This is a genomic window from Paenisporosarcina sp. NPDC076907 (genome assembly GCF_050269735.1).
Taxonomy (GTDB): domain Bacteria; phylum Bacillota; class Bacilli; order Bacillales_A; family Planococcaceae; genus Paenisporosarcina.
On record NZ_JBNNIX010000008.1, the window covers coordinates 1 to 55,448 of the forward strand.

At 41.1% G+C, this 55,448-nt stretch carries 55 protein-coding genes and 2 tRNA genes; 4 read left to right on the forward strand and 53 right to left on the reverse strand.

Going from position 1 to position 55,448, the window contains the following annotated elements; translation table 11 throughout:
- On the forward strand, positions 1-185 hold a 185-nt coding region (locus ACQKEV_RS16830), incomplete at its 5' end, for a hypothetical protein (protein WP_427448049.1).
- A 79-nt stretch (positions 186-264) separates the two neighbouring features.
- On the opposite strand, the gene lysS is transcribed toward ACQKEV_RS16830, so the two are convergent.
- From lysS to ACQKEV_RS16915, 17 genes are all read right to left on the reverse strand, one after another.
- Positions 265-1,755 (reverse strand): lysine--tRNA ligase, encoded by a 1,491-nt coding sequence (gene lysS, locus ACQKEV_RS16835; protein WP_427448047.1) that lies wholly within the window; start codon positions 1,753-1,755, stop codon positions 265-267.
- Positions 1,756-1,948: 193 nt separating this feature from the next.
- Positions 1,949-2,974 carry a tRNA dihydrouridine synthase DusB gene (gene dusB / locus ACQKEV_RS16840; protein WP_427448045.1) on the reverse strand — a complete coding sequence of 342 codons (1,026 nt, stop codon included), beginning with the start codon at positions 2,972-2,974 and terminating at the stop codon, positions 1,949-1,951.
- 17 nt (positions 2,975-2,991) lie between these two features.
- Entirely contained in the window at positions 2,992-3,204 is a 213-nt protein-coding gene (locus ACQKEV_RS16845) for a helix-turn-helix domain-containing protein (protein ID WP_269927593.1), read from the reverse strand.
- On the reverse strand, positions 3,156-3,674 hold the full coding sequence (folK, locus tag ACQKEV_RS16850) for a 2-amino-4-hydroxy-6-hydroxymethyldihydropteridine diphosphokinase (RefSeq protein WP_427448044.1): 519 nt from the start codon (positions 3,672-3,674) through the stop codon (positions 3,156-3,158). Before folK ends, ACQKEV_RS16845 begins: the two co-directional genes overlap by 49 nt.
- On the reverse strand, positions 3,671-4,039 hold the full coding sequence (gene folB, locus ACQKEV_RS16855) for a dihydroneopterin aldolase (RefSeq protein WP_427448042.1): 369 nt from the start codon (positions 4,037-4,039) through the stop codon (positions 3,671-3,673). The genes folK and folB overlap by 4 nt, the downstream gene beginning before the upstream one ends.
- 14 nt (positions 4,040-4,053) lie before the next feature.
- Positions 4,054-4,905: a dihydropteroate synthase gene (gene folP, locus ACQKEV_RS16860; protein WP_427448040.1), complete on the reverse strand. Its 852-nt coding sequence runs from the start codon at positions 4,903-4,905 to the stop codon at positions 4,054-4,056.
- Positions 4,902-5,759, reverse strand: coding sequence for an aminodeoxychorismate lyase (gene pabC / locus ACQKEV_RS16865; RefSeq protein ID WP_427448052.1), 858 nt, complete (start codon positions 5,757-5,759; stop codon positions 4,902-4,904). Before pabC ends, folP begins: the two co-directional genes overlap by 4 nt.
- Complete coding sequence (gene pabA / locus ACQKEV_RS16870) at positions 5,759-6,352, reverse strand: aminodeoxychorismate/anthranilate synthase component II (protein ID WP_427448038.1); 594 nt, start codon at positions 6,350-6,352, stop codon at positions 5,759-5,761. The genes pabC and pabA overlap by 1 nt, the downstream gene beginning before the upstream one ends.
- Positions 6,349-7,767 (reverse strand): anthranilate synthase component I family protein, encoded by a 1,419-nt coding sequence (locus tag ACQKEV_RS16875; RefSeq protein WP_427448036.1) that lies wholly within the window; start codon positions 7,765-7,767, stop codon positions 6,349-6,351. Before ACQKEV_RS16875 ends, pabA begins: the two co-directional genes overlap by 4 nt.
- Positions 7,768-7,870: 103 nt before the next feature.
- Positions 7,871-8,800: a cysteine synthase A gene (gene cysK / locus ACQKEV_RS16880; protein WP_427448035.1), complete on the reverse strand. Its 930-nt coding sequence runs from the start codon at positions 8,798-8,800 to the stop codon at positions 7,871-7,873.
- 123 nt (positions 8,801-8,923) lie between these two features.
- Positions 8,924-9,862, reverse strand: a complete 939-nt coding sequence (locus ACQKEV_RS16885; protein ID WP_427448034.1) for a peptidyl-prolyl cis-trans isomerase — start codon at positions 9,860-9,862, stop codon at positions 8,924-8,926.
- Positions 9,846-10,727 carry an Hsp33 family molecular chaperone HslO gene (gene hslO / locus ACQKEV_RS16890; protein ID WP_427448033.1) on the reverse strand — a complete coding sequence of 294 codons (882 nt, stop codon included), beginning with the start codon at positions 10,725-10,727 and terminating at the stop codon, positions 9,846-9,848. The genes ACQKEV_RS16885 and hslO overlap by 17 nt, the downstream gene beginning before the upstream one ends.
- Positions 10,728-10,743: 16 nt before the next feature.
- On the reverse strand, positions 10,744-11,508 hold the full coding sequence (locus ACQKEV_RS16895; RefSeq protein WP_427448032.1) for a type III pantothenate kinase: 765 nt from the start codon (positions 11,506-11,508) through the stop codon (positions 10,744-10,746).
- A 189-nt stretch (positions 11,509-11,697) separates the two neighbouring features.
- The gene (ftsH, locus tag ACQKEV_RS16900; protein WP_427448031.1) at positions 11,698-13,704 is read right to left on the reverse strand and encodes an ATP-dependent zinc metalloprotease FtsH; all 2,007 of its coding nucleotides are present in this window, start codon (positions 13,702-13,704) and stop codon (positions 11,698-11,700) included.
- A gap of 130 nt (positions 13,705-13,834) precedes the next feature.
- The gene (gene hpt / locus ACQKEV_RS16905) at positions 13,835-14,377 is read right to left on the reverse strand and encodes a hypoxanthine phosphoribosyltransferase (protein WP_269927581.1); all 543 of its coding nucleotides are present in this window, start codon (positions 14,375-14,377) and stop codon (positions 13,835-13,837) included.
- Between the two features lie 13 nt (positions 14,378-14,390).
- Complete coding sequence (gene tilS / locus ACQKEV_RS16910; protein ID WP_427448030.1) at positions 14,391-15,785, reverse strand: tRNA lysidine(34) synthetase TilS; 1,395 nt, start codon at positions 15,783-15,785, stop codon at positions 14,391-14,393.
- A 26-nt stretch (positions 15,786-15,811) separates the two neighbouring features.
- A complete protein-coding gene (locus ACQKEV_RS16915; protein WP_427457989.1) occupies positions 15,812-18,229 on the reverse strand; it encodes a SpoIIE family protein phosphatase in 2,418 nt (805 codons plus the stop codon).
- A 185-nt stretch (positions 18,230-18,414) separates the two neighbouring features.
- On the opposite strand from ACQKEV_RS16915, the gene ACQKEV_RS16920 reads away from it, so the two are divergent.
- Positions 18,415-18,488 (forward strand) — tRNA-Met (locus ACQKEV_RS16920).
- Between the two features lie 130 nt (positions 18,489-18,618).
- A tRNA-Glu gene (locus tag ACQKEV_RS16925) sits at positions 18,619-18,690 on the forward strand.
- Positions 18,691-18,777: 87 nt separating this feature from the next.
- Here ACQKEV_RS16925 and ACQKEV_RS16930 read toward each other — a convergent pair.
- The 27 genes from ACQKEV_RS16930 to metG form a co-directional block, all read right to left on the reverse strand.
- Entirely contained in the window at positions 18,778-19,236 is a 459-nt protein-coding gene (locus ACQKEV_RS16930; protein WP_427448027.1) for a DinB family protein, read from the reverse strand.
- Between the two features lie 134 nt (positions 19,237-19,370).
- Entirely contained in the window at positions 19,371-19,793 is a 423-nt protein-coding gene (locus ACQKEV_RS16935; RefSeq protein ID WP_269927577.1) for a S1 domain-containing RNA-binding protein, read from the reverse strand.
- A 125-nt stretch (positions 19,794-19,918) separates the two neighbouring features.
- Positions 19,919-20,332 (reverse strand): FtsB family cell division protein, encoded by a 414-nt coding sequence (locus ACQKEV_RS16940; RefSeq protein WP_427448051.1) that lies wholly within the window; start codon positions 20,330-20,332, stop codon positions 19,919-19,921.
- A 76-nt stretch (positions 20,333-20,408) separates the two neighbouring features.
- Complete coding sequence (yabQ, locus tag ACQKEV_RS16945; protein WP_427448025.1) at positions 20,409-20,894, reverse strand: spore cortex biosynthesis protein YabQ; 486 nt, start codon at positions 20,892-20,894, stop codon at positions 20,409-20,411.
- Positions 20,891-21,190: a sporulation protein YabP gene (yabP, locus tag ACQKEV_RS16950; protein WP_269927575.1), complete on the reverse strand. Its 300-nt coding sequence runs from the start codon at positions 21,188-21,190 to the stop codon at positions 20,891-20,893. Before yabP ends, yabQ begins: the two co-directional genes overlap by 4 nt.
- A gap of 83 nt (positions 21,191-21,273) precedes the next feature.
- Entirely contained in the window at positions 21,274-21,564 is a 291-nt protein-coding gene (locus ACQKEV_RS16955; RefSeq protein ID WP_427448024.1) for an RNA-binding S4 domain-containing protein, read from the reverse strand.
- 1 nt (position 21,565) lies between these two features.
- The gene (mazG, locus tag ACQKEV_RS16960) at positions 21,566-23,029 is read right to left on the reverse strand and encodes a nucleoside triphosphate pyrophosphohydrolase (protein WP_427448023.1); all 1,464 of its coding nucleotides are present in this window, start codon (positions 23,027-23,029) and stop codon (positions 21,566-21,568) included.
- A 4-nt stretch (positions 23,030-23,033) separates the two neighbouring features.
- Complete coding sequence (locus ACQKEV_RS16965; RefSeq protein ID WP_427448021.1) at positions 23,034-24,653, reverse strand: putative polysaccharide biosynthesis protein; 1,620 nt, start codon at positions 24,651-24,653, stop codon at positions 23,034-23,036.
- A gap of 514 nt (positions 24,654-25,167) precedes the next feature.
- Positions 25,168-25,704: a stage V sporulation protein T gene (spoVT, locus tag ACQKEV_RS16970; protein WP_427448019.1), complete on the reverse strand. Its 537-nt coding sequence runs from the start codon at positions 25,702-25,704 to the stop codon at positions 25,168-25,170.
- Positions 25,705-25,794: 90 nt separating this feature from the next.
- Complete coding sequence (gene mfd, locus ACQKEV_RS16975) at positions 25,795-29,337, reverse strand: transcription-repair coupling factor (protein ID WP_427448017.1); 3,543 nt, start codon at positions 29,335-29,337, stop codon at positions 25,795-25,797.
- A 229-nt stretch (positions 29,338-29,566) separates the two neighbouring features.
- A complete protein-coding gene (locus ACQKEV_RS16980) occupies positions 29,567-29,794 on the reverse strand; it encodes an anti-sigma-F factor Fin (RefSeq protein WP_269927569.1) in 228 nt (75 codons plus the stop codon).
- Between the two features lie 55 nt (positions 29,795-29,849).
- A complete protein-coding gene (pth, locus tag ACQKEV_RS16985; RefSeq protein ID WP_427448014.1) occupies positions 29,850-30,413 on the reverse strand; it encodes an aminoacyl-tRNA hydrolase in 564 nt (187 codons plus the stop codon).
- 107 nt (positions 30,414-30,520) lie between these two features.
- Positions 30,521-31,177 carry a 50S ribosomal protein L25/general stress protein Ctc gene (locus ACQKEV_RS16990; protein WP_427448012.1) on the reverse strand — a complete coding sequence of 219 codons (657 nt, stop codon included), beginning with the start codon at positions 31,175-31,177 and terminating at the stop codon, positions 30,521-30,523.
- 75 nt (positions 31,178-31,252) lie between these two features.
- Positions 31,253-32,212, reverse strand: coding sequence for a ribose-phosphate diphosphokinase (locus ACQKEV_RS16995; protein WP_269927566.1), 960 nt, complete (start codon positions 32,210-32,212; stop codon positions 31,253-31,255).
- Positions 32,213-32,222: 10 nt separating this feature from the next.
- Positions 32,223-33,596: a bifunctional UDP-N-acetylglucosamine diphosphorylase/glucosamine-1-phosphate N-acetyltransferase GlmU gene (gene glmU, locus ACQKEV_RS17000; protein ID WP_427448009.1), complete on the reverse strand. Its 1,374-nt coding sequence runs from the start codon at positions 33,594-33,596 to the stop codon at positions 32,223-32,225.
- Between the two features lie 726 nt (positions 33,597-34,322).
- Complete coding sequence (locus ACQKEV_RS17005) at positions 34,323-37,355, reverse strand: efflux RND transporter permease subunit (protein ID WP_427448007.1); 3,033 nt, start codon at positions 37,353-37,355, stop codon at positions 34,323-34,325.
- 595 nt (positions 37,356-37,950) lie between these two features.
- Entirely contained in the window at positions 37,951-38,241 is a 291-nt protein-coding gene (spoVG, locus tag ACQKEV_RS17010) for a septation regulator SpoVG (RefSeq protein WP_427448005.1), read from the reverse strand.
- 152 nt (positions 38,242-38,393) lie between these two features.
- Positions 38,394-38,768, reverse strand: a complete 375-nt coding sequence (locus ACQKEV_RS17015; protein WP_424472801.1) for a RidA family protein — start codon at positions 38,766-38,768, stop codon at positions 38,394-38,396.
- Positions 38,768-39,598 (reverse strand): pur operon repressor, encoded by an 831-nt coding sequence (gene purR, locus ACQKEV_RS17020; RefSeq protein WP_269927561.1) that lies wholly within the window; start codon positions 39,596-39,598, stop codon positions 38,768-38,770. The genes ACQKEV_RS17015 and purR overlap by 1 nt, the downstream gene beginning before the upstream one ends.
- Before the next feature lie 56 nt (positions 39,599-39,654).
- Positions 39,655-40,521: a 4-(cytidine 5'-diphospho)-2-C-methyl-D-erythritol kinase gene (ispE, locus tag ACQKEV_RS17025; protein ID WP_427448004.1), complete on the reverse strand. Its 867-nt coding sequence runs from the start codon at positions 40,519-40,521 to the stop codon at positions 39,655-39,657.
- 287 nt (positions 40,522-40,808) lie between these two features.
- Positions 40,809-40,994: a small, acid-soluble spore protein, alpha/beta type gene (locus ACQKEV_RS17030; RefSeq protein ID WP_427448002.1), complete on the reverse strand. Its 186-nt coding sequence runs from the start codon at positions 40,992-40,994 to the stop codon at positions 40,809-40,811.
- A 116-nt stretch (positions 40,995-41,110) separates the two neighbouring features.
- Entirely contained in the window at positions 41,111-41,374 is a 264-nt protein-coding gene (veg, locus tag ACQKEV_RS17035; protein WP_016429962.1) for a biofilm formation stimulator Veg, read from the reverse strand.
- A 147-nt stretch (positions 41,375-41,521) separates the two neighbouring features.
- Entirely contained in the window at positions 41,522-42,415 is an 894-nt protein-coding gene (gene rsmA / locus ACQKEV_RS17040; RefSeq protein WP_427448000.1) for a 16S rRNA (adenine(1518)-N(6)/adenine(1519)-N(6))-dimethyltransferase RsmA, read from the reverse strand.
- A complete protein-coding gene (rnmV, locus tag ACQKEV_RS17045; RefSeq protein ID WP_427447998.1) occupies positions 42,408-42,974 on the reverse strand; it encodes a ribonuclease M5 in 567 nt (188 codons plus the stop codon). The genes rsmA and rnmV overlap by 8 nt, the downstream gene beginning before the upstream one ends.
- A 204-nt stretch (positions 42,975-43,178) precedes the next feature.
- The gene (locus ACQKEV_RS17050) at positions 43,179-44,396 is read right to left on the reverse strand and encodes a ubiquitin-like domain-containing protein (RefSeq protein WP_427447996.1); all 1,218 of its coding nucleotides are present in this window, start codon (positions 44,394-44,396) and stop codon (positions 43,179-43,181) included.
- A gap of 129 nt (positions 44,397-44,525) precedes the next feature.
- Positions 44,526-45,296 (reverse strand): TatD family hydrolase, encoded by a 771-nt coding sequence (locus tag ACQKEV_RS17055; protein WP_427447994.1) that lies wholly within the window; start codon positions 45,294-45,296, stop codon positions 44,526-44,528.
- 261 nt (positions 45,297-45,557) lie between these two features.
- A complete protein-coding gene (gene metG, locus ACQKEV_RS17060; RefSeq protein WP_427447992.1) occupies positions 45,558-47,525 on the reverse strand; it encodes a methionine--tRNA ligase in 1,968 nt (655 codons plus the stop codon).
- A 340-nt stretch (positions 47,526-47,865) separates the two neighbouring features.
- Here metG and ACQKEV_RS17065 point away from each other — a divergent pair, with 340 nt between their 5' ends.
- Positions 47,866-48,144: an AbrB/MazE/SpoVT family DNA-binding domain-containing protein gene (locus tag ACQKEV_RS17065; protein ID WP_427447991.1), complete on the forward strand. Its 279-nt coding sequence runs from the start codon at positions 47,866-47,868 to the stop codon at positions 48,142-48,144.
- A 41-nt stretch (positions 48,145-48,185) separates the two neighbouring features.
- Here ACQKEV_RS17065 and rsmI read toward each other — a convergent pair whose 3' ends face one another.
- The 9 genes from rsmI to ACQKEV_RS17110 form a co-directional block, all read right to left on the reverse strand.
- Positions 48,186-49,067 carry a 16S rRNA (cytidine(1402)-2'-O)-methyltransferase gene (gene rsmI / locus ACQKEV_RS17070; protein WP_427447989.1) on the reverse strand — a complete coding sequence of 294 codons (882 nt, stop codon included), beginning with the start codon at positions 49,065-49,067 and terminating at the stop codon, positions 48,186-48,188.
- Positions 49,067-49,339, reverse strand: a complete 273-nt coding sequence (locus ACQKEV_RS17075) for a GIY-YIG nuclease family protein (RefSeq protein ID WP_427447988.1) — start codon at positions 49,337-49,339, stop codon at positions 49,067-49,069. Before ACQKEV_RS17075 ends, rsmI begins: the two co-directional genes overlap by 1 nt.
- The gene (locus ACQKEV_RS17080) at positions 49,326-50,072 is read right to left on the reverse strand and encodes a tRNA1(Val) (adenine(37)-N6)-methyltransferase (RefSeq protein ID WP_427447986.1); all 747 of its coding nucleotides are present in this window, start codon (positions 50,070-50,072) and stop codon (positions 49,326-49,328) included. The genes ACQKEV_RS17075 and ACQKEV_RS17080 overlap by 14 nt, the downstream gene beginning before the upstream one ends.
- 63 nt (positions 50,073-50,135) lie before the next feature.
- Positions 50,136-50,501 (reverse strand): DNA replication initiation control protein YabA, encoded by a 366-nt coding sequence (gene yabA / locus ACQKEV_RS17085; protein WP_427447985.1) that lies wholly within the window; start codon positions 50,499-50,501, stop codon positions 50,136-50,138.
- 25 nt (positions 50,502-50,526) lie between these two features.
- Positions 50,527-51,342, reverse strand: a complete 816-nt coding sequence (locus tag ACQKEV_RS17090; RefSeq protein WP_427447984.1) for a PSP1 domain-containing protein — start codon at positions 51,340-51,342, stop codon at positions 50,527-50,529.
- Positions 51,335-52,339: a DNA polymerase III subunit delta' gene (gene holB, locus ACQKEV_RS17095; protein ID WP_427447983.1), complete on the reverse strand. Its 1,005-nt coding sequence runs from the start codon at positions 52,337-52,339 to the stop codon at positions 51,335-51,337. The genes ACQKEV_RS17090 and holB overlap by 8 nt, the downstream gene beginning before the upstream one ends.
- A 115-nt stretch (positions 52,340-52,454) precedes the next feature.
- Entirely contained in the window at positions 52,455-52,784 is a 330-nt protein-coding gene (locus tag ACQKEV_RS17100; RefSeq protein WP_269927547.1) for a cyclic-di-AMP receptor, read from the reverse strand.
- A gap of 55 nt (positions 52,785-52,839) precedes the next feature.
- Positions 52,840-53,484 carry a dTMP kinase gene (gene tmk / locus ACQKEV_RS17105; RefSeq protein ID WP_427447981.1) on the reverse strand — a complete coding sequence of 215 codons (645 nt, stop codon included), beginning with the start codon at positions 53,482-53,484 and terminating at the stop codon, positions 52,840-52,842.
- The gene (locus ACQKEV_RS17110; protein WP_427447979.1) at positions 53,481-54,908 is read right to left on the reverse strand and encodes an aminotransferase class I/II-fold pyridoxal phosphate-dependent enzyme; all 1,428 of its coding nucleotides are present in this window, start codon (positions 54,906-54,908) and stop codon (positions 53,481-53,483) included. Before ACQKEV_RS17110 ends, tmk begins: the two co-directional genes overlap by 4 nt.
- Positions 54,909-55,448 lie beyond the last annotated feature (540 nt).

The following is a 55,448-nucleotide window of genomic DNA, read 5'->3' on the forward strand; positions in this document are numbered from 1 at the left end:
TTTTCAAGGTTCATTTCGTTGGTCACTCTCGCGACAGCAACTTTTATATCTTAGCAAATCCAGTTTGTCATGTCAACAAAAAGTTTTGCTTTTTCATTTTTGTTTGCCGCTTGTTTTGGCGACTTGATTACTATACCACCATCCAAAAGACCGCACAAGTCTTTTTAAAATTAAAAGATTATTAAAATAATAGACGCTAAATTCGTCCTTAAAAACAGAAAAAGAAGCCAGGTCGAAACCCGGCTTCTTTCATATAAGAATTGTTTAGTCACGGTGACGCATTTGTGGGAATAACAGTACGTCGCGAATCGAAGGAGAATTCGTTAATAACATAATTAAACGGTCAATTCCAATTCCCAGTCCACCTGTTGGCGGCATTCCGTATTCTAATGCTTCGATAAAGTCGTCATCCATTTCATGCGCTTCATCATTACCCGCTTCTTTTTCAACAAGTTGCGCTTCAAAGCGTTCGCGTTGATCGATTGGGTCATTTAGTTCTGTGAAGGCATTTGCATGTTCACGACGAACAATGAATAATTCGAAGCGATCTGTGAAACGACCATCTTCAGGGTTTTTCTTCGCTAAAGGCGAGATTTCCACCGGGTGTCCATAAATGAATGTAGGTTGAACTAATGATTCTTCTACTTTTTGTTCGAAGAACTCGTTAAGGACATGCCCTACTTCCATAGAAGGTTTTACATCTACGCCATGCTCTTTAGCCAAAGCGTGCGCTTGTTCTTTTGTCATCTCTGCCCAGAAGTCTACTCCAGTAGCTTCTTTGACTGCATCTGCCATGTGCAGACGTTTCCAGCCTGGAGATAAATCGATTTCATCTTCTCCATACATCACTTTCGTTGTTCCAAGGACATCTTGCGCCACATGTGCGATTACATTTTCAGTTAACTCCATGATGTCGCGGTAATCAGCGTATGCTTCATATAGTTCTAGCATAGTAAACTCAGGGTTGTGTCTAGTCGAGATTCCTTCGTTACGGAATACACGTCCGATTTCATACACTTTTTCAAGTCCACCAACGATTAAACGTTTTAAGTGAAGCTCGATTGCAATACGCATATATAAAGTCATATCCAAAGCATTGTGGTGCGTAATGAACGGGCGAGCAGCAGCTCCACCGGCAATTGCATGCATAAGTGGCGTTTCAACTTCAAGGAAACCTTGGCCATCTAAATAACGACGCATTGATTGAATAATACGGCTACGTGTAATGAATGTATGTTTGCTATCTTGGCTTGTAATCAAATCTAAGTAACGCTGACGGTATCGTTGTTCCACGTCTTTTAAGCCATGGAATTTTTCAGGCATTGGACGAAGGGCTTTCGTTAAGAATGTAAACTCAGTCGCTTTAACCGAAAGTTCTCCAACTTGTGTACGGAAAACCGTACCACGAACACCTACGATATCCCCTAGGTCAGCAGTCGTGAACAAATGGTAAGCTTCTTCACCGATTGCATCTTTGCGTACATAAATTTGAATTTGACCGTCGAAGTCTTGAAGGTGAGCAAATCCAGCTTTCCCTTTTCCGCGCTTCGTCATGATTCTTCCAGCAATCGTTACTTCTTTTGGTTCTTCATCTAATTGTTCTTTTGAAAATTGATCAAATTCCGTACGAATTCCTTCAGATAAATGTGAACGTACGAAACGTCCGCCAAATGGATCAAGTCCACTTTCACTTATAGAAGTCATCTTTTGGCGTCTCACCAAAAGTTGATCGTTTAATTCATCTAAATGAGACATGTTCATTTCACTCCCTTTTCTTTTAATAGCTCCGTTTAGCCATTCATAATGAACCTATTGTACACAATTTCACAAAGGTCTTCACGTCTTTATCGATTTTTCGAAGAAATCCTTTTGAATTTCCATAATTCTGATAAATAGCTTCTATATATAAAAGAGCTATCACCTAAAGTGACAGCTCTACTTACCTGTATTACATAACGCTTGTTTCAAGTTCGCGACCTAAAGCCATTTGCTCGTCTGCAAAGTTATTGATCAATGCACGCAATTCTTGTGCGGACTCCGTTTGGTTAATTAAGTTACGGACTTGTCCGTTTCCACGAATGCCCTTTAAGTACCATGAAGCATGTTTACGCATTTCTCGAACGGCAACATGTTCACCTTTAAGTGCCATTAATCGTTCGAAGTGAAGTAAACATACATCCATTTTCTCACGAACAGATGGTTCTGGTTTCAATTCGCCAGACTCCAAATATTCAACCGTGCGGTAAATCATCCAAGGGTCACCTAACGCTGCACGACCAATCATAACGCCATCAACACCAGTTTCCTCAAGCATACGCTTCGCATCTTGTGGAGTTTCAACGTCTCCGTTACCGATAACCGGTATATTGACGTTTTCTTTCACTTGGCGAATGATATCCCAGTCTGCATGACCTTCATACATTTGCACACGAGTACGTCCGTGAACAGCTACCGCCGATCCACCCGCACGTTCAACTGCTTGTGCGTTTTGAACAGCATATAAATGATCTAAATCCCAGCCAGTACGCATTTTAACACTCACGGGTTTCTTCACATTATCTACAACTGCCGCAACCATTTCGTAAATCTTTTCCGGGTCAAGCAATAGCTTAGCGCCTGCTTCACATTTAATGATTTTCGAAACGGGGCAACCCATATTGATATCGATAATATCAGCTGTTGTGTTTTGATCTACATATTTAGCAGCTTCAACAAGTGTTTCCTTGTCGCCACCAAAAATCTGCAATGACAACGGGTTTTCTCTGCCATCAATGTATAGCATGTTCATTGTCTTTTCGTTCTTTTGGACAATCCCCTTATCACTGATCATCTCAGCATAAACAAGTCCCGCTCCAAATTCTTTAACAGTCAATCGAAAAGCCGAGTTACAAATACCAGCCATTGGCGCTAATACTACACGGTTATCCAATACGTGTTTACCAATTTGAAATGGCTTATCGCTCATTCTAGTCATTGTTCATCCTCCTTTCCTTATGAATTTGTTTCACCCATTAACTCTTCTACCTCTATATTCAGCACGGATGCCATTGTATCTAGTTGTTGTTGTGTTGGTACTCGAGTTCCACGCTCGATTTGCCCTAAGATCGATGTCGACATTCCAATTTGTTTGGCAAAGTCGAGTTGCTTCATCGCTTTTAGTTTTCTAAACGCACGAATGCGTCTACCCCATCGATTGTTTTCCATACGTGAACGCCTTCTTTCTGTCCTTCTGCATACTCGCGAAAAGACACACCCGTTACTGGATGTATGCCTTCAGGCAATAATTCCATTAACGGAACGAGAACAAACCCTCGCTCATGCATTCGCGGATGAGGAACAGTCAATTTCTCTGACACTATATTTTCATCATTATAGAGTAAAATGTCAAGGTCTATGCTTCTTGGTCCCCAGCGAAATTCACGAATCCGTCCTAGAGTCTGTTCGGTTTCTAGGCAAACGAAAAGGATTCTATCTGCAGGTAAATGACTTTTAATCTCAACGACAATATTTAAAAAAGACGCTTGCTCAGTATAACCAACTGGGTCCGTCTCATAAACCGAGGATATCGCAGTGACCTCAATGTTTTCCTGTTCTCGGAGCATTCGCACGGCATCTTGCAACATCTCAAAACGATTACCTAGATTTGACCCTAACGAAAGATAAGCCGTATTCATACATATGTACCTCTTGTAATTTCCACAGCCACTGAACGATAATGACCAGGAATCGGAGGGTCAGGTTTAATCACCAACACTTTGCAGCCTTTAACAATCCCTTTAAACTTCGTTAAAATCTCGGTTGCGATTCGCTCTGCGACAGATTCAACAAGCTTCGCGGGTTCACCTTCAACAATCTTTTGGCATACGAAGAATGCTTCTGCGTAGTTAACCGTTTTCTCAAGATTGTCAGTTTGCCCCGCTTCCTGCAAGTCGACAGCAAGTGAAAGCGTTACACGGAATCGTTGGCCGAGTTTCGTTTCTTCAGCAAACACCCCGTGGTAGCCCCAAAATTCCATTTCATTCACATGAATATAATCCATTTCATTCGCCCCTCTTAACGTTCTATATATGGTGTTTTACCTGTCAGTACATCCATCATCCTTACAGTGCGAACGATTTCTTTTACGTCATGCACTCGCATGATATGACATCCCTGCATAATGCCGAAAGATACAGTCGCTGCTGTTCCTTCCAGACGTTCTTCCACGGGCAGATTTAAAATATTGCCTATCATTGACTTACGGGATGTGCCAAGCAATACCGGATAGCCCATTTCCATTACTTCTTCTAAATGACGCATCATCCAAATATTTTGTTCAGTTGTTTTCCCAAACCCAATGCCGGGATCTAACCAAATTTGTTCATCAGGAACACCAGCATCTTTAGCGATTTGAACACTTTCTTCCAATTCCTTGCATACGTCTGGAATGAAATTTGCGTATTCCGTGTTATCGCGATTGTGCATCAATATAATCGGCACTCCGAGTCTTGCCGCTACTTCTGCAATTGCAGGTTCACGCTTCGCCCCCCACACATCATTGATAATATGAGCACCCGCAAGGATGGCGGCTTCTGCCACTTTTGCTTTATACGTATCAATCGAAATGGCCACATCCACTTCGCGAACTAGCGCTTCGATAACAGGAATAACACGTGACATTTCTTCTTCTTCACTTACAGCAGCGTGGCCAGGTCGCGTGGATTCACCACCGACATCAATTATTTTCGCTCCGTCAGCCACCATTTTTTTTGCATGAACGACCGCTTCTTCGACTGCATTAAAACGTCCACCATCCGAAAATGAGTCTGGTGTTGCATTTAGTATTCCCATAACAATGGTTTCTTTATGAAAATCAAAAACCGTCCCTTTCACTTCGAACGGTTTTGAGTAGTGTTTTAAATTCACTGTAATCGCTCCTTAATTAGCTGTTCCACTTGCTTTACGTATAGTCCGTGTAACTGCGAATAGATGAAACCGTCCTTGCCAGCAAAATTAATCGGTCCAAGCTTTCGAATGGGCACTAATTCTTGTACCGCATTCGAGACAAATACTTCACTGGCCATTTCGAGCCTATCCGGCGCAAATAAGTCTTCAACTACATGGAGACCAAGTTTCTTTGCTTCGCTGATGATCCAGTCACGCGTAATTCCCGCTAATATGCCCGTTTTAAGCGAAGGGGTATATAATACTTCTTCACTAACCCAGAAAATATTGGAGGTAATACCTTCAGCAACATGTCCGTCTTCTGTCAAAAAGAACCCTTCCTGCTCTGCAAGTGAAGGAAGTTCCAATCTGGCACGGACGTTGTTGGCATAATGATGTGATTTGTAGCGAATGCCGCTTTCGGGTGTATTACGACGTGTCTCCAACCAAACCGCGGATTTTTCTTTTCCTCGTGTCATTGGCGGGAGCGATTTTCTAAATAAAATCACGGTCGGTTTTTTATAGACGTCTGGCGCTAAGCCGATATCATGAACCCCAGCAGATACGTTCAATCGAAAGTAGCCATCTTCTCCGCCACTGCGTTCATTTAATTGGTGAATGACCGCCATCAACGAGACTGAATCTAATTCGACTTCGATTCGAAATTCATTGAGCGCCTGTTTCAATCGATTCAAATGTTCTTTAAGTAGAAATGGTTGTCCCGCATACGTACGGAATGTTTCAAAAAAGCCCAAGCCGTAAAGAAAGCCATGGTCAAAAGGAGAAATGCGCAGCTCATCCGCTTTTACAAATTCCCCGTTCATCCAAGCCCACACTATGCTTCCTGCTTCTTTGCCGAATGGCAATACGTCTGAATGAAATTACGAAGCAACTGTTTTCCAGCTTCCGTCATGATGGACTCTGGATGGTACTGAACACCTTCAATTGCATAGTCGCGATGACGAAGTCCCATAATCTCACCCTCTGCAGTCCAGGAAGTCACTTCTAGACAATCTGGAAGTGATTCTTTTTCGACGATTAAGGAATGATAGCGCGTCGCTGTAAATGGATTTGGCATGTCTGTGTTTACTCCTTTTCCATCGTGATGAACTGGAGACGTTTTGCCGTGCATCAACCGTTCCGCACGAATGACATTCCCGCCGAATGCTTGTCCAATCGATTGATGACCGAGACAAACGCCGAATATCGGGATTTTACCAGCGAAATGAGTAATGACTTCTAGACTGACGCCAGCATCATTTGGTGTACAAGGTCCGGGAGAAACAACAATCATTTCAGGGTTTAACAACTCGATGTCTGCCATTGTCAGTTCGTCATTTCGTTTAACAAGTAATTCTTCGCCAAGTTCTCCGAAATATTGAACCAAGTTATAAGTGAATGAATCGTAGTTATCAATCATTAAAATCATTTATTGCCCACTCCTTCCGCCATTGCTTTTGCTTGCCAAAGCGCTTTTGCTTTATTTAACGATTCGATATATTCATTTTCAGGACTGGAATCAATGACAATGCCCGCTCCTGCCTGAATATGTGCCATGCCATCCTGTACAAATGCTGTACGAATAACAATATTGAATTCAAGATCTCCTGTGTATCCAAGCCAACCAATAGACCCTGTATATAAACCACGTCTTACCGGTTCAAGTTCTTCAATGATTTCCATTGTACGGATTTTTGGTGCACCCGTGATGGTACCTCCTGGGAACACAGCTCGGATCACTTCCGCATTAGAAGTGTTTGCAGCAAGCGTCCCTCGTACATTCGAGACAATATGCATGACATGCGAATATTTTTCGATGACCATAAACTCGTTTACTTCGACAGAACCATACGCAGAAACCCGACCTAAATCATTACGCTCCAAATCAACGAGCATCACGTGTTCAGCACGTTCTTTTTCATTATCGATTAATTCTTTTGCAAGAAGCTCATCTTCTTCTTCGTTCTTCCCACGTGGGCGTGTTCCAGCAATCGGTCGTGTCGATACCTCGTCCCCTTTTTTCTTCACAAGCAATTCCGGAGATCCTGATACGACTGCAAATTCAGGTGATTGAATAAACGCCATGTATGGTGAAGGATTGAAAGAACGCAATGCCTCGTAGTATGTTACCGGTGAAACAGACAAGACTTTCGACTGGCGCACAGATAAGTTGACTTGGAATACATCCCCTTGGCCAATATACGTTTGAATGCGACGCACCGCTTCTTCGAATGCTGGTCCAGTCATCGAGACATGCAGTTCGTTGTGATCTTCCAATACTTCAGTTGCCACTCCTGGTGAAAATACTCTGGAAGCAACACCTCTTTTAGCTGCTTCCATCCACTTGTCACTTTCAGCTTGCAAATCGACTGAAGCTGTTGAGATGTGCATGATATGTACGAGTTCCTTTTCAATATCCAATACCGCCCATTGGTCGAGTAAATAAAAGTACAAATCTGGAATATGCAAATCATCCTCTGCCTCATTTGGCAGCGCTTCAATTTGGCGCGCATAATCGTACGTAATGAATCCCGCTGCGCCACCTTGGAAATCCGGCAACTCCGAGATATGTTGGAACTGATATTCTGCTACCAACTCTTCGACCAACTGTAATGCCTCTCCCTGTCTTTCTTCCACTTTTCCTTCGCGCCACTCAATACGCAATCCATCTTTCGTTGATTCAACGACTGCAAGTGGGTTCCAGGACGCTACACTATAGTTACCCCCTCGACCACTTTCCATCAAAATGTGGTGAGATTCATGTTGCGTCAAATATTTATAAGCATAATAAAATTCATCTTTATTTAAAGAAATTGTCGTTGTATGTAATTGAACATCACGCATGTTCGGTCTCCCCCTGAAAAAACAATTATCGCTTTCATCTTATCGTGAATGACCTATTGAAAGCCACAAAAAAGAGAGAACGTCTCCGCTCTCTCTACTTCCCTTATTGTTGATCATCAAATTGGTACAATGGTGTACTTAAATAACGTTCCCCGTTCGAAGGAAGGATTGCTAAAACTTTTTTGCCTTTTCCTAGTTTGCGTGCTACTTCGAGAGCAGCATATACAGCAGCTCCTGACGAAACTCCACCTAGAATGCCTTCTTCACGTGCCACTTTTCGGGCAGTTTCATATGCATCTTCGTTTGAGACTTGAATGATGGAATCGTAAATCTCCGTATTCAACACTTCAGGAACAAAACCTGCGCCAATTCCTTGTATTTTATGAGGTCCTGGTTGACCACCCGATAAAATAGCGGAATCTTTTGGCTCAACTGCTACAATTTCAATGCCCGGGAAGTTCTTTTTCAATACTTCGCCAGCACCCGTAATCGTTCCGCCAGTTCCTATACCAGAAATGAACGCATCCAGTTGATCCATTGCTTCCACAATTTCCGGTCCTGTTGTTAGACGGTGCACTTCCGGGTTTGCAAAGTTATTAAATTGTTGTGGCATAAACCAGCCTTTTTCTTCAGCAAGTTCCGTTGCTTTTGCAATCGCACCTTTCATTCCGTCAGGCCCTGGAGTCAGCACCAAGTCTGCTCCATACGCACGCAATAAATTACGTCGCTCCAAACTCATCGTTTCAGGCATAACAAGCACAGATTTGTAGCCTTTTGCCGCCGCAATCATCGCTAGCCCGATTCCCGTGTTACCACTTGTCGGTTCGATAATGGTATCACCTTGCTTTAACTTTCCATCACGCTCAGCAGCTTCTATCATCGCAAGTGCAATACGGTCTTTTACACTACTGCCAGGGTTGAAGAATTCCAACTTTAAGTAGACCTCTGCATCTTCAGGTCCTGTTAAACGATTTAATTTTACAATCGGGGTTTTACCTACTAAATCCGCTACCGAATTTCCTACACGCGTCATTTTCTCACTCCTAATCCCTAGTATTTCAATTGGTTTTTGTTTCCTTAATTCTACCAATTTTTCTGACACTTCGCAAACGAAAAGCAGCCCCCTGAACGAATCAGAAAACTGCTTAAGTATATGTTATTCTCCATAAAACCATTCGGTGTCAAATTCTTTCCAAAAAGCTTCAGGTGAGACAGATTGAGGCAATTGCTCCAATGCTAGCTCTCTCTTAATCTGATTTTTTACATCGTCATATGAAAAAGCTTGTCCTTCTGCGATATCTTGTACATATACAATACCGTATCTCCCATCAGAGAGCGGAACAGGATCACTATATTGATCTATTTCTAGTTTACTAACTGCCGCCACAACGGAAGAATCCACATTTTCCTGACCTTTCGAAATAAAACCAATATCCCCACCAAGACTGGCAGAAGATACATCAACTGAACGCTCTCGAGCTAATACATCAAAAGATGAGCCATTTTTAAGTTCTTTTACCGTTTCCTGTGCATCTGATTCGGACTTTAAAACGATTAAACTGGTCCGATAAGTCGTCGGAATATTATACAGAGATTGATTTTCATCATAGAACGTTTGAATTTGTTTATCTTCAATGACCACATCTTTTGTTAACACTTTATCTAAAATTAATTGTGCACGCATTTTTTGTCGTTGCATTTCACCATTAAGCGAATGGACTTGTGAGTTCGTACTATCTTGAGCAGAACGAATCAAAGCAATTTCCAGATCAATTTCTTTATCCGTTACTTCAATATCGTATTTCTCAGCTGCCGCTTCCATCACTTCTCCATTTACCAGTTCAAGAAGCGTCTCTTTTCCGTACTGTTCTTCCATCGCTACCATCCAGTCTTCACGGGTAATTTCTTCCCCACCAACCGAGGCGACTTTTTCACCACCGCCACTCGGTCCATTGGGAATTAACCATGCGATGAACCACAAAATGTTACCAAGCAATAATAGACCCAATACTATAAGCACTGGTTTTGTTTTCAATTTCCTCTGAGTAGGTCGACCATCAATCGGACGACGATCTTTATTATGATTTAATCTCATCGATTAAAGATTCCAGTTCTTCTTGTGAATAGTGATAATTTTCCATACAGAAATGACATTGCGCTTCTGCACTTCCGTCTTCTTCAATCATTTCTCGAATTTCAGATTCACCCAACCCTAAAATGGCTGTGCCGAAACGCTCTTTTGAACAGTTACATTCAAATGAAACAGGCATTTGGTCAAGAATTTGAACATTTTCTGTACCGAGTATCTCTTGTAAAAGCTCTTCAGGAGACAACCCTCTTGCGATTAATTTCGAAACGGGCTCCATCGAACTCAATTTTTCTTCAATAATTGTAATCGTTTCATCTTCAATACCAGGCATCAACTGAATAATAAACCCACCAGCAGCCAGAATCGTATTATCTGGATTCACCAGTACGCCCAATCCAACAGATGAAGGAACTTGTTCAGACGCTGCAAAGTAATACGTGAAATCTTCGCCTAATTCACCTGACACAATGGGTACTGAACCCGTAAAGAAATCACGAAGTCCAAGATCTTTTACAATCGTCAACATACCGTCTGTACCAACCGCACGGCGAACATCAAGTTTTCCATGTTCATTTAAATCAAAGTGAGTTTGCGGATTCGATGCATATCCACGGACTTCCCCTTTTGAATTGCTATCTACAATAATGGCACCAATCGGGCCTTTTCCTTCTACTTTTACCGTTAGCTTATCTTCACCTTTAAGCATGGCACCCATCATGACACCAGCCGTCATTGTTCTACCGAGGGCAGCAGATGCAGTCGGCCATGTTCCGTGGCGTTGTTGCGCCTCTCCTACTGTATCGGTTGTGCGCACAGAAAATGCGCGTACTTTTCCATCAAATGCTAATGCTCTTACTAAATAATCACTCATTGTACTTCCTCTTTTCTTATTGATTACGTTCGTATATTAAGTGCAAACCTTTTAACGTCAAATAAGGATCAATCATGTCAATCACAGTTGATTCCTGTGCGATTAAATTAGCCATACCACCAGTCGCGATAACAGTGGGTTCTAATTTACTTTGTGCTTTCATGCGGTTTACAATACCTTCAACTTGTCCCACATAGCCATAAACAATACCAGCTTGCATCGCTGAAATTGTGTTTTTTCCGACGACATTATCTGGTTGTGTCAATTCAATCCTTGGCAATTTTGATGCTCTTGCAAATAAGGCTTCGGTTGAAATCCCAATGCCAGGTGCAATGGCACCTCCCATATATTCACCTTTTTCGTTGATATAACAATAGGTAGTCGCCGTACCAAAATCCACAATAATCAGTGGTGGACCGTATTCTTCGATTGCCGCAACTGCGTTAACAATCCGGTCAGCACCTACTTCACGAGGATTCTCGTACTTAATATTTAAGCCGGTTTTTACACCTGGACCTACCACAAGCGGTTTAAGGCCAAAGTATTTTTGGCACATCCGCTCTAATGAAAACATAATGGGCGGCACAACAGAAGAAATGATAATTCCGTGAATTTGAGTGAATTCGATACCTGCATGGTTAAATAAAGCCTTCACTTGCATGCCGTACTCGTCTTCAGTCTTGTAACGATCAGTTTCCATTCGCCAATGGTGAATAAGTTGGTCATGATCATAAACACCCAGCACAATATTCGTATTTCCTGTATCTAAAACAAGTATCATTGTTGTACCTCGCATATTCCATAGTTAAGTTGTCCGTAAATGTGTCTAATTTTACTCAACATCATCTAGCGACAAGCGTCAATTCACTCTATCGCTTTTCTGTAAGTCATCATACCATAACTCAATGTGCATAAAAAAGCTGATTGACTTCCGCAGTGGGAGGTCAATCAGCTTAATTGGTTTTAGTTATTATTTACGGTCTTCTTTAATGTCTCCTGAAGGTTCAACCGTCGTTTCTTCCTTCGGTAAATCTGCAATTGATGGATCGTTAGGTGCGCCTGTAACATCTGGTGTCACTCCGTCAACCTTTGTTTCTACATCTTCTTTTTTGTCAGCAGCATCATCTTTTGAAACATCATGCGGACGAACTGGTAAAGTACCATGTTCTTTCAAGTGTAGAATTTGACCAGCATCAAGCGTTTCCACTTCAAGAAGTGTTTTCGCAATCAATTCAAGCAAGTCGCGTTTTTCCGTCAAAATTTCTTTTGTACGGGCGTACTGCTCTTTGATCATGCTTTGCATTTCTTGATCAATCTCGTAAGCAATCGCATCTGAATAGTTTTGCTCAGAATTGAAGTCACGACCTAAGAAGACGTTTCCGCCTTGCGCTTGACCAAACTGCATCGGTCCGAGTTTATCACTCATTCCGTACTCTGTTACCATGCTACGAGCGATACTCGTTGCACGTTGGAAGTCATTGTGAGCTCCTGTTGACACTTCACCGAAGACGATATCTTCAGCTACACGTCCACCAAGTAAACCTGAAATCTTATCGAGTAACTCAGGTTTTGTCATGAAGTAACGATCTTCTTTCGGCAACATCACGGCATAGCCGCCTGCTTGCCCACGAGGAACGATGGTTACTTTATGAACAATTTCAGCGTCATCCAATGTCAATCCAATAACAACGTGACCAGCTTCGTGGTAGGCCACAATATTACGTTCTTTTGCAGATATGACTTTACCGGTTTTCGCAGGACCCGCAATAACACGGTCTGTTGCTTCATCGATATCGGACATATCAATTTTTTTCTTATTGCGACGGGCAGCAACTAAAGCCGCTTCGTTTAAAAGATTTTCTAAATCAGCACCAGAGAAACCTGGTGTGCGTTGTGCGATTGCTTTTAAATCCACATGCTCATCTAAAGGCTTGTTGCGTGCATGTACTTGTAGTACCGCTTCACGACCTTTAACATCCGGGCGACCAACCGTGATTTGACGGTCAAAACGTCCTGGACGAAGAAGAGCTGGATCAAGAATATCTGGGCGGTTCGTTGCAGCCACGATAATAATACCTTCGTTTGCTCCGAAACCATCCATTTCAACTAGTAATTGGTTCAAGGTTTGTTCACGTTCATCGTGACCACCACCAAGACCTGCTCCACGTTGACGACCTACTGCATCAATCTCATCGATAAAGATGATACATGGTGCATTTTTCTTTGCATTTTCGAAAAGGTCACGAACACGAGATGCCCCGACCCCAACAAACATTTCTACAAAGTCTGAACCACTGATTGAGAAGAAAGGTACGCCTGCTTCTCCTGCAACTGCACGAGCAAGCAATGTTTTACCAGTACCTGGAGGACCTACAAGAAGAATCCCTTTAGGAATACGTGCTCCGATTACATCGAATTTGCGAGGGTCTTTCAAGAATTCAACCACTTCTACAAGTTCTTGTTTCTCTTCGTCTGCACCAGCTACGTCATTGAAACGCACTTTTTTCTTTTCATTGTCATATAATTTCGCTTTGCTTTTCCCGAAATTCATCACACGGTTACCGCCACCCTGCGCTTGGTTCAACAAGAAGAAGAACAGGATAAAGATGATAATGAATGGAATTAAGCCAGTAAAGAACTGCACCCAACCACTTGTTTCAGGTGCTTTTAAAATTTTTACGTCTTTTGTTACTGCAGCGTCAGTAATTTTCGAATAAATAGATGTCATTTCAGGAGGAATATTGGTGACGAATTCTTCACCTTCTTTATAATCCTTCATCGTGCCTCGTATTTCATAAACCCCTTGGTCTGGCTGCATGGAGAATTCTTTTACTTCTCCATTGTCTAACGCTGTTATAAACTCGCCTAAATCGATATCTTTGGTTGGGTCTTTCCCGCTGTTAAACGTACCAAAAATCCCGATAATCACGAGGAATATTAATAAATAAAATATGGTGTATCGAAATATTCGATTCATCCCAAGCCTCCTCACAAAATATACAGAAAAACTACTGATAATCTTATCATACGCAGAAAAAAGGGTACAACGATATGCCTTGCTTTTTACACGCTATTATTTAATTCATGACAGATTTTCGATTGTGCTTTTAAAATGAGTAAACTTCTTTCTTTAAAACACCTACGTAAGGCAAGTTACGATATTTCTCCATGTAGTCCAATCCGTATCCTACTACAAACGCATCCGGCACGATGAAACCGACATAATCTGCTTGTAAATCCACTTTACGGCCTGTCGGTTTGTCGAGCAATGTAACAACTTTAATTGACTTAGCTTTACGATATTTGAATAGATCTACCAAATAACTAAGTGTCAAACCGCTGTCGATAATGTCTTCCAAGATTAATACGTCACGACCTTCAACACTTGTGTTCAAGTCCTTAACGATTTTCACTTCACCCGAAGAAACAGTTGCATTTCCATAACTGGATACGTCCATGAAATCAATTTCCATATATACATCCATACGTTTCATAAGGTCCGCCATGAATGGCATTGCACCTTTTAGCACACCGATTGCAAGTGGGAATTTGTCGCTGTAATCGGCCGTTAATACTTCGCCCAATTCACGAATTTTTGTTTGTAATTGTTCTTCAGAAATCAACACTTCTTGAATATCTTTTTCTAACATAGGGGGTTCCTCCTCAAGCATAGTTGCTCTCTTTTTCAATTATGAACTTATGTGTACAACCATCATGTGGTTGTGTGGTAAAACGTGCGCCTAATCTTACACCAGGCACACCAATAATTTCTCCTTGTTGCGTAACGAGCAATCGAATGGCATCACGGGTATGTCGAGGTACCTTTTCGTCAATTAGTAGACGAGACAATCGTTTGGCCTCTTTCATTCCTTTTAACAACATCCGGTCTCCCGTCAGTCTTCCTCTCAGACGTATCGGTAGCTCGTTTGGCTCAAGTGTTACATACCACCCGGTACCAAAACAAAACGCATCATCTTTGTTACATAATTTTATCCGCAAGTCCGATCCGACAGAATGCCATTGACCATCGTCAGATATCGTTGCCGATATGGGGGCGGAAAAATGTGTTTCATCAAAAGAAAAAAGCATCGTCGAGTAGTGGCGGTACCCCTTTCTTCCTTTAGGAAGATGAACCTCACTTGAACCGTCACGTTCGAGACACTGGTTATGGATTTGATCAATAAGTGAATGACTCAACCATAATTTTTCATTTGGGTATAGATAGTTTAATAGTAGTAGAACGACTCTTTTTTGTAAAGCGAGCTCGATGTCTTGAAAACGATTTAAGTCAATTGCCAATGAATGATGGGAAGATGAAACGACAATTCCCTCATATTCTTTCACCGCAAGCTTATGCAGCAACTGTTCATCTTGTTGCTGTTGCTGTGTCCATTGGGCGATTGCTTTTGCAACATTTGGGTTTTCTTCTTGAACCAGCGGCATAATATGACGGCGGAACCGATTACGCGTGTATGTATCCTTTTGATTGCTTGAATCCTCACGGTATGTATACTGCTGTTTGTTCAAATAATGTTCAATCTGCGGTCGTGTAACTGATAACAGCGGACGAATTAACTCTCCTGTCCCAAAACTTCTTTTGACATACATACCATTCGCTCGTGTACCCCTTGTCAATCCCATAAACACCGATTCTACTTGATCGTCTGCATGATGGCCGACTACCAGCTTGTTATACCCCTTTACTTTCATCGTTTGTTCAAAAAAGTGATAACGTTCACGACGGCACACATCTTGCAAATTCCCATTTTCTCGTTGTAAAACTTCTGGTATATCCAGGTTTTTGGTATAGAACGGGATTTGTAAGCTTTGACATAATGTTTGAACAAACTGTTCATCCTCGTCTGACTCTTCAGCTCTGAGGCCATGGTTCGCATGAATACAGCCGATTTCGATATCCAAGTCATCTATTTGCTGATGTAAAAAAGTGAGGAGCGCAACTGAATCTGCGCCCCCGGAACAAGCGACAAGAAGTCGATCCCCTTCGCTTATTAATTGATGTCTCTGATTATACGTCAATACTTCATTACGAAAACCCAACTTCTTGTCACCTCCTAGCTTTTATTCTATTTTATCATTCTTTCCCGGGAAATATTTCGATAAGACGGTGAAAATAATGACCATTCTGGAACAGCATGCTTCACTTTTACAACAATTAACGTTCGATCATCTTCAGCAGCAGGATATTTGCGACTGAATTCGGCAGCCAATAAATCAGCAAGTGAACCTGTAGGTGTCGATTCATACTTTCTCATCAATCGAATCAATTCATTTTCTTGTTCTTCCAACGAGTAGTCTGGGGAGAACATGCCGTCTGACAACATGACTAAAATATCGCCGTCTTTTACAATACGCTCTTCCGCATCCACGGACATGGTCGGCAGGAACCCAATCGGTACACTTTGGCTGTCAATCTTTACGCAGTCTTTCCCTCTTAGTAAATACGTAGACATACTTCCCGCTTTAAATGACCAAAGTTTTCCTTGCTGCAAATCCAGCAACGCTAAGTCCACCGTTGCATATAGATCCGAATGGTGTTTGAGTGACATGACATAATGTAGCGTGTGCATCGCCGTTTCTGGATTCATCTGATGTTGCAAGCATTCGCGCAACAAACGAATGACTTTTCTGCTTTCGTGATACGCTTCCATGTTCTGGCCCATTCCATCCGATAATACAAATGCGACAAGCCCGCTATGCAATGGAATTACACTATGAGCATCTCCTGAGTAAACCGTATTCTGGAATGACCTTGTAAATACCCCATAATCATACGTAAATCTGACGGCAGATTGGAATGTGATTTGAAGATGAGCAAATGGATCTTGTATTTCAGTTGTACGACTAATTTCGAATGGTTCATCATATAATTCATGAAGAATAGGAATAATCAATCGTTCCCCGACCATTTGATTCGTTTCCCATTCTGCTTGTTTCACTGGCAAACAACATACAATTTTCCTGGATCCCGGTTCTTCCGATAACATATCAATTTGAAAATGCGCGATTTTTGCGTCATCCAACCGTTTAGAAATTTTCTCTTCTTCTGATTCATGGTTCGCTTCATTTAGCTGAAGATCTGCCATCAGTTCACTTACGTGCTTACTCATGTCACGCAGTTGATAGGCAAGCATTTTCTTGCCATGTGCGTAATGTCCAGCCAGTTTTTTGTTTGCGTATTCCTCTTCAAGAGCATCAATCATTCCACTTGAACGTACACATTTTTCTTGAATTCGATCATTTAACCGATAACGAACACCGGATTTTGTATGCCCACGCATCTCTTTCCATTCATCCACAATTGGGTACATGCCTTGATTTTCCGTACCCCAACATTTATCTTGCCTGAAACACGATCCACAAACTGAGTAATCGGGTGTGTGGGTTGTTGAAGCAATTTCTTTTTGCGTTGGGAAACGGTCGTTAACAAGCTGCGTAATAAACTCGACGAACTGCTGAAAATCATAAAGTTGTGTATTCACTTTATCTGTTAGCCATTGCTGTCTCTTAAATAATACGGACGAAGGTTTCGGGAACAACTGATTTTGCGCATAGCTTATCCATGAAGATGGCATGATAAAGAAAATCATCATCGCTAGAGCCAGTGAAGCAAAATAGACTTTATCAAGTGGTAGTGACGTGTCATATACAGTGAAGAAAAGAGCTGCACCTATTGATCCGATTGCCATCCACAGACGACCTTTATTTTGAAATAGCCCTGCACACAGCCCGGATAAGGCATAAACGGCAATCATGCCGCTGAATGAGAGTTGAGACAAGCTCAAGATTGTTCCCATGATTGTGGCAACAGCAGTCCCAACGAATACCCCCCCCACACTGACCGCCCCGAACAGCACAACATGAACGAGTACAAGTGGAATGGAAATGAGCCCAAATAATAAACCTCCCATTCCCGTTAGCATTAACGCGCTCACCATAACCGCTGCTCCGATGCGTTCAAACGTCCACTTGGCAGTTGTTAAAGCGTGCATCGGGACAAATAACTGGAATAAAAAGACGGTCATAATCGCGGACAAAATACTTTCATACAAAACGAGCAATGATACGGAGAGTGGAATTTCTCCTCCGTACGAGACCCATTGCCATCCGACTTGGACAAGCAAGATCACCATAGCTACCTGGAACGGAATCAACTTTTTGTTTCGAAGAACTTGACTCACCGCTTGATAACCACCGACTTGCAGGACATGGAGGACGGTTTGTCCGATACCGAGCGTCAAGCTCCCACTGAGACCCCCAATCCAAACAAACGGTAGATAACGTGGGTACCGCCTTGCCACAATGGCCCAAATGGGTAGAAAAAATGGAACGGCTGCTTCAAACAACACCGCTTTCGATAAAAAGAATGCAAAAAATAGAATAAGTACGGATAATGTGATTTTCAATTTTTTCTTTTTTATAACTTGCACCCAACGACTCCAAACAGGCATTTTCTTCACAGCATCAGTTGTCCACGATTTCATGAAACCAATCCCTTCCCCTACGATGGTTTTCATTATAGGAGATGGTTTGTTTAAAGTTTGTCTATTCATGACAGCGCGCACAAAAAACATTTCGACGAAATATCAGAAGAAACGTGATAAATTTTCAAAAGACCGCTTGACACACCCCATGTTCGCTTGTATTATTAAAAATGTTCTTTAACAAAGGCGGCCTAGCTCAGCTGGCTAGAGCGTACGGTTCATACCCGTGAGGTCGGGGGTTCGATCCCCTCGGCCGCCATAATAGAAAAGTGTAGAAGTCCACGGTAGCTCGACTCCGCCGCTGGAAGGACCGACTTGAAAACCTGTTTTCAAGTAAGGGCCTGAAGCGAAGGTGCGAGCTGGACTTCGAAACTAGACATTAACAACAAGGCCCCTTGGTCAAGCGGTTAAGACACCGCCCTTTCACGGCGGTAACACGGGTTCGAATCCCGTAGGGGTCATCCCAAAAACCCACAAGAGACATTCTCTTGTGGGTTTTTTCTTTGCACTTTTTTTAAATGGACTTTTGATTTTCCCGAATTAACCCTCTAACTACCGCGAACTTGCTCAATTTGTCGTTTATGGTGCTCATCATGTTGAGAAAAATCAGTAAAATAGCTTGTAATCGACAAAGCGTGATCTCCGATGTGGAATCCTTTATCCCATTCATTCTCATCTATGACTTGAAGACTTTGCGTGATGCGTTGACGTTCATTTTTCGCATACATAATGGTTTCTTCAAATGTTCGTTCAGCAGCACGAGTTGCAGCTTTTGCATTAAACTCATCGAACGCCGGGAAACTTTCAAGTTTCGCACCTTCTTTCATGACAGGTAGCCGTTCTTCAAATGTAAACCGATCCCATTCAGCTAAGTGCATAATAATTTCATTTGGCGACCATTTGCCGGGAGCATACGGACTCATTGCTTGTTCCTTATTCAACTCTTGCAACGAATCTAACCATGTTTGATAATTTTTATGAGTCTCCAAAATTTGTTGTTTCTTCATATCCCTCACTCCTTTCTAGATAAATTTCGCTAAACCATTTCAGGAACCCTTTTTTTGAACACAAAAAAACACCCCTGTATGACAACAGGGGTGCTATACAAAACACTTTTTCTACGATTAAAACAGCCAGCAAATTATCCTCGTTTTGCGCCGCGACCGCCACGCTTCGATTCAGTTGCACGTTTTAAAGTGGACAAACGATCTTCACTATCTTTTAAGAAACGTGCCATTTTTTGCTCAAAATTCTCTTTAAACGGACGATCTCGATCGTTTTGACGATTATTTTGACGTGGACGTTGAGGACGTTCTGGTCGCTCAGCTTGTGGCTTGGCTTTACGAATCGATAAGCCGATCTTGCCGTCAGCTTCCACATTCATCACTTTTACTTCAACCATGTCGCCGACTTTCAAATGCTCGTTGATATCTTTCACATAGTTGTCAGCGACTTCACTGATATGAACAAGACCTGTTGAGCCACCTGGTAGTTCGACGAATGCGCCGAAATTTGTGATTCCTGTTACTTTACCTTGTACCTTGCTGCCTACTTCAATTGACATAAAAAAAATGCTCCTCCTTAAAAATTAAGCCGGCTCCTTTGGAAGCCTTGTAATCGTAATAGCGGACCTGAAAATACAGGTCTCCATTCTTAATTATAGCCAACAAAAAAAGAGTGTCAATAAGACTACTCTTTTGAATCGTTGTTTTTGTCTTCATTTTCCTCTTTTTCGGGGATGGCAAAAATGATTTCGCCCTCTTCAGATAGGAAGTATTCTTTACGAGCAAGCTTTGCAATGTAGTCATCATCATTTAATTTAAGAATTTGAGAATTCAACAAATCTTGTTGATCTTTCACTTCTTCCAAAGCTTGAAGCGCTTGTTCTTTTTTCTCTTCCTTGGCAGCCAGTACATGAGATTGATTAACCATCGTATAGGTTAGCCATCCCATCACCACCACTACAAGTACTGTAAAAGCAGTTAAGCGTCTAAACAAACGGACTTTATGGGCTTTTTGACGTTTTTCGTGACGTTCAACCGAGCGGACATAATCCTTATTTATAGAAGCAATATTACGTTTTTCTTCGTTATGATTATTCACACTCAAGTTGTTCACTCCCAGCCATAATTTGTCAACCGTTTTGTAGTTGCAATTATAACCGATAACAACTGATAACTCAAGATTTTTGAGGAGTTTTTAAAGGGTTTTTTTCTATTAATAATTTTATTATTTTCTCTAATAATTTTATTATAGGTCGTATAGGAATCATTAAAATCTTAACAATGAGGAGGACAATGGAGCGAATAATCTTTATGAAAAGTTGTATAACCCACCAAATCGGATAGACGATTAATCGCATAAACACACGTCTTGCGAAAAGCATCGGCCTGCGGAACCATAACTCGTAGAGAATAATTCCAGCGATTTGAGCACACGGGTCGTATACTCGCCACGATCCATCTCTTAAATAAAATAATAAATAAAAGCTCGCGATTCCTAATCCCAACCATAAAAAAATTTCAATTACTTTTTGGTAACGCCTTAATAAAGCACGTGGACGGAGAGCCTGGCAACTGTCACGAAAACTTTCAACTAAAAAACCTGTGGCCACGCCACTGACAATCATGGCCAACAGGCTTAAAAATTGATAAGAAATCGTCATCCAAACAATTTATGCAAGAAATTACGGCTCTGTTCACGTTCTTCTTCATCGTATTGGAACGTGCGCACGTGACCTTCAAGTGTCAGTAACCCCTTGTCCACATCTAAATGAACAATGCGTAACTCTTCGCCTCTAATACTTAAATGACCTTGCGATGTACGTACAGCGAATTCTTCTTGGTCAAATCGCTCAATAGATTTGACGGATGTTAAGTCCATACGTTTGCGGTTTCGCAAATTAATTACGTGATCTCCTGATGGAATCGTGATGGATGCATGTTCGGCTTGATATTGCATAAAATTCCTCCTTTACTTGTCCAGTCCATTTACTATATGCAGGCAAACAAAAAAGCATGACCACATTTGGTCATGCTCTTTATTTAATCTTCATCATCAATAAATTCAGGATCGACTTTCTCAAGTCTCTCTTCTTTTAAGATACTGTACATCATCGTAGATTCTTCTTTTTTAACTGCATCTTTCAGCATTTCAATGCGAGCAGTCACGACTTTCTGACCGAAACGGATGGCTAATTCATCGCCTACTTTAACAACAGAACTGGCTTTACCCACTTTATCATTAATGGTGATACGTCCTTGATCTGCAACTTCTTTCGCCAGTGTGCGTCGTTTAATTAAACGTGAAACTTTTAAAAATTTATCTAATCTCATGTCATTCATCCCCTTTTGTTTGTTTGGCTTGTTGCCAATATGCTTCGAGCTCATCCAAAGTATACGCTTTGAAGTCACCCTTACCCTTCGTCACGCTGTCTTCAACATAGTGAAAACGTGTTTTGAATTTTCGGTTCGCATGCATCATTGCCTCTTCAGGCGAAAGCCCATAAAAACGCGCTACATTGACGATGGTAAATAGCACATCGCCCAATTCATCAAGCTGCGTAGATGATGAACCATTCAAAATTTCATGTTTAAATTCTTTCCATTCTTCTTCAAATTTCAACCAGGCACCTTCTGCATCCGGCCAGTCAAACCCTACTTTTGCGGCCGCTTTTTGGAAGTTGTACGAAGTTAAAAGAGAAGATTCTGAGCGGTCTTGCCCATCCAGAATTCGTGAGTTGTCTTGGCCTTTTTCAGCTGATTTTAATTGTTGCCAATTGCGCAAAACGTCCTCTGAATTTTCTACTTCCACATCGCCAAATACATGTGGATGTCGACGAATCATTTTTGAAGACACACTTTCAAGTACATCCTCCAAACTGAAATACCCATCATCTTCTCCGATTTGAGCATGTAAGAATACTTGCAACAACACGTCCCCCAGCTCTTCAATCATCGCATCGTCATCCTGATCGTTTACGGCTTGTAAAAATTCATGCACTTCTTCTATTAAGTATTTCTTTAATGATTCATGTGTTTGTTCACGATCCCATGGACAGCCATCTGGCGCACGGAGCTTCGCTATGATTTCCCTAAATGTAGACCACTCTTTCAAGCGCTCTTCACGATTAGTAGTCGGAGGCACGTAAACGGTCGTCAAATTATTCAATTCCGCTGCACGGTCCAGTTCATATAGAGGCACGGTACGGAGTTCTTCTCCACTGGAGCCAGCTGCCGTGACAATCGTAACCGGGTAATCTTCCGGATACTTTTCCATCAGCGTTAATTTCACTTCAGATGCACTATACGTGTCATATACTTGGGCAATTAATACATGCTGGGACATCTGTACATCGTCGCGTTTGAACATTGTTCCATCAAGCAATTGAAAACCTTCAATTGGATCAATGCGCAGGGCATTAAAAATTGGATCTAGAAAACTTTGTCCGCCTACAATTTCAAGTTGAATGCGACCCTCTTTTTCTGCATCCACCAGCCATTGAACGGTCTGTTCAGCTACTAAAGGATGACCTGGTACCGCATAAAATAAAGAATTGGATTGAGAGAGTGTAATTAATGTTTCAACAATCTCTTTATAGACAGATTCGAAAGCATCATGTTTTTCATAAATCGCATCAAAGCTTTCATATGTAATCCCTTCACCCTTCAATTCCTGTAACACAGGGTGTTCAGCTGTACGCACATATAACCTTTGTGCTTTCAGCAATTTTTTATATACGCCTAACGGCAATTGTTCCAAATCCCCTGCTCCAAGACCGAGAACTGTAATTGTATTCATAAGCTCACCACTTTCTATTTTTACCGTAAAGCCATAATTGAATCATGGCCATTCTTCGACCGAGCGGCAACAAAAACCACTCTTTCTCCGCAATAATTCGGCTTTTAGCGATGTAAAGTAAAAACACGGCCGCTCCTAAACCTACACTAGTGAGGGCCGTCAACATCGCGCCAAGGCGACTGTAAAGTCCATCAAATAACCAATCATCGGCTACAAACATCCATGCCAATACACTACAAATCATTAAGAATGACGCAACTGCTAAATGTACATAAAACCTGGCAGAAGCAAAACGTATCTTCCAGATTGAATAGACATACCAATATAAACTGATGGCAATCACAGCAAATCCAACGTTACTGGCAATGGCCGCTCCCATAATTCCAAGCTTAGGCAACAACCATGCATTGCACAACCACTTCAGTACGAGTCCGACAATCAGAAGGAATGCAGGAAGAACCACTTTTCCAAGTCCTTGCAATAAAGATGTCATCGTTAATATTAACGATAGCCAAAAAATTTGGATACAAAATACCATTAATGTGGCAGATAGATCTCTTGTTTCAAATAACATTTCATTCACCGGCGGTAATACTAAAATTAAGCCAAGTGTAGCTGCCGTTCCAAATAAAAGGGCAATTCGGAATGTTAATTGAGCATACGGAATCGCATTGCGTCCGCTTTTCTTTTGCGTCGTGTGGGCAATTAACGGAACGACGGAAAGTGACAAGGATGATGCTATGAGGATTCCCATTTGAACAAGGGGCAGCCCACGATCATACGTCCCTTTCGTTTCCATTGCAGTTAACCGGTCCATCCCAGTTTCCGTCAAGCTACTGAAAATAGTAAACGAGTCAACCAGTTGGAAAAATAACAATATGAGCGAGCTCATACTGACACTTAAACTGATGATGGTTAAATTTTTTATTATCGGACCAATTTTAACGCGCTCATGTTCCGTCTGACTTAATTTCGGCGTATGTTTTTTTCGGATAAATAAAAGGAGTAAAATAATCCCCGCAACTTCCCCAACAATGGCACCTAAAAGTGCGGTGCTCCCGGCAACATACAAAGACGCTCCAGTTTGTACCACAATATAGGTCCCAACTAATATAACCGTCACACGAACCATTTGCTCCACTACTTGTCCATACGCAACCGGCTCCATTCTGCCTTCAGCTTGAAAAGAACCTTTCAACAGGGCCAAAACAGGCATCAACAATACGACAAATGAACCAGTACGCAATAGCCGCGCCAGTTCCCCATCACCCATCCAGCGAGCTAGAAGATCCGCTCCCCCAAATAGCAAAGTAAAACTGATGATGGATATCACACTTAAATATATAAAAGCGGTCCGTAAAATTACCGATCGTTGATTGGAAGCTGCCTGGTCATGGGCATCAGCCAAAAGTTTTGAAATGGCAACCGCGAAACCATATGAAGTCCATACTGTCAGTAGCCCAATAAACGGATACACTTGTTGGTATATGTAAAATCCTTGATCTCCGACAATGTTTTGAAACGGGATTCGGTAGACTGCGCTTAGTGCTTTGACGATTAAGGCGGCAATCGTTAATAAAACTGCACCTTTCATAAATTTTTGCATCGTCCATTCGTTATTCATCGTTGTTCCTCATTCCAATCACCAATGGTTCGTTTCGAGCATGTACTACTATGCTTTTGATGAACATTATAACATGAAAAAAGCGTCTTCTTATGTGATTAAGAAGACGCTTTCCTGTTGTTTCTTTTCGAGCTTGGCCCACAGGATGTGGGTCACGAAGGCGTTGCGATAAAAAGCTTTTTGCGACGAGTAACCGCAGGAGCAAAGCCTTTTGGCGACGAGTAACCGCAGGAGCAGGACATCGCGGCCTTAGCCTTCGAACCTTAATCTCCTGCGAAAACAAGTTTTCGAGTCGAGCCTTCCAGCGCCGGTGTTGAGCTTGAGTGGTGCTTGGGCCCACACGACGTGGGTCATGAAGGCGTCGCGACTGGACGTCGCGCCTTAAGCCTTCGTACCTTCAGTGTCCAGTTTCGATGCCCAGCTCGCACCTCCGCTTCAGGGACTCATTCGAAAACAAGTTTTCGATTTGTCCCTTCCACCGGAGGAGTCGAGCTACCATGGGCATCTCCACATTTCAGTGTTCCATTTGTTTGGCTAGGAAGTGGGCAGCGGTTTCTACTGCTTTGATTTCGGCTTCACCGATGAAATGGACTTTTGATATTAAGTAGACCGCACCGATTGGGTCACCACCCGAAATGATTGGGGCAACACAATACGATTTGACTTGTTCTACCTGTCCCGGAATCCATTCAACCGATTTTTCCATTTTCTCCGACACAATGGTCCGCATTTGCAGAATGTCTTCTGCTTGAGAAGAGAGTCGACGGTTCAAATACTCTTTTTTCGACACACCGGCCACTGCGATCATCTCGTCTCGGTCGCTAATCATAGCGGGTGTTCCGAGAGTTGCGTAGAGCGTTTCTGCATACTCTTGAGCAAAATCACCGAGTTCACTAATTGGGGAATACTTTTTTAAAATGACTTCGCCGTCGCGGTCTGTAAAGATTTCGAGAGGGTCTCCTTCACGGATACGAAGCGTTCTTCTAATTTCTTTCGGAATGACGACACGGCCTAGGTCATCAATTCGTCTGACGATACCTGTAGCTTTCATCTTTGTTGCCTCACTTTCGACAGAATTCAAATTTCTTTGATTTCTACCTCAGTATGCGTCATGTTTGGATAAAATATGCAAGTGAGGCCATTACTCACCAACTAAGGAAGTCAATTCTTTTCGTGCTTCAGGTAAAAGCTTCATCATGGCTTCCAAAACATCAAATGGATGATGCTTTTCCGTTTTCTTTTCATCAATTGTAATCAATAACTGTTGTTGGTTATTCAGTTGGAAGCCAACCGCTCGTCCATAGGCCATTGAAGATTCTACTAATGTGGCACCATTCGTATTTTGTGTGCCTTTTGTCGAAAGTTTTATTATTAATTGCTTGTGTTGTTCTTTAATTGATTCGACACCTGATAGTTTTGCCCAAACTTTCATACGGGCAATTCGCATTAAACGTTCCGCTTCTATTGGCATATTCCCAAATCGGTCAATTAACTCATCAACCAAATCTTCGTAATCTTTTTCAATTTCAACAGCTTTAATGCGTTTATACATCTGAATTTTTTGGAATCCATCTGGAATGTAGGCATCTGGCAAATAAGCATCAAACGGCAAGGAAATCTCCACATCAAGTACTTCTTCCTGTTTAATGCCAGTTTGTCTCTCTTCTATTGCTTCTTGTAGCATTTGAGCATATAAGTCAAACCCTACTGAATCGATAAAGCCATGTTGCTGTGAACCAAGAAGATTCCCTGCTCCGCGAATCGATAAATCCCGCATGGCAATTTTAAATCCTGAACCGAGTTCCGTAAATTCTTTAATAGCTTGCAATCGTTTTTCAGCGACATCGGTCAGCACTTTGTCCCGTTGGTACATGAAGTACGCATAAGCGACACGATTGGATCGACCGACGCGCCCTCTTAGTTGGTACAACTGTGAAAGTCCCATGCGATCTGCATTTTGCACAATCAGCGTATTCACATTTGGAATATCGATTCCCGTTTCGATAATGGTTGTCGTGACAAGAACATCGTAGTCGCCTTCCAAAAAGGCAAGAATAACGGACTCCAACTCTCTTTCAGTCATTTGCCCATGAGCGAAGCCAACACGCGCTTCAGGTACGAGCATTTGGATTTCATCCACTTTACGTGCCATATCTTCTACACGATTGTATAAATAAAATGCTTGGCCACCACGCGCCATTTCACGTTCAATCGCTTCACGCACTAACGCACCGTTTTGTTCCATTACATAGGTCTGTACTGGAAAACGATTTGCTGGTGGCGTTTCGATAACCGATAAGTCACGAACACCGATCATCGACATATGTAACGTTCTTGGAATTGGAGTGGCTGTTAACGTCAACACATCAACATTTGTTTTCAGTTGCTTGATTTTCTCTTTATGTGTCACGCCAAAGCGTTGCTCTTCATCGACAATGAGCAATCCTAAATCATGATAAACAATATCTTTTGATAACAAACGATGTGTACCTACGACTACATCAATCGTGCCCGATTTTAATCCTTTTGTTGTTTCGGTTTGCTGTTTTTTCGAACGGAATCGACTCAACAAACCAACTTCTACAGGGAAATCAGCAAATCGCTCTTTCATGGTTTCGTAATGCTGTTGGGCCAAGATGGTCGTTGGTACAAGGAAGGCTACTTGTTTACTGTCCTGCACAGCTTTAAATGCTGCACGAATGGCCACTTCCGTCTTGCCGTACCCTACGTCCCCACAAATCAAGCGGTCCATTGGACGTTCTTTTTCCATATCACGCTTAACTTCTTCAATCGAGCGCAATTGATCGTCTGTTTCTTCATATGGAAAAGCCGCTTCAAAAGCTTGTTGCATGTCTTGATCAGGCTCGAAAGCATGACCTTTTTCAGACTCTCGTTTGGCATACAGTTTAATTAAATCATCTGCAATGTCTTGCACGGCTGCAGAGACTTTTGTTTTTGTTTTCTTCCATTCCGCGCCGCCTAACTTATGGAGCTTAGGCTCTTTCTCTTCCGAGGCAACGTATTTTTGAATTTGATCGATTTGATCGACCGGTACATACAATTTATCTTCCGCACGGTAGCGAATATGCAAATAGTCTTTATGAATGCCATTGATTTCAAGCGTTTCAATTCCTATATACTTCCCAATTCCGTGGTGAATATGAACAATATGGTCACCTGGTTTGATTTCAGAGTAACTTTTAATTCGTTCTGCATTCGTCATCTTTTGTGGACGTGATTTCTTTTTAGGGCGTTGTTTAAATAGCTCCTCATCCGTCAGAACCGCTATTCGTTGCAGGGGCAATTCAAAACCACTCGACATTTCCCCATCCACAATATAGATACCTGGTTGATCGGGTGCTTTTTGACTCGTAAGGACATGGCTTTCCATCCCGTAATCTTCTAAAACGTCTTTCACTTTTTTCTGACGTTCAGTTCCTTCTGCCAAGATAAAAATAAAGAACTTCCCGGCTTCGAAACGTTCCATTTCATTTTTCAGGATACTCATTTGTCCATGGAAATGTTGCATAGGTTTACATGAAAACGCAATCGATTTCTTTAACGGGATACCTGAGAAAGTACGGGCAAATAATGAGAAATAAACTTTCTTTTGATCCAACATCCCAAGAATCTCTTTAAAACTGAATGAAAGTTTTACATCATGAACCGTTTTACCTTCTTCAAGCATTGAGATATACCAGTCTTTTTCTTCCCGCTCCAATGAATCCGTTGTTTCCTGTATGCGACCGAGCTCGTCAAATAACACCAAACCATCTGGAGAAAAATAATCACCCAGGAAAGTAGGCTGGTCTTCAAGAATGGATACATACTTTGTCATCTGTTCCGGAACATCGCCTTGTCTCAGCAATTCGATATCGTGTTTAATATGTTGATGAAGAAGTTCTTTCGTTTCAGGTTTCTTCAATTTCTTTAAACTAACTGCCAATGATTCTTCTAATTTTTCAGCAAGAATCATAAGTTGTTGTCGCGTCCAAACAAACTCGGTAGCAGGAAGGATGCAAACCTCTTTCAGCTTTTCAATCGACCGTTGATCTTCCGCTGAAAACGTTCGTATCGAATCGACTTCCGTATCGAAAAATTCAAGGCGTACAGGATGTTGCAAGTAAATCGGATAAATATCCAAAATACCTCCACGCAAAGCAAACTCTCCCGGTGCCGTAACCATCGCTTGTCTTGAATAACCCATTGCTACCAACTGATCAAGCCATTCATCCATCACTATTTCTTGTCCAATAGCGGTTTCAAGTCGACTAGCTCGCCACTGAGCCAAATTTGGCATTTGGCGACGAAGTCCTGCAATTGGAGTGATGACCACTCCCCGTTTTTGGGACAGCATAAAATTAAGCGTTTCAATACGCTCAGCACGAAGCTCTGGACTTGAAACAGATAAATCGGCCGCAATCAATTCATCAGCCGGGTATAAACGCACTTCATCCTCACCCAGAAGCTTGACCATATCTTCAAACAATCGTTGTGCCTGCAATAGATTAGGAGATACTACTAAAATGGGTCTCTCAGTCTCTTTTGCCATAGAGTGAATGAAAAGTGGACGTGCTCCTCCAGTGAGGCCTGTCACCAGTTGCTGATCGACTCCTGTTTTCATATCATTCAGCAAAGTTTTTATATGATGGTCTTTCATAAATAATTGATGTAATGGTTCCATACGAACCTCCTTATAAGAAAAGCGCAAAGTGCCATTCTAGCCCGACGCCGGTGCTGGAAGTCCGATTCGAAAGCCCGCTTTCGCATGAGGGACTGAAGCTTAGGTGCGGGCTGGCACTTGGAGCTAGACATGAAAAATAGAGATGTGCTCTACCCCTCTAATAACCATAAACCACTACTATCTAAACAGAAAAAGGCTTTGTGCGCGAAACCCGCGCCAAAGCGTATTTCTATTGTATCCACTTTTGAATAGCATAGTAGTTTGGGTTATCTCGTAGAGATTTTTCACAATGCTCACAAATACTGGACACAGTTAGTGTTCCTTCTTCATCTTGCGTGAAGAACTCTTCTGCAAACTCTTCTCTAATTTGCTTTACTCGACCATGCTGCAGAGCGGATTGGCCTGATAGATGCCCCATTTCTGTCTTGCAGTGCCGACACTTTACACGAATTGCCATAGTACGGACCGGCCTCCTTTTTCAAAGTATAGACCGGTCGAACTGAATTTATTCCTTACGCTCCATTAAAACGGTTCATTACTTCAAGAAATGGTGAAGATAACCAGTCTTCACAAGCATCCGCACTTTTTTTCAATGCCTCATCCATCAACGGTTTTTCCTCTGATGTAAACCTTGATAATACATAATCAGGTACTTTCATGCCTGCAGGGGGGCGATCAACGCCTACACGGATACGATTGAAATTTTGCGTTCCTAAATGATGAATCATTGATTTGATGCCATTATGTCCTCCTGCACTGCCTTTTTGACGAAGTCGAAGTTTACCCACCGACAAATCGAGGTCATCATAAATAACCACAATATCTTCTTCTGCAATTTCGTAGTAATCCATCATCGGCACAACACATTCGCCGGACAAATTCATATACGTAAGCGGTTTAACGAGTAAAACCTTGCCTTCAGGTCTATGTACAATCGTGTACATTCCTTTGAATTTCATTTGATTTAATGGCGAATTAAAGCGGTTTGCCAATTCATCCACTACATCAAACCCAATATTATGCCTTGTGTGTTCATACGGTTTCCCAGGGTTTCCGAGTCCGATAAGCATTTTCATAAACATATACGCCCTTTACATTCTGAATGATTCCCATTTTACCACAAAGCGCATAGTTCATAAAAAAATGGGACTGTCCAGAGACAATCCCATTTTGAATATATTTCTTATTCTTTTGTTTCTGCTTTTGGTTGACCATCGATTTCAGACGCTTCTTCACTTTCTCCTTCTTGAGCTACAGCTGGTTCATCAGCAGTAGTTTCTAACTCCTCATCTGAACGAGGTGCAGAAACGGATACTAGTGTGAAATCATCTTCATTCAAGATATTAAATTCCGATTTTTCGCGGATATCAGCAACGGTCAATGTATCACCAATTGCAAGATTCGTTACATCTACTTCAATTGAATCTGGGATTGAAGTAGGTTTTACTTTAATTGAAACTTCACGGTTTGGTTGGCTCAATACGCCACCTTCTTTAACACCCGCTGACTCGCCAGTCGTTACAACTGTAACGTTGACATCTAATTCATCAGACATATTGATTGCTAAGAAATCAGCATGAACGAACTTACCTTTTAAAACGTCCATTTGGTAGTCACTTAATACTACATTTACTGGTTTGCCATCAACGTCTAATTTCATTACGCCGTTGCGTCCCACTTCACGAAGTGTTTTTAATAAATCCAATTCATTTACTGCGATTGAAGAAGATTCTGTTTTATAACCGTATACGACTGCAGGCACGAAGCCTTCACCGCGTAATTTCGTTAAATTAGATTGTTTACCTATTTCACGTGATTGAGTTTGTACTGTTGTAGCCATCAATTTTCACTCTCCTGTGTAAGTCATTCTGGTATTATGTTTACCCAACTTACAGAAAATGAAACATTCGGCGCATCAATCAAATAAAGTACTGACTGATTTCTCTTCAAATACTCGTACAATTGCATCAGCTAAAAGATGAGCAACAGACAATTGAACAATCTTTGGAGAATTCTTTTCTTCAGGCAATTCGATTGAATTTGTGATGACTAATTCTTTAATGACAGAGTTGTCGATACGTTCGATTGCAGGGCCTGACAATACAGGATGTGTACAACATGCGTAAACTTCTTTCGCACCACTTTCTACTAGTGCATTTGCAGCGATAGTAATTGTTCCGGCAGTATCAATGATATCGTCGATTAAAATGGCTACCTTGCCTTCTACATTACCAACAATGTTCATAACTTCTGCTACGTTTGGACGTGGGCGGCGTTTGTCGATAATCGCAATTGGCGCTTTCAAGCGATCCGCCATTTTACGTGCACGCGTAACTCCACCATGATCAGGAGAAACAATGATAATTTCAGATGGATCAATGTTTTTCTCCAAGAAATAGTCAGACAAAATAGGTACTGCGATTAAGTGGTCAATTAAGATATCGAAGAAACCTTGGATTTGAGGAGCATGCAAGTCAAGAACGATGGCACGTGTTGCACCAGCAGTTTCAAGAAGGTTCGCTACTAATTTAGCTGTAATCGGTTCACGCGCACGTGCTTTACGGTCTTGGCGCGCATAACCATAGTAAGGCATAACAACATTCACAGTACGTGCTGAAGCACGTTTCACAGCGTCTACCATAATTAAAAGTTCCATTAAGTTTTCATTTACTGGTGATGAAGTAGATTGAATGATGAAAACATCACAGCCACGAATACTTTCTTCGATGTTAATTTGAACTTCACCATCGCTGAAGCGGTTAACGGAAATTTTCCCTAGAGGAACCCCTACTTCTTCCGCTAATTCTTTCGCAAGCGGTTCGTTTGAGTTTAATGAAAAGATTTTTAATTTAGTATCTGCATAATGGTAAGCCATGATGTTCCTCCTATTTTTTCAAGTTTAATTTTTCGACGTAGCCTTCTTTGTTTTCTTGACGAGCACGACCAATGGACAAGGCTTGAGCTGGTACATTTTTTGTGATGGTTGATCCAGCCGCGACATACGCACCTTGACCAATTTTCACAGGAGCAACCAAGTTTGAATTACATCCTACGAATGAATCATCCTCAATTGTTGTCACGAATTTATTCTTGCCGTCATAATTCACTGTAATCGTACCACAGCCAATATTTACTCGTTCGCCAACCTCAGCATCCCCAATATAACTTAGATGTGATACTTTGGATTGGTTACCTAATTTCGTTTTTTTGATTTCAACAAAGTTGCCGATTTTTGCTTCATTGCCAATTTCCGAATCTGGGCGAATGTGAGCAAACGGACCAACCGCTGTATCTTCCCCAATAACACTTTGTGTGACAACAGATGAATGCACCGTTGTACGGTGACCGATTTTGCTGTCTGTAATATGGCTATTAGGACCGATCAAGCAATCTTCGCCTATTTCACTAAATCCTTCAATCATGACTCCCGGTTGCAACACTGTATCTGAACCGATTACTGCATCAGCGCTGATATAAGTATTAGCTGGATTAACAATCGTTACACCGTTACGCATATGTTTCTCGACGATTCGCTTACGCATTAATGTTTCCGCTTGTGAAAGTGCCACGCGATCATTTACGCCAAGCGTCTCTTCAAAATCATCTGTTGCATACGCAGAAATAATAGCGCCTTGGTTTTTCAATATTTCAATTACATCTGGTAAATAATATTCACCTTGAGAGTTATCGTTTTTCACAAGCTTTAATGCTGCGAATAAAGATTCATTATCAAAGCAGTACGTACCTGAATTAATTTCTTTCACTTTTTGTTCTTCCGGAGATGCATCTTTCTGCTCCACGATGCGCTCAACATGTCCTTCTGCATTACGAAGAATGCGGCCATAGCCAGTTGGATCTTCAGGAATCCCAGTAAGAATCGTTGCTTTCGCAGCTGTTTCCTGATGATGGGCAAGAAGCGCTTTCATTGTTTCTGGGCGAATCAGCGGAGTATCTCCACAAATGACAAGAGTTGTCCCAGATAAATCTCCTAATACTTCAGTTGCTTGCAATACGGCATGAGCCGTTCCAAGTTGTTGTTCTTGAAGTGCGTACTCACTGCGGCTTCCCAGTTGATCTTGAACTTTTTCAGCACCATGACCAACAATCGTTACGATGCGCTCCGCTCCAATATCTTGAATATGATCAACCACATGTTCGACCATTGGTTTGCCACAAACAGGATGTAATACTTTATATAATTTGGACTTCATACGTGTACCTTGACCAGCAGCTAATACCACTGCATATGTTTGTGTCATCTAGTGAGTCCTCCAGTATGTTCAATTTACTCTTTTGACTATAGACGAAAAGGACCTATAATTCAAGGAAATCCCGCTTGACAAATTGATGACAAAACCATTATTATTATCGTTTTTTTTATTAAGTAAAGCGAAGTAACATTCCATTTTTTGCTTTAGCTAGGAACTCGGACCGAAAGAAAGGCTCAAAGTCGTTTTTCCCTGCCTCAAAACTTTTCCATTTTAAGCTTTTTTCCATTCATATAGCGTTTCCGTCCAGTCAGTTTCACTTTACGTCCAGTTATCATTCATTTTCGTCCACTCACAAGTCATTTCTGTCCATTCATGAAATTTCTGCCGATTCTGTGACATAAAAAAGACTTCCACCAATTGGTAGAAGTCCTTTTTATTATTTGGCTATGTTAAATGTTGCTGTTGATATTCCGCAAAACAGCTACGCTTTCCGCGGGCTTGCGCCGAACTAACTCGGACTTCATGTCCGAGTGGATTTCAGCACTTCGCTGTTCCCGCAGGAGTCTTCACTGTTTTTCTCCATATCACTAAATCGTAAGTTATCATTTCCCTGTTTACTATAATGATTGTTGTAGTAGAATGCGGCGACTCCAGCGGAATCAGCGTGTCCAAACTAGACCCCGCAATGAGCACCGCGAATGAGGAGGCTAGTGGACCGCCCGCGGAAAGCGTCCGCATGAAACGAAAATCACCAATATCGTTTAACTGAGCTTATTAGTTAACCAATTTTCTCTCTCGTTTCGCCTGGCGTGCATAGAAAATCTCGTACATGACAGGAATAATGATTAACGTCAATAACGTAGAGGAAGTTAACCCTCCTATAACGGTGATGGCTAACCCTTTTGAAATCAATGTACCTGACGACGTCGTCAGAGCTAACGGAATGAGCGCAGCAATCGTCGCAAACGCCGTCATCAAAATGGGACGTAAACGCGTTTTGCCCGCTTCCACTAGTGACTCCCGGATGTTCATGCCCTTATCATTACGGTTTTGGTTTATCCGGTCCACGAGAACAATCGCATTTGTCGTCACAATCCCGATAAGCATCAGGAATCCAATCATGACACTTACCGATAAAGGTTCACGTGCAATCACCAAGCCAATTAATGCACCGATTGGTACGAAGATGAGGGAGGACAAAATAATGAATGGAATACGTGCTTGCCCGAATGTAATTAACATCGTCAAGTAGACAAGACCAATCGCACTCGCAATAGCAAGACCGAGTTGTTGGAAAATCTCAACTGTCTCATCACTGCCTCCACCACTTTCTAAACTTACCCCTTCCGGCAAGTCCACATTTGCTTTTACGCCTTCTTCAACTTCAGCTGAGACTTTTTGAATGTTCTCCGCATCAATTTGGGCTTCGATCCGTGCAAATACTTTACCGTCAAGTTTTTGAATCGCTGTAACAGAATCTATTTCTTCAACGGTAGCGATATCTTGTACTTCAACAAAACCGCTTGCTGTAAATATCGGTAGCGTGCGGATATCGTCAATACTGCTCAATGCTTCGTCATATGATAATTGTACTGAGCGATCAATTCCATCAAGTGTTAAGTTGCCTACAGAGACTGGTTTTGTCTGATCAGAAATCGTTCCAAGCAATTGGAAACCGGAGACACCCAGTTCATCCGCTTTATCCGAATTAATTTGCACGACCAATTGCTTTTGCTTTTCAGAGAAATTATTCGAAACATATTTCAATGTATCTAAACTGTTCATGTAAGCTTCTACATCGGATGCTGCTTTTGACAATGCTTCCAAATCACTTGCAAATAAATCCACAGACACATTGTTATTCGTTGGTGGTCCGCCAGTGGATAGCTCTGATACGGAGATTGTAGAATCTGGTGAAATTTTGGTTACAACGCTTTCCATATCTTCTTCCAGCGACTCAACAAAATCAGTAACATCCACATTTTCTTTTAATGTCAAAATGTAGCCAGCACGATTTTCAAGTTTAATTCCCGTAGCAAAATCACGAGAACCGACGGCAGTTGTGACATCTTGAATATCTTCTGACTCTCCCAAAAGTTTTTCCACTTCAAGTGATACTTCGTTCGTACGTTCAAGTGATGTCGAAGAAGGCAGTTCAATACTCGCCTGGACTAATTTGGTTTCTTCATTTGGTATGAAAGTAAACCCTAATCCAGGTACTAATGCAAACGAGCCTCCAAGTAGCAAGACTGACAACACTAGAATGATGGCTTTACGGTTTAACGACCATAAAATAACCCGCTCATAAAAACGTTGCATGGAGCTCTCTTTTTCTTCTTGTCTCACTTTCTTGAACGAAAACTTAGCCAAAATCGGCACAATGGTAACTGCAACAAGAAGTGAAGCAGCTAAAGAGAAAATAACCGTTAAAGCAAATGGCAAGAAGAACTCCCCTGTGATGCCACTAACAAAACCGATTGGCAAAAAGACGACGATGGTTGTTAATGTTGAAGAAGTGATAGCTCTCAATATTTCCTTGGTAGACGATGCCACCAATTCATTCGACATCGGTTCATCGGATTTTCGCAAACGGCGGAAAATGTTTTCAATCACCACTATACTGTCATCTACTACTCGACCTACCGCAACAGCCATACCACCTAGCGTCATTATGTTCAGACTGATATCCAGCTGTGCTAGGAAAATCGCTGCAATTAGCAACGACAACGGAATGGAGATAATCGCAATAATTGTTGCTCGGAAATTCCGCAAGAAAATCAACACCGCAATAGAGGCGAATAGCGCACCTAGCAAGCCTTCTTTTACCAATGTTTCCACTGACTTTTCAATTCCGTCAGCAGAGTCAAAACCAACCGCATATTCCAGACGATCGTCATACGAATCAAGTACCTCGATTACACGGTTCGCGATTTCCACTGTGTTGGCGTCCTGCTTTTTGGTGACGGCCATAGACAGTGCTTCCTCTTGGTTATAACGAGTAATCTCACTTTGTTTAGATACTTCTTCAATGGTTGCAATTTCTTGTAACTCCACTGGAGGAGCTTGCGGATTGAAAGAAGAAGTGAGTTTCAAAGACTTTAACTTTTCGATAGATTCGAGCTTTTCTTCTACTCGCACCGGAATATTAATATCATTGTCATTCACGGTTCCAGCAGGGAATGAGAAGATTTGCTGATCGATTTGTTCTTTAATTTGACTGAGCGTAAGTCCAGCTGCAGCCGCTTCTTTCTGATTGACCGTAATTTGCAATAGTTCATCTTGCAGACCGCCAACGGAAACAGAGTTGATACCCGGAATTTTATTTAACTCTGGAATGACTTCTTTGTTCAACAGGTCTTCAATATCGCCTTCACCTTTACTGAATAAGGAAATGTTGAAGATGGGAAATGATCCAAATGATAAGCGGCTAATTTCCGTTTCCACACCTTCAGGCAAATTGAGCCCACGGATTGCTGTTTCAGTTTGTTGTTCTGCTCGATCTAGATTTGTATCAAATGGAAACTGCATATTGATAATACCGATTGTTTCATATGAAACACTTTGAATTTCAGTTGCACCCTCAATCCCCTTCAATTGATCTTCAATGGGTGTGATGACGCGGTCGTCAACATCTTCAGGAGATGCCCCAGGGTAAACCACTTGCACGGACAATTGAGGGAACTCAATGTTTGGCAGTAAATCAATTTTTAAACGTGTAAAGGAATAAAGCCCAAGAACAATTAGTAAGAATGAAATAATGAATACAGCTGCAGCATTTTTCAAACTGAATTTGGTTAAGAAATTCACTTGGTACACCTTCTTTTTTAGTAGGATATGTTTCTAATTTTAGTTATACTACACTTGTGTCGGATTGGCGAATACGAATGTGCTGTTTTCTTAGAATAATAAAGTTTGGTGTTTTAGGAAGAATTTTCTTTTGAATATCTGGTATTTAGTTGTTTAATAAAAAAGCTATGTTAAATGCTGCTGTTGATATTCCGCAAAACAGCTACGCTTTCCGCGGGCTTGCGCCGAACTAACTCGTACTTAATGTCCGAGTGGATTTCAGCACTTCGCTGTTCCCGCAGGAGTCTTCGCTGTTTTGCTTCATATCACTAAATCCTAAGTTAAGTCATTTCCCTGTTTACTACAATGATTGTAGTAGAATGCGGCGACACCAGCGGAATCAGCGTGTCCAAACTAGACCCCCGCAGTGAGCGACTTGTGCAATTTTATTTGCATAAGTCGTTTGCGACGAGTAACCGCAGGAGCATCTTAAATGAACAAAGGCTAGTGGACCGCCCGCGGAAAGCGTCCGCATGGAACGAAAATCAACAATATCGTTTAACTGAGCTAATAAAAAAGAAACTTATCAATATGACAAGTCTCTTGATCTCCTCTATTAAGCTCCTGCTTCTTCATATGGAATCATATCTTCTTCGCTAGATTCAGCATAAGCATTCAATACTGCTTCCTGAATTTTCGTTCGCGTACCAGAATTGATCGGATGTGCGATATCTCTAAACTCACCATCTGGTGTTCGCTTACTTGGCATGGCTACAAATAATCCTGTATTGCCGTCAATGACACGAATATCATGCACAACAAACTCGCTGTCTAGTGTGATGGAAGCAATGGCACGCATGCGGCCATCAGTTTGTACTCGACGTAATCTTACATCAGTTACTTCCATTGTCTCACCACCTTTCGTCTTAGATGACTTACATACTCTGACAACTATATTCTACATTTATCACATTTTCCCTTCTTTTTTAACGGAATTTTTAAAATATTTAATAAAATACAAAAAAGCCATAGAAAGAATTCTCTATGGCTTAATCGAACTTATGAAATTAACGCGATAACTTCTATCTCAACTTGAGCATCTTTCGGTAAACGTGCAACTTCCACCGTAGAACGTGCCGGCTTATGGTCTCCAAAATGTTGACCATAAATTTCATTAAATACAGCGAAGTCGTTCATGTCTTTAATAAATACGGTTGTTTTCACAACTTGTTGTAATGATGATCCCGCTTCTTCCAGTACAGCTTTTAAATTAGCAAATACTTGGTGAGTCTGTTCGGTAATCGAACCTTCCACCATATTTCCCTCAGCTGTTAATGGAATTTGTCCTGAACTGTAAAACAAACCGTTTACGATCATTCCTTGGACGTATGGTCCAATTGCTGCTGGCGCTTTAGTTGTCGATACTGCTTTCATTATTCATTTCCACCTTTCGTAAAATAATTGCCTTCTGTTAAAGCGATTGTACGATCTTTTTCGTTTACTTCATGCAATTTTACCAGTGATAAATAATTTTCAATCAATTGTTCGTCAGCATGCTCCGCTTCAACCAACACGGCAACACCCGCTAACTGGCAATTAAATTCTTCAAGCAAGTTTTTCATCCCATTCATCGTACCGCCGACTTTCATGAAGTCGTCTGTAATCAGAACACGTTGACCACTCTTCATGCTTCGTTTAGACAATACCATCGTTTGAATACGACGTGAAGAACCAGAAACATAGTTAATGCTGACAGTAGAACCTTCAGTAACTTTACTATCTCGACGCACAACCACCACTGGTACATTTAAGTGGCGAGCAATGGCATGTGCAATTGGTATACCTTTTGTGGCCACTGTCATGATGGCATCAATCGGTTGTTTGGCAAACGCTGAAGCAAAAACTTTTCCGACACGATTCATCAGTTCAGGGTTTCCAAGTAAATCCGTCATAAATAAATACCCGCCAGGTAACAAACGGTCTGAGTGACCAAGCTCTTCCATAAAGTCTTTAATGACTTCACGGACTGCTTCATCACGCATTCTTGGAATATATTTAACCCCGCCAGCTGCTCCTGGCACTGTCATCAGTAAGCCGATTCCTTTTTCTTCGAACGTTTCTTTCACAATGGTCAAATCTTCACTGATGGAAGATTTGGCAGATTGGTACATATCCGCAAACAAGGTTAATGGAATTAACTGTTGAGGATGGTCTAACAAATAATGAGTCATATCAACGAGACGCTCACTGCGTTTCCACTTCATGGGTCACACTCCTAAACACGAATGATTTATATGTCATTTTAAACAAATATACGGTTTTAGGCAAGTGTATCTCGCTCTCCCAACAATCTCACTGCATAAACTTCGTCACAAAAGCCTCTCAAACCATTATAAATTCTATTTACTCTGGATTCATGTTGAACAACACCGAATACGGTTGGACCGCTCCCACTCATCAATACCGCATCTGCTCCAAATTTCATCATTTGTTCTTTGATCATGGAGACTTCCGGATGCAATTTTAACGTAACAGCTTCCAATGCATTTCCCATAGTATTGCACATTAATTCATAATCTTTCTCCCGGATGGCACGAATCATTTCTTTTGTATTGGGATGAACCACTTCATTCACCTTTAAACTTCCGTATACATCTGCCGTAGAAACACCTATAGATGGTTTGGCTAAAATAATCCAGCAGTTTGGCGGTGCCGGCAATTCTTGAATCTGTTCACCTCTGCCAGTAGCAAGGGCAGTTCCTCCATATACGCAGAACGAAACATCCGAACCAATCTTAGCACCATGATCCGCTAATTGATCCTTTGTTAGATTCAAGTTCCATAATTCATTTAATCCTTTTAAAGTAGCGGCAGCATCACTGCTTCCTCCTGCCAGTCCAGCAGCAACGGGTATCTTCTTTTCTAAAGTAATGGATACACCTTGCTGTACTTTATATGTATCTTTCAATAACTTTGCCGCTTGATAGGCTAGGTTTCTTTGGTCATCCGGCACATAACGATCCGCTGAAATAATGCGAATCTGACCATCTGTACGTGGTTCTAATCCGATACGATCTGCCAAATCAACCGTGGTCATTATCATTTCTACTTCATGGTAGCCATCGGGACGTTTTTTTAAGACATCCAGGGTTAGATTGATTTTTGCAGGCGCTTTCACATAAAGCATGGTTCTGCCTCCTTTATCTGTTCATTGCTGTTCACTATTTTACCACAGCTAGTGATTTAGGAAAGGAGGCGTAGAAAAGATTGCTCATGTTTCTGTTTCTACATCGCTTCGCTAGCTTCGAAACATGAAAGTACGTCACATCGCTAGCTAGCTGTGTCGTAAAGACCAGACCCAATTGTCTTAGTATCTACTCTTTCCTACATGAAAGCGAGACCGTTAATATAGCTCTCATAAAAATAGGCGGATTGCTCCGCCGTGTCAGTCCCATTAGAAATCTAGTTTGCGACTTACTTCTTGTACTGTTGTCCGTTCATTAATCCGGCCTGTGCCATTTCAACTGCTCGTTTTACCATGTTTCCAGCATTACGAGAGGTGATGCCTCCCCAACCGTCACGCGTAACGACATCATAAAATCCAAGTTCTTTCGCAATTTCCTCTTTTAGATGATTCGACATTACACGATTACGTGGCATGTTTTTCCTCCTCTTGAGGACTGACAAGTTTAGTATGCACTGAAAACAAAAAAACACTCATGAAGGAATTCCTCCATGAGTGTCTTGTTAAAATATAAGTACATAAGTGCTAAAGATTATTTGACGACTACAAGTTCTTGCATTCCGTCAACAATTGTAATTTCTACTGCTTCAGTTAAAATATCTGTGTAGCTGTAAGACACACGCTCAAACGCGTTCTCGTCCTGATCAAGATCCACTACGAACACTGCATGATACGTTTCACGTAAAACGCCTGCTCGTTCAATCGTTTTCTTGCGACCACCGTTTGCTTTTAATTGCAAACGTTTACCTAAATGACAATCTAAAGACTTTTTAATATCGGCTAAAGTTTTTGGCATTTCGCTTACACCTCACTTAGTCATAAGCATACCATATCCACAAATATTTGTCAACCAAATTTATTATTTTAACAATGAACAAAAGCACTTGTCAATAAAATTCTTATAATTAAACTGTAATTTTTATTAATAAGTGTGCCAAGTTTGTTATAAAGTCGCAATTTCCTTGAAATCTGGCAGCAATAAATCTGCTAATTTTCCAAATTCCTGAATGGTTAATGTTTCCCCTCGACGAGTAGGATCAATATTCGCACCTTCCAAGGCCGCTAAAATCAAATCTTTCTTTTCTTTCCCGTGTGGAAGTTGAGACTGTAGATTGTTTAGAATTGTTTTCCTGCGTTGGGCAAAAGAAGAACGAGATACCGTGAATAAGAAATCTTCATCCAAAACATTTACAGGAGCCGTCTCATGCCTCGTTAACTTAATGACAGCTGAGTCGACATTAGGTTGTGGAATAAAGACTGTTTTTGGAACGGTCATGGCAATTTCAGCCTTCATATAGTACTGAATCGCGATGGACAATGAACCATAAGCTTTTGTACTAGGCGAAGCTGTAATACGATCCGCCACTTCTTTCTGCATCATGACAACCATTCCGCGAATCGGTAATTTTTCCATAAGCAACTTAATAAGAATCGGTGTAGTTACATAGTATGGCAAGTTTGCTACGACCATAACATCCTTGAATCCAGCCAATTTATCCTGCATTACTTCTGACACATTGGCTTTTAACACATCCGAATGGACAATCTCAACGTTATCGTATGGAGACAGCGTATCTTCCAACACTGGTAACAGGCGTTGGTCAATCTCAAAAGCAACCACTTGACCAGCAGTGCGTGCTAAATGCTCTGTCAACGCACCAATTCCGGGACCGATTTCAATGGCAGCCGACTCTTTTGTCAACTTTGCATGGCTGACAATGTTATGAAGTACGTTCGGATCGATTAAGAAATTTTGTCCTAAACTCTTTTTAAATGAAAAACCGTATTTTTTTAATATTTCCTGCGTGCGTTTTGGGGTTGCAATATCTTTACTCATGTATGCCCTCCTGATCCAATTGTGCTAAAGCTTTTTCAAATTGCCCGCTTTCAATTTGGAACATTGATAGTCTTTTTTGTAGTTGTTTGCCATTCGTATAACCAATCTGCAATAGCTCACCCAGTCGATCACGACGGGCTTTAGAACTAGGATGCCCAATTAATCGAGCTTCCATCAATTGGTGAAGTGGAATTTCTTCTATTTGATTCAATGTATTCCTCGGTGTATATACATTTAAAAGCGCTTGGCGTATATCTTCGTCCGCAGCATGCTCAATTCCAAGACCTTTTCCATTTTTCGCAATGGTTTTTTCTTTCGGTAAGAATGCATGCTTTACACCTGGTACCTGCTCTTCAATAATGGCACGTATTCGTCTGCCAGGATAATCGGGATCCGTAAAAACAATGACCCCTCTTTTATTTTGAGCATGCTGAATACGCTTGATGGTCTCTGGCGAAATAGCAGAACCATTCGTTTCAATCGTATCTGCTTTCACAGCACGCTTAATAGCAGTCGTATCATCTTTTCCTTCCACCACTATTACTTCTTCAATAAACACGATTCATTGCCTCATTTCCAACTGCTTCTTTGCCTATTTTACTTCCGCACAGCCCCATTGTACACAGAAAAGCGAAGCAGGCCATGATAGCCCAACACCGGTGCTGGAAGTTTCGTCCGCGGAAAGCGAAAGAAATAGCCGACCACCTTTGTTCCTCTAACGACAAAAAGCTTTCCCTCAAAAATGGGGAAAGCTGGGATTTAATTAATCTAAAACTTTAATTCGAACTTGTTTACGACCAAAGCCAAATGCTTGATCTGTCGTAGGCATGAATAAGTCAATCTTCATTCCTTTTATTGCTCCGCCCGTATCTCCAGCTACAGCGTGCCCATAGCCTTCAACCCAAACCTTTGAACCTAAAGGAATAACGCGCGGGTCTACCGCAATTACTTTTAAATGTGGATTTGAACGTAAATCGATACCCGTAGCGGTAATACCCGAGCAACCATTACAATAAGCTGTATAGGCTGTTGCAGATACATAAAATTCTTTTCCGTCAGGTTCTGATGAACTATCCGAACTTGAAGTACCACGTGAAACGCTTGCCGTAACAACTTTCGTTCCAACAGCCACGACTTTCTTTGCTGGTTCACTAATTACTTCTTCGCCTTTTAGAATACGAGCGACCTGTTTACCATTTTCAGAAATAATTTCATAAGTGCGTTTTATGGACCCTTGTTTTCCTTCTTGTACAACTTTTTCTTTACCTTTTAACAGGTTCTTATCTTTACGTGTTTCCACAGCGAAATTCGTTGCTGCTTCCACTACATCGGTGACTTTTTCTACGCGAACGACTTGTATAACATCGTTTGGAATCACTAGCTCATCCATTCTTTGTTCGACACGATCAAATTCATTCATTTGAATCTCTTGTTGTTTTAAAAAGTCAGCGACCGTAGTCGAAGTGGACCAAACCTTCATTTCATTGACACCATCTACGAGCGTTACTTGGAACGCTTTTTCAATCGCAATGTTTGTATCGGGTCCGACCTTGGCATCAAGCCCAGGTGTTAACTTATCTTGCTCAGAAACTTCAATCTTTGCTTCTGCTAAAACTTCACTAACTTGATCGGCAGTTGTTTGGATCATTTGTTTTTTCCCATCAACTGTAATCGTAATTTTTTTTGCCTGTTCCCACTTAATAGAAAGTCCTTCTTCTATTTTCGTGTTCAATGAGGGTGATACTAAATCAGCGTTGGAAACTTGAATATCTTGTTCATTCAATAAGGCTCCAACTGTATCTGCATGGGTGTGAACTTCTTGTTGTTTACCATTAACCGTCAAAGCGACAGTTTGTTTCGTTCCTACGAAAAGAACGGCTGATATGACAGAAACAATTAAGATAATTGCGATTGCTACTATTCCTAATTGCTTATTCCTCAATGTTTTGGTGAACAGGTTTTTCATGGAATTATTTGACATGAAAAACGCCTCCTTATCACTCGTGTGATTATATAGATTACAAAAATGCCTGTCAACCATTCGAAATTAGTCAAACAATTCAGGTTGAAAGAACCTCCTCTGTCCAAGTATTGGAGACGGTTCCATTTTTTATACAGGTAATTTGTAAAATTTTATGGCATTTTCAGTTGTGACTTTGCCTACTTCCTCAACTGGAATGTTTTTCAGACGAGCAATTTCTTCTGCTACTAGTGTTACAAGTGCCGGTTCATTGCGTTTTCCTCTATGTGGATGAGGTGCTAAGTACGGGGCATCCGTTTCGATCAATAAATACTCAAGTGGAATTTCTGCAGCAACTTCTTTCGGCTTCTTGGCATTTTTAAACGTTACAGGACCACCGAGTGAGATCATGAAATTCATCTCGATACAGATTTTTGCGGTTTCAACACTGCCACCGTAACAATGCATGACGCCACCCGTTGTTTCGGCCTTTTCTTCCTGCAGGATACGGATGACATCTTCAGTCGCATCACGGTTATGAATGACTATAGGCAAATTCACTTTTTGTGCCAAACGAATTTGTTTTCTAAATAATTCCTGTTGCACATCATGAGGTGATTTGTCCCAATGATAATCAAGTCCGGTTTCTCCAATTGCCACAACTTTTGGATGTGCTGCTAATTCTTCAATCCATAGTAAATCTTCTTCTGTACAATCAATAGCATCTACTGGATGCCAACCTACAACTGCATAAATAAACTCATATTGTTCCGCTAATGCAATTGCTCGCTTAATTGTTTTTCGGTCGAAACCAATGACGACCATATGGTTAACTTTTGCTTCGAGAGCTCGTTCAATGACTTCTTGTAAATCTTCATCGTATTGATCTGCATTTAAATGAACATGTGTATCTATGTACATAATTAATCGCCTCACATAATCTCTATTTTAGATTCAATAAATATTTCTGACATCTCTGTTTCGTAACAACTTGATGACGGTTGCATGTATTTCTCATAACATTCAGGACTAAATAACCTAAAAATGGTAATTACTTTTAATTGTATTATAATTCCAGTGATTCGAACGACCTAAACTTTCAAAAGAATAGCACGTTACAAATGATCGTTACAAGGAAAAAGCCTGTCCAGCAATTGCTGAACAGGCTTTTTAGATGTTGTTTTATTTTACTTTTGCACCGTTTACGAGTTTTTCATCGACCGTTGCCAATGTTAAATATCCATCTTTTTCTCCAGCAAGAATCATACCTTGTGACAGTTCTCCGCGCAGTTTAACAGGTTTCAAATTGGCTACAACAATCACTTTCTTGCCTACTAATTCTTCGGGTTTATAACTCTTTGCAATACCTGAAACTACTTGGCGTTGCTCGTATCCCAAATCTACCTGCAGCTTCAATAATTTATCTGCTTTAGGGATTGCTTCACATGCCGTAACCGTTGCAACTCGCAAGTCCACATTCATGAACTCGTCGATTGTTATTTCTGGAACATCTGGAGCATCTTCTTTTACAGATTCTGCCACTACCGCTTCTTCCACTTTTACCGGACCACGCATTTGTTCTTGAATATACGTAATTTCTGTCTCCACTTCTAGCCTTGGGAAAATCGGTACGCCTTTTTCAATCACTTTTGTACCACTTGCAATGATTGATGCGTTTTCAAGTGATTCCCAAGTCAATGCATCTGCAGACAAACCTAGTTGCTCAGCAATTTGTTTTGGAGCGTTTGTCATGAACGGTTGCAAGTAAACGGCTATTTTACGAAGGCTTTCAGCCAAGTTCCACATAACTGAACCTAATTTTGGTTTGTCTGATTCTTCTTTAGCCAGTACCCATGGTTGCGTTTCGTCAATGTATTTATTCGTACGAGAAACAAGAGACCATAAATCGCTTAACACGATACTGAACTGCATTTTCTCCATACTTGCTTCATACTTTTCTTTCACTTCTTTTGCATGCGCTTGTAATGTCGCATCAAATTCTGTAGGTTCATTTCCTTCTGTCGGAATCACACCATCAAAATACTTATTCATCATGGAAACAGTACGATTCAGTAAGTTTCCTAAATCATTTGCCAAGTCATAGTTGGTGCGTTCCACAAAAGACTCTGGTGAAAAGACGCCATCGGAACCGAACGGCAACTCACGTAATAAGAAATAACGTGTAGCATCCAATCCATAACGATTTACTAATAATTCCGGTGTGACAACATTGCCTTTAGACTTTGACATTTTCCCGTCTTTCATCATGATAAAGCCATGTGCAAACACTTTTTTCGGTAACGGTAAATCCAAAGCCATCAAGAAAATAGGCCAGTAAATCGTATGGAATCTCACAATGTCTTTTCCAACGACATGTACATCAGCAGGCCAGAACTTATTAAATAACGATTCATCATCCGACTTATAGCCGAGTGCTGTAATATAGTTTGATAAAGCATCTACCCATACATAGATTACATGTTTTGCGTCTCCAGGTACTCGTATTCCCCAATCAAATGATGTTCGGGACACCGATAAATCTTCCAACCCTGGTTTGATGAAGTTATTGATCATTTCATTTTTTCTAGACTCAGGTTCAATAAATTCAACGTTATTTTCATAATAGTTTAGCAAGCGGTCAGCATATTTTTTCATATTGAAGAAATATGATTCTTCTTTGACTTTTTTCACAGGACGTCCACAGTCTGGACAGTTTCCATTTTCCAATTGTGATTCAGTAAAGAAAGATTCACACGGAGTGCAATACCATCCTTCATATTCACCTTTGTAAATATCGCCGTTATCAAGGAATAACTGGAAAATCTTTTCGACACCATCTTTATGGCGCTGTTCAGTTGTTCGAATAAAATCGTCATTGGAAATGTCCATCAATTCCCAAACTTGCTTGGAAGCTTCTGCAATTTCATCTACATAAGATTGTGGATCTTTTCCAGCTTCTTGTGCTTTCTCTTGAATCTTTTGGCCATGCTCATCCATTCCCGTTAAAAAATGAACATCAAAACCACGTAAACGCTTATAGCGAGCCATCGCATCAGAAGCCACTGTTGTATAAGCAGTCCCTATATGGAATTTACCGCTTGGGTAATAAATTGGAGTCGTAATATAAAAAGAATTTCTTTGGTTGTTCAATTAAATTCGCCCTTTCGTGCCAATAAAGTAGTAATACTATTCTATCTGAGTACCAGAATTGTTTCAATGATGTATAATTGACGAAAAATGTCGAATAATAATTACGGGATTTGAGTACCCAGTTTTTTTCAATTATTGCCATATTATTGACATATATTAATTCATATATCAAATATATTATATTTTGACTATAAAATATCATATTATTAACAATTATTACTATGAATTGGAAGTAATTTTTATTGACGTAGCTGCCAGTACTTGGTATGATAAATAACAGACAAGAAAGAAATGTCGAAATTTGACGAATTACTTTTATAATTCGAGAGGAGTACTTTTCATGAAATCTACAGGAATCGTTCGTAAAGTTGATGAATTAGGACGCGTAGTTATTCCAATAGAGCTTCGCCGTACACTTGGCATTGCTGAAAAAGACGCATTGGAAATTTACGTGGATGACGATAAAATCATCTTGAAAAAATACCTGCCAAACATGACTTGTGCTGTAACTGGTGAAGTATCAGATGACAACCTACGTTTAGTAGGCGGAAAACTGATCTTAAGCCCAGAAGGCGCAGACTTGTTGGTAAAAGAAATTCAAACTAACTTGACTAAATAATTTCAAAATCCGGGGCGACTATTTGTCACTCCGGATTTTTTTTATTCTTCAATATGATACTGTTGATACACATCCCGCTTCGGTAGATCTCTGTCCTTGGCCACAACTTTAATGGCTTCTTTCGAAGAAAGCGACTGATTTTCTATCACATGGTTAACATGCTCAGTTATGGATAAATTGATCCACCATTTTTCAGTTTCATCCGGATTTTCTTCTGTAGAACCTTCAATAACCATTACAAATTCGCCACGCACTTCTTCCTTCTCTGCCCAAGCCACAGCTTCTTCCAAAGTCCCTCTTACAAACTCTTCGAATTTCTTTGTCACTTCCCGCGCCAACACTACTTTTCGTGAAGAACCCAGTATTTGTTGAGCATCCCGCAGTGTTTCTTTTAGTCGATGAGGAGCTTCGTAAAACAGCATCGTTTCTTTGTGGTATTGAATGGCTTCAAGTGTAGCTTTTCGATCTTTCTTTTGCCTTGGGAGAAAACCATAAAAAGTAAAAGCCAAGGTTGAAAGTCCAGATGATATTAACGCACTTAATGCAGCATTCGCACCAGGAATCGGCACGACGGATAAATTCTCTGCAACCGCTTTTGCCACAATATCCGCTCCTGGATCGGAAATGCACGGTAAACCAGCATCACTGACAAGTGCAATATTCTTTCCATTACGCAGAAGCTCTAAAAGCTTGTCCCCGCTATATTCCAAGTTATGCTCATGGTAGCTAATGAGTGGTGTATCAATTTCAAAGTAATTACACAGTTTCTTCGTATTACGTGTATCTTCGGCAGCAATATAATCCGCTTCTTTCATCATACGAATCGCGCGAACGGTCATATCCTCCAAGTTTCCAATAGGTGTCGCCACCAAATACAATATACCAGTAGTCGATTTTCCTGAAAAACTCTTTTGTGCATGCATTATCGTTCACCTCTCATTCCATTTGCCATATAGACTATTTTCTCACTCTTCTTCAACTGTTTAAATGCATACTCCGCTTTCATCGCCAGTTGTTTCGTTTCGAATGCTTCCTGATAAATACATGTAACCGGCAGTCTTGCCCGAGTATACTTGGCGCCTTTGCCGTTGTTATGGACGTTTATACGTTTTGTTAAGTCATTGGTATAACCGGCATAATAGGAGCCATCGGAACATTCCAACACATAAAAAATATGCTCGTTAGTTCTCTCCATAAAGCATCTCACGCACTTCTTCCGTATATTCACCTTTTTCATCGTACACATACAAAGGAGGAAGAATTTTTAAATCGGGTTTTCCATCTTTGATTCCTTCTATTAATAAGGTGTTCGCTTCTTTTCCTTCTTTCGGATAAACAAAGCGAATGCGTTTTGGCTCCAGTCGATTTGCTCTCATTGCCGTCACGATATCTAACAATCGGCCTGGTCGATGAACAAATGCCGCTTTTCCACCTTGTTTCAGCAACTGACTTGCAGATTGAACGGCTTCGTCTAAAGTTAAATGAAGTTCGTGTCGGGCAATCGCTAAATGTTCTTTCAAGTTTTTATTACTTGCTTCATGCGCAGGAAAATAAGGAGGATTACACGTTACCACATCATGTTTTTCAATCCCAAGATCTTTGGGAATGGTTTTGACATCCCCTTCAACAATCGTTATTTGGTCATTTAATTGATTATAGCTCACGCTTCTATTAGCCATATCTGCTAAACGTTGTTGTAATTCCACACCTGTAATCTTAGCTTTCGTTCTTGCACTTAGAAATAAAGGAATAACACCGTTTCCAGAACATAAATCAACGATTGACCCTTGTTTAATCGGTACATAAGTAAATTTGGCAAGCAGTACTGCATCTAATGAGAAGGAGAACACAGACGGACTCTGAATAATCCGTAGATCCTCTGCAAGTAAGTAGTCTAATCTTTCATCATCTTGTAAGTCGATTTCCATTATTTAACCCTCCGACATAACAAAAGACCGACATCCACTTGTTGAAGTGGAATCAGTCTTTCATCACCCGTTTTGTTTATTTAAAAATGAAAGGCAGAACAAACAATCTTCGCCTTTACGTGAGCTTCCAAAGTGCACATGACACACATGGAACCCTTCTTGATACAATCTTGCCAAGTTATCGTAACCTTCTCCAATATCAATCCGGCTTAATTTTTTTGCATTCAGTTCGGACTGTTTCAGGACTGCTTCTTCCGCCGCATGAATTTCATCCAAACGCGTCCGAAGAAGGAAGTTCTCTTGTTGCAAAGACTGATGTTCTTCCATCATCAAAGCCACGAACTCTTTAAGTGCATGGAACTGCCCTTGCAATGATTCAAGTTGCTGTTCAAACTCCATGACCGTATCCAAAAAATTACGATCTTTCACGTACATCACCTCGTTGTTCAGTCCATTACACTTGGTTTTCTGCAAACTGCTGAATTTCTTCTAATGTATAGTCTAGCACACGTTGTTGCTCAGCTAATTCAACTTGCATCACGCGTTCCAATAAGTTAATTCCGACGACTTTTCCTTTGCCATCCGGTGTAGAAATTCGCGCACCCATATCTGGCATTAACTCTTTTGCTGTTTCATACTCGTCATTTTCGTATTTTAAACAGCACATCAACCTGCCGCATAAACCCGATATTTTTGATGGGTTAAGGGAAAGGTTTTGATCTTTGGCCATTTTGATTGAAACAGGTTCAAAATCACCTAAAAATGTTGAACAACATAACATACGGCCACATGGTCCGATACCACCAAGCATTTTTGCTTCGTCTCGTACCCCAATTTGACGTAGCTCGATTCGAGTTCTGAATACAGAAGCTAAATCCTTTACCAGATCACGGAAGTCAACTCGACCTTCGGCTGTGAAATAAAAGATGATTTTATTTCGGTCAAATGTATATTCCACATCGACCAGCTTCATATCCAATGTGTGTTCAACAATCTTCTCTGTTCCTAGCTCAAAGGCATGTTGCGACTCAAGTTGGTTCTCATCAACTTGAAGACGATCACGCTCATCAGCGGGACGTACGACTTGTTTAAGCGGCAACACCACATCGTGTTCCTCCACTTGTTTTACAGGAACAACGACCTTCCCATATTCTACCCCTCTTGCTGTCTCAACTATAACATACTGATCTTTTTCTAAAGGAAAATCAGCTGGATCAAAATAATATATTTTACCCGCTTTCTTAAAGCGGACACCTACCACGTTATACAAACGAAAACCCCTCCTGCAGATTCAGCATTAACTGTTCCATTAACAGCGTCCGATTCATATTACGATGCAGTTGTTGCTTCGCTTTTAATATCGCCTCTATTTTATTAGACAAGTGCTCATATGTAGTATGAAGTGCACGTTGTTGATAAAAGGGCAAAAAATCAGGATACGCGTATGCTGAATCACTATTAGCCTTAACTGATACTAAATCGCGGTATGCGAATAAAAGTAAATCCAATGCTTGTTCTGTTTCTTCTTTCTCTTTTAACAAAGGTAACCATTCCTCATGTACGATCAACATCGCTTCATGTACATTGGATTCGACTGCCTCTACTAATTTTAACACTGTTTTTCGGACCTGTGCAAACTGCTCATCTTTTGCCAACTGTAAAGATTCTTCCAAATCGTTCGTCAGCATAGAAACAGTTGCCGCCATAGATGCTGTTAAACCTTCACCTATCAGCACTTTTACTCGTTCTTCATAGGGAATAGCTGGGAAAGAAATAATTTGACTACGCGAACGGATTGTCGGTAAAATCGCATGTGGTTTTTCCGTCAATAATATCGCTGTTATCAATCCTTCAGGTTCTTCCAAAAATTTAAGCAATGTATTCGCAGCAGATGCGTTTAAGCGATCTGCCCGGTGGAGCACATATATTTTACGACCAGCTTCAAGGCCTGTTTTATTCATCTCATATATTAACTGCAGCATTTGATCTTTTTTAATATCTTGTCCATCCGGTTCGATTTGAATAAAGTTTGGATGGTTGCCAGATTCAAATCTTCTGCACCCTCGGCACGTTTCACATGAAACATTTTGTACGGGTTGTTCACATAATAATAATTTCACAAACGATCGCATGACCGCTACTTTGCCTGTTCCTTTCGCTCCTTCAAAAAGATACGCATGAGCAACACGATTCTTTTGAAATACCGTTTGAAGTTGTTTCATTACAACTGGCTGTAACTGTCTGACATCATTTTGGTTTGCATCCATGAAGTTGCTCACCCTTTCTTTTTGAAAAAACCCGTGCTCCGGACATCCGGAAAACACGGGATTTTTCGTGTGTAGCTAAATAAAATTGTTTCATAAGTGCAATATGGTAATAAGTCTAAAAATGATGGAACTGTTCAATCGGAAGCACAAATACTGTCGCTCCCCCTACTTCAACTTCTACAGGATATGGAATGTATGAGTCAGCGTTACCGCCCATTGGCGATACCGGAGCAACCATCTGCTCACGAGAACGACAATTATCACGAATTAAATCCAATGCTTTCGGTATTAATTCATCTTCGGTACCGATTAAAAACGTCGTATTGCCTGATCGTAAAAAACCACCAGTACTTGCTAATTTGGTTGCACGAAAGTCACCCTTCGTTAGTGCGCTTGATAAACGGTTACTATCTTGATCTTGCACCACAGCCACTATAAGCTTCATCAACTCGACCCCTTTTCCGGAAGTTCTTCCTACTATTATAACATGAAAAGTTTGTTCATTTCATACGTGAAGAAAGAGAATTTTTCAGAACATTCAGTACGTATTCCGTTACTTCTTCCTGTGATTTTGAAGCATCCACCACATGTATTCGTTCAGGATATCTTCTAACGACTTCCCGGTAACCTTCTCTGACTGCTTCATGAAATGCCAAGCTTTCTACGTCTAGTCTATTCTTTTCCCTCTCATCATGTTTTGCAATCCTTTTGAGTCCTAATGAAGGCTCCAAATCAAACAATAAGGTTAAGTGAGGCATTAATTTACCAATAGCGAACTCATTGATGGAAAGAACTTCGTCAATTCCCAGCCCACGAGCGTGTCCTTGATATGCAAGGGAGGCGTCAATGAATCGATCACACAAAACGATTTTATTTTCATTTAATGCGGGCTCGATTTTCTCCACCAAGTGTTGTCTTCGCGCTGCTGCATATAGTAGAGCTTCCGTACGTCCGTCCATTTCCGTGTATTCGTTATTTAGTATGACTTCACGTATATGCTCTGAAATACGAATGCCACCCGGTTCACGTGTTGATACGATGTCATATCCTTCTTTTGTTAATTGAGCAACGACATCACTCATCACTGTTGTTTTTCCTGCGCCTTCTGGTCCTTCAATCGTTATAAAAAATCCCTGGTTGTTCATACTTTTTCCTCCTTCAAGACAAGCAACTGTTTTCGGCTCAAATCATGCTCACCTTGAATTGTTGCACCACTCGCTAAATAATCAGCAAGCATCTTCAATTTATTCGTTGTAATTTTTTCCCCGCGGACAAATAAGGGAATGCCTGGCGGATAAGGAATGACCATTCCTGCACAAATTCGGCCGTTTGCTTTGGTAAATGAAATCCATTCACTGTCTGATGCCTGTAGCTCTTTATATGGAACAGCCAAAGTTGAAAGTGCTTCTATTTCATGCGAATAATCAATTTCCACTTTATCTCTTTGCTGATTAGAACATTTTTCAACAGCAGCTTTTATTTTCTTTCGTATTTCTGCAAAAGGAAAGTGATGTCTCGCTTTTAATAATGGTAAAATCATCAATACTTGCTCTGGGTCTGCAAGCTCTACATAAATCCCTTCGCGCTCCAACTGTTTTTGCAAAGTAAAACCGGTATGATGGGGTACCCTTAAGATTAATTTCAATGGGTCATCGACTTCTATAACTTCAAGTGAAGATATGGTTTTCAAGCTATTCAAAAACTGCTGACGAGTCTTAATAAACAACTGGTGATCTTCATGCGCATACGTTCCAATAAAATGCCGCGCATCATCCAACGAAGCGAGTATAAGATATGATGGGCTACTAGATTGAAGCATGCGCAAATAACGATTCACTTTATCTTTGGACACTAGACTTGAGTTAATATGTAGATATGAACCCATTGTTAAAGCGGGTAGAGTTTTATGAGCTGACTGGACAACCACATCTGCCCCCATTTCAAGTGAAGATATCGGAAATTCGCCTTTTCCTATAAAATGCGCTCCATGCGCTTCATCAACAAGAACAGGAATTCCGTGCGCTTGCGTCAAACGAATCGTTTCAACCATCTCAGGATTTGTAACGCCATAATAAGTGGGATGCGTTAAAATAATTGCTTTGGCATCTGGGTAATAGTCGATAGCCGCCGATACAGTAGTCAAACTGACGTGTGAAGGCGTATATGTCTCTTCATCCCATTGAGGTGTTAAAAACACTGGTTGAGCACCTACTAGTTCAAGTGCATGAAATACCGACTTATGTGCATTGCGTTGCACCAGTACCCGATCGCCTTCCCCACAAGTTGCATACACCATGGCTAAATTTCCAACGGTAGAACCATTCACCAGAAAATAACTGTGTTGCGCACCGTAGGTTTTTGCCAACAATGCTTGTGCTTCTTCTATGACTTCTTCTGGATGGTGGTAATCATCAAGTCCACTGAGCTCGGTATAATCAAACTTCATCACATCTTTGAAAGCACGTGGCAACTCAGACAATGCTCCATGTTTATGTCCTGGCACATGAAACGAGCTATTTTGATTTTCATAAAAACGTTTCATTGCTTCTACTATTGGCCGTTCATTCATTCCTAATCCCTCACACTTTTCATATAGCTTTATTATACATCAATATAGATTTTCTTACTGTTGACCACTGCTATCTCAATAGTTGAACTTTTAAATTTAGGCTTCTTTAATAATGTAGCGTCAGTGATGGCTCCCATTTAGGTGAGTTATGATCGTGTGGTGTCTCATTAAGCAAGTTAAGTAGGGGAATGAAACTAGGTTTTGTTCGAGAGGTGCTTTCGAATATTTATCGCTCAAAGCCGTCTCACTCGCAAGTTTACTTGCTGAACGAACCGACTCCTTTTTGATCGACTTCCTCTAAAGAATCCCTCTCCAACAGAAAAGAGCCATTCAACGTCAGTGGAATGGCTCCCATTTGGGGGTTCGGGTTCAAAATATGAATAGCTTTATAACCTCTTAATGGTCTTGTTTCCGCTTCGCTCCTGTTCAAACCCTTAAAAAAGATCACAAAAAAACCGCTACCTCGGAAGGTACCGGTTTTTTACTTTGCCTAGCGACGTCCTACTCTCACAGGGGGAAACCCCCAACTACCATCGGCGC

Bases quoted from the DNA above. Each gene is read 5' to 3' on its own strand.
- lysS (WP_427448047.1), bottom strand. From the start codon at position 1,755: ATGTCTCATTTAGATGAATTAAACGATCAACTTTTGGTGAGACGCCAA.
- dusB (WP_427448045.1), bottom strand. From the start codon at position 2,974: ATGACTAGAATGAGCGATAAGCCATTTCAAATTGGTAAACACGTATTG.
- ACQKEV_RS16845 (WP_269927593.1), bottom strand. From the start codon at position 3,204: ATGGAAAACAATCGATGGGGTAGACGCATTCGTGCGTTTAGAAAACTA.
- folK (WP_427448044.1), bottom strand. From the start codon at position 3,674: ATGAATACGGCTTATCTTTCGTTAGGGTCAAATCTAGGTAATCGTTTT.
- folB (WP_427448042.1), bottom strand. From the start codon at position 4,039: ATGGATTATATTCATGTGAATGAAATGGAATTTTGGGGCTACCACGGG.
- pabA (WP_427448038.1), bottom strand. From the start codon at position 6,352: ATGATTTTAATGATTGATAACTACGATTCATTCACTTATAACTTGGTT.
- ACQKEV_RS16875 (WP_427448036.1), bottom strand. From the start codon at position 7,767: ATGCGTGATGTTCAATTACATACAACGACAATTTCTTTAAATAAAGAT.
- cysK (WP_427448035.1), bottom strand. From the start codon at position 8,800: ATGACGCGTGTAGGAAATTCGGTAGCGGATTTAGTAGGTAAAACCCCG.
- ACQKEV_RS16885 (WP_427448034.1), bottom strand. From the start codon at position 9,862: ATGAGATTAAATCATAATAAAGATCGTCGTCCGATTGATGGTCGACCT.
- hslO (WP_427448033.1), bottom strand. From the start codon at position 10,727: ATGAGTGATTATTTAGTAAGAGCATTAGCATTTGATGGAAAAGTACGC.
- ACQKEV_RS16895 (WP_427448032.1), bottom strand. From the start codon at position 11,508: ATGATACTTGTTTTAGATACAGGAAATACGAATATTGTGCTGGGTGTT.
- ftsH (WP_427448031.1), bottom strand. From the start codon at position 13,704: ATGAATCGAATATTTCGATACACCATATTTTATTTATTAATATTCCTC.
- hpt (WP_269927581.1), bottom strand. From the start codon at position 14,377: ATGTTAGAAAAAGATATTCAAGAAGTGTTGATTTCTGAAGAACAATTA.
- ACQKEV_RS16915 (WP_427457989.1), bottom strand. From the start codon at position 18,229: ATGAAATCGTGGACAACTGATGCTGTGAAGAAAATGCCTGTTTGGAGT.
- ACQKEV_RS16930 (WP_427448027.1), bottom strand. From the start codon at position 19,236: ATGAAGAAACAACAAATTTTGGAGACTCATAAAAATTATCAAACATGG.
- ACQKEV_RS16935 (WP_269927577.1), bottom strand. From the start codon at position 19,793: ATGTCAATTGAAGTAGGCAGCAAGGTACAAGGTAAAGTAACAGGAATC.
- yabQ (WP_427448025.1), bottom strand. From the start codon at position 20,894: ATGACGATTTCTTATCAATTTTTAAGCCTGTTGGCCATGATTGTCAGT.
- yabP (WP_269927575.1), bottom strand. From the start codon at position 21,190: ATGCAATATCAAGCCGAACATGCATCCATCACGATTCCATCAGGAGAT.
- ACQKEV_RS16955 (WP_427448024.1), bottom strand. From the start codon at position 21,564: ATGAGATTAGATAAATTTTTAAAAGTTTCACGTTTAATTAAACGACGC.
- mazG (WP_427448023.1), bottom strand. From the start codon at position 23,029: ATGAATACAATTACAGTTCTCGGTCTTGGAGCAGGGGATTTGGAACAA.
- ACQKEV_RS16965 (WP_427448021.1), bottom strand. From the start codon at position 24,653: ATGAATAACGAATGGACGATGCAAAAATTTATGAAAGGTGCAGTTTTA.
- spoVT (WP_427448019.1), bottom strand. From the start codon at position 25,704: ATGAAAGCTACAGGTATCGTCAGACGAATTGATGACCTAGGCCGTGTC.
- mfd (WP_427448017.1), bottom strand. From the start codon at position 29,337: ATGGAACCATTACATCAATTATTTATGAAAGACCATCATATAAAAACT.
- ACQKEV_RS16980 (WP_269927569.1), bottom strand. From the start codon at position 29,794: ATGGCAATTCGTGTAAAGTGTCGGCACTGCAAGACAGAAATGGGGCAT.
- pth (WP_427448014.1), bottom strand. From the start codon at position 30,413: ATGAAAATGCTTATCGGACTCGGAAACCCTGGGAAACCGTATGAACAC.
- ACQKEV_RS16990 (WP_427448012.1), bottom strand. From the start codon at position 31,177: ATGGCTACAACAGTACAAACTCAATCACGTGAAATAGGTAAACAATCT.
- ACQKEV_RS16995 (WP_269927566.1), bottom strand. From the start codon at position 32,212: ATGGCTTACCATTATGCAGATACTAAATTAAAAATCTTTTCATTAAAC.
- glmU (WP_427448009.1), bottom strand. From the start codon at position 33,596: ATGACACAAACATATGCAGTGGTATTAGCTGCTGGTCAAGGTACACGT.
- spoVG (WP_427448005.1), bottom strand. From the start codon at position 38,241: ATGGAAGTAACTGATGTAAGATTACGTCGAGTACAAACTGATGGCCGC.
- ACQKEV_RS17015 (WP_424472801.1), bottom strand. From the start codon at position 38,768: ATGAAAGCAGTATCGACAACTAAAGCGCCAGCAGCAATTGGACCATAC.
- purR (WP_269927561.1), bottom strand. From the start codon at position 39,598: ATGAAGTGGAAACGCAGTGAGCGTCTCGTTGATATGACTCATTATTTG.
- ispE (WP_427448004.1), bottom strand. From the start codon at position 40,521: ATGCTTTATGTGAAAGCGCCTGCAAAAATCAATCTAACCCTGGATGTC.
- ACQKEV_RS17030 (WP_427448002.1), bottom strand. From the start codon at position 40,994: ATGCCACGTAATCGTGTAATGTCGAATCATCTAAAAGAGGAAATTGCG.
- veg (WP_016429962.1), bottom strand. From the start codon at position 41,374: ATGCCAAAAACTTTAGCCGATATTAAAAAGTCTTTAGATTGTCATTTA.
- rsmA (WP_427448000.1), bottom strand. From the start codon at position 42,415: ATGAGTAAAGATATTGCAACCCCAAAACGCACGCAGGAAATATTAAAA.
- ACQKEV_RS17050 (WP_427447996.1), bottom strand. From the start codon at position 44,396: ATGTCAAATAATTCCATGAAAAACCTGTTCACCAAAACATTGAGGAAT.
- ACQKEV_RS17055 (WP_427447994.1), bottom strand. From the start codon at position 45,296: ATGTACATAGATACACATGTTCATTTAAATGCAGATCAATACGATGAA.
- ACQKEV_RS17065 (WP_427447991.1), top strand. From the start codon at position 47,866: ATGAAATCTACAGGAATCGTTCGTAAAGTTGATGAATTAGGACGCGTA.
- rsmI (WP_427447989.1), bottom strand. From the start codon at position 49,067: ATGCATGCACAAAAGAGTTTTTCAGGAAAATCGACTACTGGTATATTG.
- ACQKEV_RS17075 (WP_427447988.1), bottom strand. From the start codon at position 49,339: ATGGAGAGAACTAACGAGCATATTTTTTATGTGTTGGAATGTTCCGAT.
- ACQKEV_RS17080 (WP_427447986.1), bottom strand. From the start codon at position 50,072: ATGGAAATCGACTTACAAGATGATGAAAGATTAGACTACTTACTTGCA.
- holB (WP_427447983.1), bottom strand. From the start codon at position 52,339: ATGGATGCAAACCAAAATGATGTCAGACAGTTACAGCCAGTTGTAATG.
- ACQKEV_RS17100 (WP_269927547.1), bottom strand. From the start codon at position 52,784: ATGAAGCTTATAGTGGCTGTGGTGCAAGATCAAGATAGTAACCGTTTA.
- tmk (WP_427447981.1), bottom strand. From the start codon at position 53,484: ATGAACAACCAGGGATTTTTTATAACGATTGAAGGACCAGAAGGCGCA.
- ACQKEV_RS17110 (WP_427447979.1), bottom strand. From the start codon at position 54,908: ATGAATGAACGGCCAATAGTAGAAGCAATGAAACGTTTTTATGAAAAT.